Genomic DNA, 57,671 nt, shown 5'->3' with positions numbered 1-57,671 from the left:
TCGGATTCCGACGGCACGAACTCTGTCGTGTCCGCCCGCGTTCTCGCGCTGTCCGGGGAGACCGGCATCGTTCCGATGGCCCGCGACTTCACCAGGCAGGCCCTCTATGACTGGGGCTGGCTGCCGGCGGCCACCGCGGAAGGCCGCGCCGCCTGCGAGGACGTGCTGCTCGTCGTCTCCGAGCTGGTCACCAATGCCTGTCTGCACGCCGAGGGCCCCGAGGGTCTGCGGGTCTCGCGCACGGCGAAGGTTCTCCGTCTCGAGGTGAGCGACCTGGGCGCGGGCCAGCCCGCACCCCGCACTCCGCACCGCGCCGGGCGCCCCGGAGGGCACGGCATGTTCATCGTGCAGCGGCTGTGCCTCGACTGGGGCGTGGTGCGCACGCCGGGGGCGACCGGCAAGACGGTCTGGGCGGAGCTCGCGGCACCGGCGTAGCCGTAGTCGCACCCGCCCGCCCCCCAGGCGGCACCCGCGTCACTCCTGTTCATGGTGACCGGCGGTTCGGACCGCCGGCCCACAGGCGTGTCCGGACCTCGATCCGACCCTGTTCTTTGTCTTCCCTCGTCACGGTCCCCGGCGTACCTTGAGCGCCCGATCTGATGTGCCGTCAGTAACGTGGCGGCCTCCGGCTCCACCGGCATAAGGGGAACTCGAGGTGTCGTACCAGAAGAGGACAGCTCTCGCGCTGGCGACGGCGGTGGCGGGCTCGGTGGTGCTGATCACCGCGCCGGCGGCCCAGGCGTCCGTCGTGGACGTCAACTACAACTGCCAGACGCCGATCGGCGCGAAGAGTGCCGTGTCGCCCATCGACATCAAGGCGGTCAAGAGCGGCAGTTCGTACCAGGTGACCATGACCTTCCAGAAGGGCGTCTCCTCCAGCCCGGTCGCGCTCGGCGCGGGCGCGATGAGCCCCAGTGCCGTGATCAACCTCGGCGGCGCCGACAAGGGCGTCCTCGCGGTCAAGGGCCCGGCCAACACCGCGGAGATACCCGCCAACACCCCCATCAAAATCAGCGACTTGTCGGGTACCTATGTGCCCAAGGGCGACGGCAAGGTCACCTTCACCGCGGGCGTCCTCACCATCAAGGCGCTCGGCACCACCACGACCTGCACCGCGGGCAACAACCCCGGCCCCTCCCTGGAGTTGAACGTCACCGGGGCGGGCGGCTCGGGCGGAGCCACCGGCTCAGGCGGTACGGGCGGTTCGGGCGGTACGGGCGGCGGCGGGCCGGCCGCGCTGCCCAAGACGGGCCCCCTCGACTCGGTCGTGGCGCTGGGCACCCTCGGCGGCACCGTCGTCCTGGTCGGCGCGGCCGGAGTGCTCTGGCTGACCAGGCGCCACCAGCGGACCTGACCTCCCCGTACCGCCCGCGGGGAAGACATGCGCCCGCGATCGAGGACGTACGCCCGCAATGCGCGCACCTGTGCCCGCACGGAACACGTACGCCCGCAGCAAAGCCCCCTCGCACCGAGGAGCCGCCGATGCGTCCGATCCGCCTGGCCCTGCCGGCCACGGCCCTGCTGCTGTGCGCGCTCTCGGCGCCCGCCGCGCAGGCCGCGCCGCCGGCGAGCGGGGAGTGGACCGCCGCGCCCGCATCCGGCGGCGGGACCCGCCCCAGCGCCGACGGCAGGCCCTCTTTCTATCTGGAGGGCGCGCCCGGCACGACCCTGGAGGACACGGTCTCGCTGAGCAACCCCACCGAGGCACCCCTCACCGTGAAGCTCCGGGGCGCCGCCGCCTACAACGCGGCCAACGGGGACTTCGCCGTGCGCGAGAAGCCCGACCCCTGGATCGCGCTGGCCGCGCCCGAGGTGCGGATCCCGCCGCACACCCGCGCCGATGTGCCGTTCGCGGTCACCGTGCCTTCCGGGGCCCAGCCCGGCGACCACCCCGCGGCCCTCGTCGCCTCGGCGAGCGGCCGCGAGGTCGGCGTCCGCCTCCAACTGCGCGTGTCGGGGCCGACGTTGAGCGCGCTGACCGTCGAGTCCGTACGCGTCGACAAGGGCCGCGAACTCATCCGGTACGCCCTGGTCAACCGGGGCAACACCGCGCTGACGCCGCGCCTCGCGGTGCGCGCCGACGGCGTGTTCGGCCGTGTGCTCGCTCGTCCCGCCCGGCAACTGCCCGTCGAGCTCCTGCCGGGTCAGCGCGTCGAGCTGACCGAACCGTGGCGGGATCCGCCCGCCCTCGACCGGGTCGCCGTCCGCCTCGATGTCGACGCGGGCGGGGGCGCCCGCTCCACCGCGAGGGCGAGCGCGACCTTCGTGCCGTGGGGCGCGGTGGCCGGGGCGGGGGCCGTGCTCCTGGGCGGCATGAGCACCGTCCCGCTGCTGGTCCGGCGCCGCCGTCGGAGGCCGGAAGAGCCGGCCCAAGTACCCGTAGTGGAACGCGAGTTGGCGCAGACAGGAGCCTCTCAGTGAAGTCATGTCCGAGGGGCGCGTCCCTCGCCCTGCCGCTGATCGCCCTCCTCGCCCTGCTCGTGCCGATGGCGTCCGGGCTCGCGCACGCCGACGCCGGCAAAGCCAGGCCCTCCGTCAAGCTCTCCACGACCGAGGCGGCCAAGGGCGCCGACGTCACCGTCACCGGCCAGGGCTGGCGGCCCGGCGCGCTGCTCATGCTGCTCGTGTGCGGCCAGTCCGACCCCGACCACGGCGTCATCGGCGGCACCAACTCCTGCGCCAACGCGGACGGTCAGGCCGTCACCACCGACGCCAAGGGCTCCTTCAGCAAGGTCCTGCCGGCCGCGCCGCCGCCCAAGCCCTGCCCCTGCGTCGTCCATGTGGCCACCGTCCAGGGCGAACAGGCTCTGGTGGACAGCGAGTTGAGGATCACCGGGCATCCGGTGGCACCGCTGCCCACCGAGGCGGGCGAGGGCAGGCTCGCCGTGCTCGCCGAGCCGCACCTGGACGGCAGCGGCTCCCTGCTGACCTGGTTCGGCGCGCCGCCCGCCCGCACCCTGGTCTTCACCGTCGGCAACCTCGGTGCGGCCCCCGTCAAGGACCCCGTCTTCGAACTCGGCACCGCCCACGGCGTGTTCGCCCCGCAGTGGGAGGAACGCCAGTGGAAGGGCACCATCGGCCCCGGCCAGAAGGCCGAGATCAAGCTCGACTTCGAGCTGTCCCCGGGCGCCCACGGCGACTACCAGGTCTCGCTGCGGTACGCGAAGAAGCTGCTGGCCACCGAGCCGTGGGGGGTGGACCGCCCCTGGGGCGTCACCCTCTTCTGGATCCTGCTCTGCCTGGTGGTGCCCGCCGCCGTCTTCCGCATCGGCATGGCCGTCGTCGACCGGCTGCGCCCGCGTGACCCGCGCGGCCCGCGGCGCCCGGGCCCGGCCCGGCACCGCGGCGTACGCCTTCCGGAGGTGACCCTGCGCCTGCCCCGGCGGGTCCGCGCCCCGGACGAGCGCACCGCGCGGATCCCCGCACCCGGCCCCGGCCAGGGCGACGCCCCACCCAGGACCACGGCCGCGCTGCCGTGGTTCGCCCCCGACTCCGCACCGTCCGAGAACCACCCCAACCGTCCACACCGTTCCACGACGAAGGGAAATCCGTGACCACGCAACGGAGGATGAGCGCGGCCGGTCTCGCGCTGATGCTCGGCGGCGCGGGGATCATGCTGGCCGCAGGTCCCGCACAAGCAGCCGAAGTCTCGTACGCCACCGAGTGCATACCGCCGCCCATCTCCGGTCTGCCGCCGGTCGAGGGCACGACGAAGGTGCAGATCACCGCGCCCGCCACGGCCAAGGTGGGCGACGAGGTGGACATCGTCTGGAAGTTCACCCAGGCCGCCTCGAACAACCCGAACGTCCTCGACCTCAACAAGGACGTCGTCCAGCCGACCGGCACCCTCAAGGCGGCGGGCGCGCAGAGCGCCGCCATCGCCGTGAAGGGCCCCCGGCAGAACCCGCCGATCCCCAAGAACAGCCCGATGGTCCTCTCGGACATGACGGCCAAACTGAAGCTGACCAAGGCGGGCGACGTCACCCTGACGCCGGACGCGTACAACATCAACGTCAACCAGATCATGTCGACGGACACCAAGTGCACGCCCAAGGCGACGGTTTCGCCCGGCGCCACGATCAAGGTGACGGACGGCGGAGGCACGACGGGCGGCTCCACGACCTCCGGCGGCACCACGACGTCGGGCGGGTCCACGACCTCGGGCGGGTCCACGTCCGGCGGCACGAGCACATCGGGCGGCACGACCACGTCCGGTGGGTCCACGACCACATCCGGTGGGTCCACGACCTCCGGCGGCACCACCGGCGGCGGCACTACGAGCGGCGGCACCACCAGCGGTGGGAGCACCGGCGGCAGTGGTGGCCAGAGCGACTTCCCCGGCAAGGAGGTCGCCGTGAACTTCGCCTGCACGCCGCCAGGACCGGCGAGCATCCAGTCCAAGGTGACCATCAACGCCAAGAAGAGCGGCGGGAGTTACGCCCTCACCGTCAAGACGGCCAAGGGCGTCATGAACAGCCCCGCCGACCTTCCGGCGGGCGCGCTCAAGCCGTCCATGCAGGTCGCCGTCGGCGGCGCCGACAAGGGCACGGTGGCCGTCACGGGCCCCGCCAACCCCGACCCGGTCAAGTCGGGCGCCCCGGTGAGCCTCACCGACATGACCGGCACCTACAAGCCGGGCGCCTCCGGCAAGTCGACACTGAGCCCGGGCGACCTGTCGATCGACGTCACCCTGGGCGGCTCGCCCATCCACATCCCCTGCAAGGTGTCCGGCTCGGCGCCGGTCTCCCTGGAACTGGACACGGCGGCCCAGCCCGGCGGCGCGTCGGGCGGCAGCGGCTCCTCCGGCTCGGCCACCGGCACGTCCGGCGCGGCGGGCACCTCGCCCTCCGGCGGCCTGGCCCAGACCGGCGCGAGCGACACGGGCGCCCTGCGCGCCCTCGGCCTGGTCGCGGGCACGGTGCTCCTGCTGGGCGGCGCGATCTTCACCTTCACCCCATGGAGGCGCCTGCGCGGCACGCGCTAGAAACGGCCGAGGGCCGCCGCACCCTTCGGTGCGGCGGCCCTCGTACGTGTCGAGGCGGTGCGTCAGTGCACGCCGCCCATGAGGGGCTGGACCTTCCTGCGGTACATGAAGATCGCGACACCGGCGAGGACGGCGAGGCCGCCCTGGCTGGCGAACCAGTACGAGGAGTCGGTCGGCGCGCCGATGAGCTGGAGCAGGGCGATGACCGAGTCGCCGGCCGTGACGGCCAGGAACCAGACGCCCATCATCTGCGAGGCGTACTTCTCCGGCGCCAGCTTGGTGGTCAGGGAGAGGCCGACCGGGGAGAGCGTCAGCTCGCCGACGGTCTGGATCAGGTAGACCATGCACAGCCACAGCGGGGTGACCTTGACGCCGCCGGAGGAGGCGGCCTGGGCCAGCATCATCACGAAGAACGACAGGCCGATGAGCGTGAGGCCGAAGGCGAACTTCGACAGCGTGCTCGGCTCCTGGCGGCGCTTGTTCAGGTACACCCAGAGCCAGGCGAAGAGCGGGGCCAGGGCCATCACGTACAGCGGGTTCAGGGACTGGAACCAGCTCGACGGGAAGTTCAGACCGAACAGGCTGTTCGAGGTGTTGTCCTGCGCGAACACGCTGAGCGTCGAGCCGGTCTGGTCGTAGATGCCCCAGAAGGCGGCCGCGGCGACGAAGAACCACACGTACGCCGACATGCGGGACTGCGAGACCTGGTCGAGGTCCTTGTCGCGCTTGATGCGCAGCAGGTACCAGGCCGGGATGACGAGGCCGGCGATGGTCAGCGGCCAGATGGCCCAGTCGACCGTGAAGTGACCCGAGACCGCGAGGGCGGCGTAGGCGACGGCAGCGATGCCCAGCCACATCAGGATCTTCTTGATGATCGCGGCGCGCTCGGTCTCGGACATCGGGGTCGGGACGACGTCGCTGTCCGCCGACATGTGGCGGGTACCGAAGAAGAAGAACAGCAGACCCAGCGCCATGCCCACACCGGCGAGCGCGAAGCCGAAGTGCCAGTTGACCTTCTGGCCGACCGTGCCGATCGTCAGCGGCGCGAAGAAGGCACCGAGGTTGATGCCCATGTAGAAGACCGTGAAGCCACCGTCGCGACGCGGGTCGTTCTTGTCCGGGTACAGGTGGCCGACCATCGTGGAGATGTTGGCCTTGAGGAGACCGGAGCCGAGCGCGATGGCCGCGAGGCCGATGAAGAACGAGATCTCCACCGGTACGGCCAGGAGGAAGTGGCCGATCATGATGATCGTGCCGCCGATGGCCACCGTCCTGCGGGCACCCCAGGCACGGTCGGCGAGCCAGCCGCCCGGCAGGGCGAGCAGGTACACCATCGCGTTGTACACGGAGTAGATCGCGGTGGCCGTGGCCATGTTGAACCCGAGTCCGCCCTGGGACGCCGGGGCGACCAGGTAGAGCACGAGCAGGGCCCGCATGCCGTAGAAGCTGTAGCGCTCCCACATCTCCGTCATGAAGAGGTTGGCCAGGCCGCGGGGGTGGCCGAGGAAGGTCTTCTCGGTGCCAGTGGTACTGGCGGAGTCCTTCGTCAGGCTGGACGCCATGGTCGATCCTTGCTTGCTCGGGACGCGCGCTTCGTGAGCGTTGGGTCGCGCCCGGTGGGGGAAGGCCGGCACCGGCATGGCGACTGTCCCCCCAACGCCTTTGGGGTCCGGCTCCGTGGGGGAGGCGGGAAGGACAGACCACACCGGGATCCACACCCCGTGCGCTCGTTCGCGCTGGGGCCCGGCCCGTAGGTCATTCACTGATCTCAAGACTGGCAAAGCCGGCCCTGTGCAGAAAAGAGACCCTTGGCGCGCCAAGCAGGCCAAAGGTCCCCGAGTAGTGCTATAGGCGTTGGGACACCATACGTCACCAGACTGTGGCATATGGAAGGACTTGAGAGATGGATCACAGGCATACCTGGAACCAATCACCCCCATTCGAAGGTGTTGATCAAGATCCCCTCATAGAGCCGCAGGGTGGGTGGATCACCTGACGCATTGTCGCCGCCGCGGACTACCATCACCTCCATGACCCGTGTACTGCTCGCCGAGGACGACGCGTCCATCTCGGAGCCACTGGCCCGCGCCCTGCGCAGGGAGGGTTACGAGGTCGAGGTCCGCGAGGACGGCCCGACCGCCCTCGACGCCGGACTGCAGGGGGGCGCCGACCTGGTCGTGCTCGACCTGGGGCTTCCCGGCATGGACGGCCTCGAAGTCGCCCGGAGGCTGCGCGCCGAGGGACACACCGTCCCCATCCTCGTGCTCACCGCCCGCGCCGACGAGGTGGACACCGTGGTCGGCCTCGACGCCGGCGCGGACGACTACGTCACCAAGCCCTTCCGCCTCGCCGAACTGCTCGCACGGGTCCGGGCGCTGCTGCGGCGCGGCGCCACCGAGCCGGTGCCCCAGCCCGCCACCCACGGCGTACGGATCGACGTCGAGTCGCACCGCGCCTGGATGGGCGACGAGGAACTCCAGCTCACCGCCAAGGAGTTCGACCTGCTGCGGGTCCTGGTGCGGGACGCGGGCCGGGTCGTGACCCGCGACCAGCTCATGCGCGAGGTCTGGGACACCACCTGGTGGTCCTCGACCAAGACGCTCGACATGCACATCTCGTGGCTGCGCAAGAAGCTCGGCGACGACGCGGCCAACCCCCGCTACATCGCCACCGTCCGCGGAGTCGGCTTCCGCTTCGAGAAGAGCTAGAGCACCGGGGCACATGCGCCGTCGACTGATCAACTCCACACTCGCCGTCGTTCTCGTGGTGATCGCGGTCTTCGGCGTCTCCCTCGTCATCGTCGAGACCCGGACCATCAGCAGCAGCGCCCAGGAGAGCGTCGACTCCGAGGCGCTGCGGCTCGTCTCCGTCGTCGACAGCCGCACCCTGGCCAACGAGACGATCAACGCGCAGGTCCTGAACGAACAGATCGACCCCAAGCGCTACGCCCGCATCGCCATCCCGGGCCGCCCGGTGATGGAGCTGGGCGAACGGCCCGAGGGCACCGTCATCAAGGGCACCGCCACCGGCGAGCGCGGCGAGTCCGTGCTGGTCGAGGAGGACCGCTCCACGGTCACCAGGGAGGTCGGGCGCACCCTGCTGATCATCGGCGCGGTCGCCCTGCTCGCCATCGTCTCCGCGGTGCTCCTCGCGGTGCGCCAGGCCAACAAGCTGGCCTCCCCGCTCACCGACCTCGCCGAGACCGCCGAACGGCTCGGCTCCGGCGACCCCCGCCCGCGGCACAAGCGGTACGGGGTGCCCGAGCTGGACCGGGTCGCCGATGTGCTGGACTCCTCCGCCGACCGGATCGGCCGGATGCTCACCGCCGAGCGGCGCCTGGCGGCCGACGCCTCGCACCAGTTGCGCACCCCGCTGACCGCGCTCTCCATGCGCCTGGAGGAGATCGCCCTCACCGATGACCTGGACACGGTCAAGGAGGAGGCCACGATCGCGCTCACCCAGGTCGAGCGGCTCACCGACGTGGTGGAGCGCCTTCTCACCAACAGTCGTGATCCGCGCACCGGTTCGGCCGTGGTGTTCTCGCTCGACGAGGTCGTCAAGCAGCAACTGGAGGAGTGGCGCCCGGCGTATCGCAGCGCGGGCCGCGCCATCGTGCGCTCCGGCAAGACCGGTCTGAAGGCGGTCGGCACCCCGGGCGCGGTCGCCCAGGTGCTGGCCGCGCTGATCGAGAACTCGCTGATGCACGGCGGCGGCACGGTCGCGGTACGCACCCGGGTCACCGGCAACCAGGCCGTGGTCGAGGTCACCGACGAGGGCCCCGGGGTGCCGCCCGACCTGGGCGCGCGGATCTTCGAGCGCTCCATCAGCGGCCGCAACTCCACGGGCATCGGCCTCGCCGTCGCCCGGGATCTCGCGGAGGCCGACGGGGGCCGGCTCGAAATGCTCCAGCAGCAGCCGGCCGTGTTCGCGCTCTTCCTCAGCCGTGAGGCGGGTGCTCGCCGCGAGCCGGAGCGTACGGCCACGATCCGCTGAGCCGGGCCCCGGAGCGGGGCCGCTCAGTGGGTGCGGTCGGGGTCAGCGCTTGGCGGGGAGGACGGGCCGGGGGTCGTCGAGAAACGATTCGGCCGTCTGCACCGCCTCCCGGGCGGGCAGCGCGCGGAACACCCAGGTGCGGTAGGACCAGAAGCGGAACAGGGTGCCGAGCCCGATGCCGAGGAACTTGAAGAAGTTGTTCTGCCACGGGCTGTTCCAGCCGAAGCCGTACGTCGCGACGTACAGGATGCCGTTCTCGATCACCGCGCCGACCACGCTGAACAGCAGGAACAGGGTCAGCTCACGGGCCCGGCCGCTCTTCTCGCGGTCGCGGTAGGTGAAGTAGCGGAACCCCACGTAGTTGAAGGCGATCGCGATCCCGGTGGCGAGCAGACTGGCCCGCACCACCTGGAGCTCGGTGGCGTGCCGCAGCAGGTTGAAGGCGCCCATGTTCACGAGCACCCCGAGGCCGCCCACGGCGCCGAACTTCGCGACCTCCTGTACCAGCAGTCGCAGTCGCGACGGCGACGCGCCCTGTGCACTCATGGTGATCGCCAGCCCCGTCCGATTCGGTGTGCTTTTCGTGCCAGTCAACCCGCCCATGCTAACCACCCCCCGCGGGCCGTGCCCCTGGGCACCGGGAATCCACCGTCGGGACCGGGCCCTGGAGGGCTCGCCCGGACGGCGGATATCCTGGTGGCGTGACGTTCCCGGTAGTCGGCATGGTCGGCGGCGGTCAGCTCGCCCGCATGACCCACGAGGCGGGCATCCCCCTCGGCATCAGATTCAAGCTCCTCAGTGACACCCCGCAGGACTCGGCGGCCCAGGTGGTGAGCGAGGTCGTCGTCGGCGACTATCGCGACCTGGACACGCTGCGTGACTTCGCGCGCGGCTGTGACGTGATCACCTTCGACCACGAGCACGTGCCCACCGAACACCTGCGGGCCCTGGAAGCGGACGGCATCGTCGTGCGCCCGGGGCCCGACGCGTTGGTGCACGCCCACGACAAGGGGGTGATGCGCGCCAGGCTGAGCGCGATCGGAGCCCCCTGCCCCCGCCACCGCATCGTGGCCGACCCGGCCGACGTGTCGCGGTTCGCCGCCGAGGGCGACGGCTATCCCGTCATCCTCAAGACGGTCGTCGGCGGTTACGACGGCAAGGGCGTGTGGTTCGTACGCTCCGAGGCGGACGCGGCCGACGCCTTCAAGGCGGGCGTCGACGTCCTCGCCGAGGAGAAGGTGGACTTCGTACGGGAGCTGGCGGCCAACGTCGTGCGCTCGCCGCACGGTCAGGCGGTGGCGTACCCCGTCGTGGAGTCGATCCAGGTGGACGGCGTGTGCGACACGGTGATCGCCCCCGCCCCCGACCTCGACGACGAGCTGGCGGGCGAGGCCCAGCAGCTCGCGCTGCGCATCGCCTCCGAGCTCGGTGTCGTCGGCCACCTCGCGGTCGAGCTCTTCGAGACCCGCGACGGCCGCATCCTCGTCAACGAGCTGGCCATGCGTCCGCACAACTCCGGCCACTGGACCCAGGACGGCGCGATCACCTCGCAGTTCGCCAACCACGTCCGCGCCGTCCTCGACCTTCCCCTGGGCGACCCGCGCCCGCGGTCGAAGTGGACCGTGATGTGCAACGTGCTCGGCGGCGACTACCCGGACATGTACTACGCGTACCTGCACTGCATGGCCCGCGACCCCCAGCTCAAGATCCACATGTATGGCAAGGACGTGAAGCCCGGACGCAAGGTGGGCCACGTCAACACCTATGGCGACGATCTCGCGGAGGTCCGCGAGCGGGCCCGCCACGCAGCCGACTACCTCAGGGGAACGATCACCGAATGAGCAGCGCAGCCGCACCCGGCCCCGTCGTCGGCATCGTCATGGGCTCGGACTCCGACTGGCCGGTCATGGAGGCCGCCGCCAAGGCACTCGACGAGTTCGAGATCCGCTACGAGGTCGACGTCGTCTCCGCGCACCGGATGCCGCGCGAGATGATCGCGTACGGCGAGGAGGCCGCGGGCCGGGGCCTCAAGGCGATCATCGCGGGCGCGGGCGGCGCCGCCCACCTGCCCGGCATGCTCGCCTCGGTGACCCCGCTCCCGGTCATCGGCGTACCCGTACCGCTGAAGTACCTGGACGGCATGGACTCGCTCCTGTCCATCGTGCAGATGCCCGCGGGCGTGCCGGTGGCCACCGTCTCGGTCGGCGGGGCGCGCAACGCGGGCCTGCTCGCGGCCCGCATCCTGGCCACCCACGACCCCGAACTCCTCGCGCGCATGCGGGAGTTCCAGCAGGAGCTGAACGACCAGGCCACCGAGAAGGGCAAGCGGCTGCGGACGAAGGTCGAGGGTTCGGGCGCCTTCGGATTCGGAAAGTGACTCCCATGAGCCACCTCGACGAAGCCCGCGACCTGCTCGCCCGCCACCCCGTGGCCGACGGCCACAACGACCTCCCCTGGGCGCTGCGCGAGCAGACCCGCTACGACCTGGACCGCTGCGACCTGGCCACCGACCTCACCGGCCGCACCCACACCGACCTCAAGCGGCTGCGGGCCGGCGGGGTCGGGGCGCAGTTCTGGTCGGTGTACGTACGCAGCGACCTGGCGGGCGACGAGGCGGTCAGCGCCACCCTGGAGCAGATCGACTGCGTCGACCAGATGCTGGCGCGCTACCCCTGCGAACTGGTGCCCGCGCTCACCGCCGACGACATGGAGGCGGCGCGCGCCGAGGGCCGCATCGCCTCGCTCAAGGGCGCCGAGGGCGGCCACTCGATCAACAACTCCCTCGCCACGCTGCGCGCGCTGTACGCGCTCGGCGTGCGGTACCTGACCCTGACCCACAACGACAACCTGGCGTGGGCGGACTCGGCGACCGATGTGCCGAACGTGGGCGGGCTCTCGCCGTTCGGCCACGAGGTCGTCCGCGAGATGAACCGCATCGGCATGCTGGTCGACCTCTCGCACGTCGCGGCGACGACGATGCGGGACGCGCTGTCCACGTCCGTGGCGCCGGTGATCTTCTCGCACTCCTCCGCGCGGGCGATCTGCGACCACCCGCGCAACATCCCCGACGACGTGCTGGCCCAGCTCCCCGGCAACGGAGGCGTGGCCATGGCCACCTTCGTCCCGAAGTTCATCCTGCCGGCGGCGGTGGCCTGGACGCAGGCGGCCGACGACAACCTGCGCGCGCACGGCCTGCACCACCTGGACACCTCGCCGGAGGCGATGAAGCTCCACGAGGCGTTCGAGGCGGCGAATCCGCGGCCGATCGCCACGGCGGCGACGGTGGCGGACCATCTGGACCACATGCGCGAGGTGGCCGGGGTCGACCACATCGGCATCGGCGGCGACTTCGACGGTACGGCGTTCACGCCGGCGGGCCTGGACGACGTCTCGGGCTACCCGAACCTGGTGGCCGAGCTGCTCTCCCGGGGCTGGTCCTCGGCGGACCTGGCGAAGCTGACGTGGTCGAACGCGGTGCGGGTGCTGCGGGATGCGGAGTCCGTCTCGCGCGAGCTCCGTCCGCTTCGCGGCCCCTCGAACGCGACCCTCCCCACCCTGGACGCCTAACCCCTCCCACACCGGGCCACCCCCAACCCCGGGGGAGGCCCGGCCCCCCCTTTTTTTGCGCAGTTCCCCGCGCCCCTTAACTGCTCGGTGCGGGGCAGCGCAGGACACCTCAGCCCGTCCGGCGTTTGAGGACGAGCGCCCTTTAGGCGCGATCGGGGTCTGGGGCGGAGCCCCGGGTTCTTTTGGCTGCGGACCGTGGGCGCTTCTCGCGCAGTTCCCCGCGCCCCTTAGCGGTACTGGTGCTGGCCCGCATCGGGCATTTCAGCCTGTCCGGCGTTTGAGGACGAGCGCCGTTCAGGCGCGAACGGGGTCTGGGGCGGAGCCCCAGGAGGGCCGGAACCAACCAACCCCCTGCACGGGCGGGTGGGTGGGCAAAGGGCCCGGGGTTTGGGGCGGAGCCCCAGGGGGCCGGGGCTGGGCGGAGCCCAGGGGGTCCCCCGAACGCGCCGTCTGCCGAGAAGTCCCCGCCCCGCCGTGACACCGTGACGATACTGCCGTCACCGCCGATCCCGGGAGCCCGTCATGGCAGATCTGCAGGACGACCCCCAGAGCACCTCGGCGGTCGGCGAGCTCGAAGCGCCGACCTCCGCAGTACCCGCCGCACCCCCCGCCGCACCACCCGACCCCGTATCCGACCCGGACGCCGGCGACGACTGCCTCGACCGCGCCCGCAGCCTGCTCGCCGCGCACCCCGTGGCAGACGGGCACAACACGCTCGCGAAGGCCCTCGCCCAGGCCCCCTGGCACGATCTGGAGATCGGCGAGAGCTCCCTCGACACGGACATCCCCCGGCTGCGGGCCGGCGGCGTGGGAGCGCAGTTCTGGGCGCTGAACGCCGAGCCGGGCTGCCCCGACCCGGCCGGCGCCACCCTGGAGCGCCTCGACCGGATCCGCTCCCTCATCGCCTCCTGCCCGGCCTGGCTGCGCCTGGCGCTCAGCGCCGGGGACCTCGCGGACGCCCGCAACTGCGGTCGCATCGCCTCGTTCCTGGGCCCCGTGGCCGCGCACGCGCTCGGCAACTCGCTGGGCACCCTGAGGGCGTACCACCTCCTGGGGGTACGGGCCCTCGCGCTGACCCCGGGCACCCCCTGGACCGAGCCGGGCCTGAGCCGCTTCGGCCTGGAAGTGGTGCGCGAGTCGAACCGGCTGGGGATACTGCTGGACCTCTCCGGCGCCACCGCCGCCACCTGGCGCCGCACCCTCGACTCGTCCAAGGCCCCGGCGCTGCTCTCCCGCTCGGCGGCGGCCTCCCTCACCCAGCACCCCCTGAACGCCTCCGACGACCTGCTCGCCGCCATCGGCGAACAGGGTGGGGTCTGCCTGGTGAGCTTCGCCCCGGACCAGATCGAGGGGACCGGCGCGGCCGTCTCCGTACGCGAGGTGGCCGACCACATCGAGCGGGTGCGCGAGGTGGCCGGAGCCGCGCACGTGGGGCTGTCGGGAACGTACGGACTGTCCACCGGCGCCCCCCGCACCTCCGGCCTGGAAGACGCCTCCTGCTATCCCACCCTGATCGCCGAGCTCCTCGGCCGGGGCTGGACCGAAGCCGAAGTCGCCGCGCTGACCTGGGAGAACCTCACCAGGGTGGTCCGGGATGTGGAGTTCGCGGCCCGCGCGACCGCGCCGCGAAGGGCCGCGTCGAACGCCACCATCGAGGACCTCGACGGGCCCGTGGAGGGCCGGCCCGAGCCCCGGCCCCGCACAGGAGACCCCGACCGCACAGGAGACCCCGACCGCGCCTAGGCGCGCGGGCGGCCCATCGCGCGGTAGGTCCAGCCCGCCTCGCGCCAGGTGACCGGGTCCAGCGCGTTGCGTCCGTCCAGGATGATCCGGGTGGCCGCGGCCTCGGCCAGCTCGGCGGGGTCGAGCTCGCGGAACTCGCGCCACTCGGTCAGGTGCAGGACGACATCGGCGCCGCGCACCGCCTCGACGGCGCTCGGCGCGTACCCCAGCGTCGGGAAGAGGCGGCGGGCGTTGTCCATGCCCTTGGGGTCGTACACCGTGACCTGGCCGCCCTGGAGGTGGATCTGCCCCGCGACGTTCAGGGCGGGGGAGTCCCGTACGTCGTCGGAGTCGGGCTTGAAGGTGGCGCCGAGCACGGCGACCCGCTTGCCGAGGAAGGTCTCGCCGCCCACCGCCTCGCGGGCGAGCTCCACCATGTGGCCGCGGCGGCGCATGTTGACGGAGTCGACCTCGCGCAGGAAGGTCAGCGCCTGGTCGGCGCCGAGCTCGCCGGCCCGCGCCATGAACGCCCGGATGTCCTTGGGCAGGCAGCCGCCGCCGAAGCCGATGCCGGCCCGCAGGAACTTCTTCCCGATCCGGTCGTCGTGCCCGATGGCCTCGGCGAGCTTGACCACATCGCCGTCGGCGGCCTCGCACACCTCGGCCATGGCGTTGATGAAGGAGATCTTGGTGGCGAGGAAGGAGTTGGCCGCGGTCTTGACCAGCTCCGCGGTCGGGAAGTCGGTCACCACGAACGGCGAGCCCTCGCCGACGGGCCCGGCGTACACCTCGCGCAGGAGCTTCTCGGCGCGCTCGCTCTCCACGCCGACCACGATCCGGTCCGGGTGCAGGGTGTCGTCGACGGCGAAGCCCTCGCGCAGGAACTCCGGGTTCCACGCCAGCTCCACGTTCTCGGGCAGCGCGGCCGCGAGCCGGGCCGCCGAGCCGACCGGCACCGTGGACTTGCCCACCACCAGCGCGCCCTCGCGCAGATGCGGGCCGAGCGAGCCGAAGGCGGACTCGACGTAGCTCATGTCACAGGCGTACTCACCGTGCTTCTGCGGGGTGTTCACGCACACGAAGTGGACGTCGCCGAACGCGCCGGCCTCCTCGAACGACGTGGTGAAGCGCAGCCGGCCGCTCGATCCCTCGATGCCCGCGACGTGCTTGCGCAGCAGCTCCGCCAGGCCCGGCTCGTACATGGGGACGCGCCCCTGGCCCAGCATCTCGATCTTCTCGGGGACCACGTCCAGGCCCAGCACCTCGAATCCCAGCTCCGCCATGGCCGCGGCATGGGTGGCTCCGAGGTATCCGGTGCCGATCACGGTGAGCTTGAGGGCCATGCGGTGCTCCTGGAAGTGCGGGCTCGGGAGGCGGGCTCGGGGCGGGCTCGGGCGTACGGGCGACAAACGCGCGGCCCGAGCATAGTCGGGCCCGGGCAGGCCCCCATTTCCGGCTGTCGCCAAGCTCACGTATGCCGGAGGGGTCCATGCCCCCTAAAATTAGGTTACTTAACGGTAGTTAGCGTCCCTTGGGGAGTGAGAGACCTTGGCCGGAACGGCTGGCAACTCGGATTTTGACCTGTACCGCCCGTCCGAGGAGCACGACATGCTCCGCGACGCCATCCGCTCGCTCTCCGAGGCCAAGATCGGCCCGTACGCGGCCGAGGTCGACGAGCAGGCCCGCTTCCCCCGGGAGGCGCTCGACGCGCTGGTCGCCAACGACCTGCACGCCGTGCACGTGCCGGAGGAGTACGGCGGCGCCGGCGCCGACGCGCTCGCCACCGTCATCGTGATCGAAGAGGTCGCGCGGGTCTGCGCCTCCTCCTCCCTCATCCCGGCCGTGAACAAGCTCGGCTCGCTCCCGGTGATCCTCTCCGGCTCCGAGGAGCTGAAGAAGAAGTACCTGGGCCCGCTGGCCAAGGGCGAGGGCATGTTCTCGTACTGCCTCTCCGAGCCGGACGCGGGTTCCGACGCGGCGGGCATGAAGACGAAGGCCGTGCGCGACGGGGACTTCTGGGTCCTCAACGGCGTGAAGCGCTGGATCACCAACGCGGGCGAGTCCGAGTACTACACGGTCATGGCCGTGACCGACCCGGAGAAGCGCTCCAAGGGCATCAGCGCCTTCGTCGTCGAGAAGTCCGACGAGGGTGTCTCCTTCGGCGCCCCCGAGAAGAAGCTCGGCATCAAGGGCTCGCCGACCCGCGAGGTCTACCTCGACAACGTCCGCATCCCGGCGGACCGCATGATCGGCGACGAGGGCACCGGCTTCGCCACGGCGATGAAGACCCTGGACCACACCCGCATCACCATCGCGGCCCAGGCCCTCGGCATCGCGCAGGGCGCCCTCGACTACGCCAAGGGCTACGTCCAGGAGCGCAAGCAGTTCGGCAAGGCGATCGCCGACTTCCAGGGCATCCAGTTCATGCTGGCCGACATGGCCATGAAGCTGGAGGCGGCCCGTCAGCTCACGTACTCGGCCGCCGCCAAGTCCGAGCGCCTCGACTCGGACCTGACGTTCTTCGGCGCCGCCGCCAAGTGCTTCGCCTCCGACGTCGCCATGGAGATCACCACGGACGCGGTCCAGCTCCTGGGCGGGTACGGCTACACCCGCGACTACCCGGTCGAGCGCATGATGCGCGACGCGAAGATCACGCAGATTTATGAAGGTACGAATCAGGTTCAGCGGATCGTGATGTCCCGCAACCTGCCGTAACGGCCCCCTGGCCCCACCCACAACGGCCCCCGGCACCCAGCCGGCCGGGGGCCGTTGGTGTGCGCCCGCCGTCTCGGGTGAGCGCGGTCCGCGCGCAGCGGCCTCCTGCGCCGGGTGCGTCCTACGGCCGGCCGATGACGTGCTGCGGATCGTCCAGCCACACCCGCTGCCCGTCGCCGTCGACCGACAGGCCGAACCGGGAGCGCTCCGGCTCCCCCAGATCGTGCCAGCCGAGGAACGCCGTCCGCACGTCGTCCCACAGCGCGCGGGGACCGTACTGCTCGACCTCGTACGTCGCCGCATCGGGCACGTATTCCACGGTGGCCCACGACTGCCTGTCGTCGGAGAAGAGCCACAGGGTGGCTTCCCCGCTGCCGTCGTCCGCGTCACACCACCGGTACCAGGCATCGGTGACGGTCAGGCTCGTGAAGAACGCCGGAGCATCCTGGATGACGTTCTGCGGAGCGATATCGGTCGTGCCCCTCTCTCCCTCCTCCTGGTGGTACAGGTCCGAGATGCGTCCCGCGCCGGCCCGGTGCGAGCGGTCCCACATGAAGGCGGGACGGCCGGAAAACCCGCCCCGCGCTTCGCCGTTCACCACGTCGAGCGTCACGTAGGAACCGCTGAAGAAGCTACTGCCCCACGGGGTGACGATCCGTCCCGAGGGACACTGCGCCGGCCAGGCGCGCGGGATCTCCCGCATGGTGCATGTGCAGATGATCCGCCGGTAGGGAGCGCCTCCCGGGTACCCGTGGCAGCCGTCGCCGACCACCACCGTCGGGCGGAAACCGGCGTGTTTCAGGTTCTGCCGTGCGCGGGCCGCCAGTGCCGCGTCCACCTCCACGCTGAACACGTTGTGGTCGCCCAGCCGATGCGAGAGCCACGCCGCGTTGTAGCCGGTGCCGGTGCCGATCTCCAACACGGTGTCGCCGTCGCGTACTTCGAGCAGGCGAAGCATGTCGAGCATGATCGAAGGCATCGACGATGACGACGTGGACAACCGGAACGCCCCCTCCGAGGTCTCCCGTCCATCATTCACCTGCGTGACCACCGGCACGTCGCTGTAGACCACCTGGGCCCAGGCTTCGGGCGCGGCGCCGAAGTCACCGCCCTCGAATACGTCAGGAATGAACAGGGCGCGGTCCACTGCGGCCACCGTGCGTCGCCATTCGCTCGGCAGGGACTTCGTGTTCTCCAGGCACTCGACGAGCTCTCGCTGGTTGGCCATGCGCCCTCATTTCTTCGGCGGCTCGTACGGCTTGGTCGGTCCCGGCGGCTTGTCGCGGTGTCCGTCGCTGTCAGAGGTGTCCGGCTTCCCGGAGTGGTGTCCACCCGTTTTCCCATGGTGTCCTCACTCTCCTTGCGGATGCGGCGGATTGGGCCGCCATTCCCATGCGGGTGGTTCCTGACTTCCGCCGCGGCGTCGTAGGCAGCGCTCCACTGCTTCGCTGCCTTGGCTTCCGCCAACTCCCGTACCAGGGCCGCACAGACCCCACACCCCTTCCCCGGGGTGCAGTCATACAGGTAGGCCTCCACCGCGTCGGCCAACTCCACTGGCGGCCGTGGGTACCTCAACGGAGCAGCCATGGCTTCCCTTCCTAGGTGGGTCTGTCATGTCGAGAACCGTAGGAAGAGAGAAGGCGCGGCGGGGCAGATGTTGTACGACGTTGTACGCCTTCACTCCCGGAGAGTAGTGAGCGCTTTAAGGATCAGAGTCTTGGCATTGGGGCCGTATGCGGCCGCCCGCCCCATCTGATGGAAAACACTGAGGTACGCATCGACCTCTGCTCGGTTGGTGACGCGGACCATCGCGGTCAGAGTCTCCACCTGGATCTCGCGATCATCGAATGCGTAGAACGATTCGAGCGGCCACACCGGGCGGCGTGACATGTGGGGGATGATGCCGAACGCCAGGTTCGAGCGTCCGATGACGGCCAGAAAGTGTTCAAGCTGCTCGGCATGGTGCGGCAGTTCGGTCATCGGCATATAGAGGGCCGACTCTTCCACGAGGATGGACACCTGGCTGCTTTGGAGAGTGGCGGTCGAGCGCTCCAGGCGAGCCTTTACGGCGTCCTCGACATCATCGGGAAGGTTCCTGAATTGGCGGATCGTGCGGAGAATACCCCGGGCGTACGCTTCCGTCTGAAGCATCCCCGGGAGCACTCCGCAGCTATACACACGGAAGGCTCGTGTCTCCTGGTAGATGTGACTGCGTTGAGCCTTGCCAAGGCCGCCCCGGAGGTACTGAGCCCACTGGACATAGAGCGTCTTGGCCGTCCGCGTGGTGTCGATCAGAGCTTCCGCTTCGTCCGGCTTTCCGCATGCCGTGCACCATGCGCGGATGTCGGCAGGTCTGGGAATCGTCTTACGGTTGATGATCCGGTGACTTTTGGAGCGGTCCCAGCCGCACAGAGCGGCCAGCCGGGCCCCCGATAGATCGGCATCCTCCATCATTCGAGTGAGCCGGTCGGCAACTGCCTTGTGGGCTTCTTCAGCCGTCGACAGTGGTGAGGTCATGGACTGGCCGCTGTTCTTTCAGACCGTGTACTTGTCGTGTGGGACAGCTCGTTCCCAGACTGCTTCGAACATGTCGACACATCGCGCCGCCACGTCCGCCTGCTCCGTGTAGTCGGTGTGCACCCAACGCCCGTCGCCGTCAAAGACGTTGAACTGGACCAGATTGCCGTCGAACAGCCAGAAGTCATTGCCGGGCAACAGCAGATCGGATGCTTGCCGACGGGGCAGCCACCGCACGTGCTCCCCGCAGGCGACGTTGCCGAATGTGACGTCGTGCTCCCACTTGATGTAGTCCGAGACGGGCTCCCCAACCACCCGCGCACGGCGTACAACGACGCCTTGGGCTGTCACGTCTTTGATTAGGCCGTGCCAGTCATCGCGCCACCACGAGGAACGGTCGTTCCAGTCCGTTCGCTCTCCTGCCAGCCAGGCGTCGAACGCCGGGTGCTCTCCAGGAACGGCGTACGCGTCGCGGGTTTCAAGGTGCACCGCTGAACGCTTGCACTGGCGGAGCAGATGGGCGAACTCAGCCAGACTCTGCGACACGGATTGCCTCCTTGAGAAGCGGGATCATCCTGGGCTCCAGGACGATCAGCGTCTCATCCTCGGCGCGGGGCGAGTCAGCCACCGTGCGAGCCCGAGCGTCTTCCCCGGCTCGTCGCCCCTGCACCAGCAGCCGCCTCTTGTCATCCACCCAGACTGCCGGGCACCCGTTCACGTCCGACTCGGGGTCTTTGCCGATAAAGGTGTAGGTCATGGTGCGCCCTCCCAGTAGAGGTGTTGCACTGCGGTGCAGTCTGTTACATGAGCCTCGACGGTCGAACTCCCGCGGTCAAGAGGGCAGTTCATCCATGGGTGGTAGGGAGGGCTCCCGCGTGAGCCCCGCGCACGCCGGCTCCCGCGGCGGCTGGGACGCAATCGAGCGGTCCACCTCGCGCAACTCGCCGTGCCAGAAGGTGAGTTGAGAAGGGTCCGCGTCCGCAGGGACCCGTGCCGGGGGGCTGGCCGGAGGATGCAGAAGGGCCCGGCCCGCCGCGGGGAACGCGGCGGCCCGGGCCCAAAGGCCGTGCGGGCCGGGCTACTTGACCGTGACCGTGTCGTCGTTCTTCAGCTCGTTCACCAGCTGCGTCACCTTCGGCTTGTCCCACAGGAGGGACGTCTGGGGGCCGTCGCCCGCGACCGGCATGTTCATCGAGACGCCGTCGCCGCCGGTGATGCCCTTCATCGCCCAGAACATGGAGCCCAGGTCGAACAGGCTCATGTCCTTGTCGACGATCAGGGTGTCCAGACCGGCGCCCATCACCGGGTACAGCTTGAACGGGTTGAGGAGGGTCGTCGGGGTGGCCGTCTGGCTGGCGAGGGCGGCCAGGAACTTCTGCTGGTTCTTGGTGCGCTCCAGGTCACCGGCGGCGTACCCGTGCCGGTTGCGGACGAACGCCAGGGCCTGCTGGCCGTCGAGGGTCTGCTCGCCCTTCTTGAAGTCCGCGCCGGAGTCCTTGTCCTTGATGTCCTGCGGGATGTCGATGTCCACGCCGCCGACCGCGTCCACGATGTTCGCGAACCCGGCGAAGCCGATCTCCGCGTAGTGGTCGATGTGCAGGCCGGTGTTGGCCTCGATGGTGCGGACCAGGAGCTCGGGGCCGTCCATGGAGAACGCCGCGTTCAGCTTGTTGCTGCCCTTGGCGGGGAAGACCTTGCCGCTCTGGGAGCCCTTGAAGCTGGGGATCTTCACCCAGGAGTCGCGCGGGAGCGAGACCATCGTGTTCCCGTTGTCGCCGACGTGCAGCAGGATCATGGAGTCGGTCCGCTTGCCGTCGGCCGAGCCGGTGTGCAGCTTCTTCTTCTCCTCGGCGGACATGCCGTCGCGGGAGTCGGAGCCGACGATCAGGTAGTTGGTGCCCTTGCCCTCGTCGGGCCGCTCGATGACCTTGGACAGGTCGACCTCGCGGCGCACCTTGCCGTCCGCCCAGAAGTACGTGGCGACCGAGGTCACCAGGAGCACGCCGACCAGGGTCAGCGCGCCGACGGTGATCCGTCTGCGCCAGTTCGGCGCCGCCCCCGGCCCCCGGCCACCGCCGCGCCGCGGTCCCTCGGGGCCGCCGGGCCCGGCCGGGCCGCGGCCCGCGGGGTTGCCGTAGACATGGCCCTCGCTGTAGCCGCTGTCGTACGAACCCTGCCCGGGCACCCCGCCCTGGCCGTACCGGGGCTGTCCGTAGCCGTCGTCGTGGGCGGGCTGCTGCTGGGGGACGGGGCGCCGGACGTGCGGCATCCGGCGCGCACCCTCGGGCCGCGCGGCAAAGCTGCCGCGACCGTAACCGTCGTCACCGTTTCCGCGGGCGTCGCCATGGCGGGCGTCGGGCCATTCGTTCATGCCGTCCAGCATGCACGGCGGCCCCGGGCCCCTGACAGGGCAGGGGGGAATTCGGGGCCGGGCTGTTGCAAGGCTGATGCAATGAGCCGGAAATCGTACGGCGCCTACAGTGGAACGCATGACTGATCTTCCGGGCAAGCCGACCTCGGCCTCCCGAACCACCCTGAGCCACATCATGACCACCCATGACACCAACCTCCTCGGCACCGTGCACGGTGGCGTGATCATGAAGTTGGTGGACGATGCCGCGGGCGCCGTCGCCGGGCGCCACTCGGGCGGGCCTGCCGTCACCGCCTCCATGGACGAGATGGCGTTCCTCATGCCGGTCAGGGTCGGGGACCTGGTGCATGTGAAGGCACAGGTCAACTGGACGGGCCGGTCCTCCATGGAGGTCGGGGTGCGGGTGCTCGCCGAGCGCTGGAACGAGTCGACCCCGGCCCAGCAGGTGGGCTCCGCCTACCTCGTCTTCGCCGCCGTGGACGCCGACGGCAAGCCGCGTACGGTGCCGCCGGTGATCCCGGAGACCGAGCGCGACGAGCGCCGCTACCAGGAGGCCCAGATCCGCCGCACCCACCGGCTCGCCCGGCGCCGCGCGATCATGGACCTGCGGGAGAAGCGCTCCGCCGAGGGCCTGGACGACTAGGCGACCGGTACGCGAGCCACCGACGGCGGCCCCGGCCCGTCAGGGGCAGACCACCCGGTCGCCGGTGACCGTGCCGAAGTCGCCCTGCGGCTGCTCCTCCGCGCGGACCGGGACGACGTCCTTGAAGTCGGCGCCCGCCGTCACCTTCATCGTGGCGCCGAGGCCCTTGACCGCGCGCAGCTCGCTGCCCGGCAGGGCGAGCGCCAGGGACTTGGCCGAGCGGTCCCAGCGCGGGTCGAACTCGATCAGGGTGCGGCGCATGTCGAGGTTGGTGCTCGCCCGGGGGGAGCCGGTGGTCTTGAAGCCGGTCGCGTGCAGCGCGTCGTCCACGCGGCGGCCGAGCCCGTCGGTGCGGGTCCCGTTGTAGACCTGGACCCGGATCTGCTCGGGGGCGACCTCGACGATGGAGCCCGGCGCCTTCGGCGGCTTGGCGTCCTTGGCGGTCGGCTGCGGCGCGGGCTTCGGCGGGGTGTGCGGGGCCAGCGGCTTGTCGTCGTGCAGGAGCTGGAACAGCTTCTTGGCCTTCACGTCGTCCCACTTCACGGTCGAGCCGACGCCCTTCACGGCGAAGCCGAGCTGCCCGAGCGGCACCGTCGTGAAGTCCGACGAGGAGGGCGTGAAGCCCTTCATGGCGGCGGTGAAGCCCAGCATCTCCTCGACCCCGAAGCCCTCGTCGGCGCGTACCGAGGAGAGCAGGGACGAGGCGACCTCGCGGAACTTGACCGGGTTCAGAAGCACCCCGTTGCTCGTCGCCTTCTCGATCAGCGCGGCCAGGAAGCGCTGCTGGCGCTGCATCCGGCCGAGGTCGGAGGAGCCGTCGGCGTGCCGCGAGCGTACGTACTGGAGGGCTTCCCCGCCGTTCAGCTCATGGGTGCCGGCGGTCAGGTCGAGGCCGGTGTAGCTGTCCTTCATGGGGCGGGCCGTACAGATCTGCACCCCGCCGACCACGTCGACCGTCTTCATGAAGCTGGTGAAGTCGACCTCCAGATAGTGGTCGATCTTCAGGCCCGTCATGGACTCGACGGTGCGGACCGTCAGCGAGGGCCCGCCCTCGGCGTAGGCGGCGTTCAGCTTCACCGGGTGCCGGGGGTGGTTGCGGCCGGTGGCCTCGTCGGTGTGCTCGGGCACCTCGGCGTAGGAGTCGCGCGGCAGGCTCACCACGCTGACCCGGTCCCGGTCCGCGGAGACGTGCACGATCATGACCGTGTCGGTGCAGTGGCAGGGCGCCCCGCCCAGCCGGTACTTCTGCTTCTCCTCGGGCGTGATCCTGTCCCGCCCGTCGGTGCCGACGAGCAGGATGTTGGTGCCGAGGCTGCCCTGCGGCCGGTTCTTCATGTCCCGGAACGGGTCCACCCGGCCGATCCCGCCGTCCAGGCTGGTCACCACCGCGTGCCCGACCCCGCCCGCGCCGAGCACCAGGACGGACAGGGTGGTCGCGAACCGCATGCCCCAGCGGGGGCGCTCGTCCTGCTGTCTGCTGGGGGGCCGACCGGGTCGTACGGAGCGCGGGCGGGGCGGCGTGGGCACGGGGACCTCCGCGGGTGGCAAGGGGGATCCTGAGCACCGTAGGCCCATACGATCAGCTACCCCGTGCACCGCTCCGGCCGCCGCGCGACCTTGTCCCCCGTTCGCGGTAACGTGACCACCGATGAACGCCACGCCTGCTGTTTCCGTGATCATGCCGGTTCTCAATGAGGAGCGGCATCTGCGCAACTCGGTCCGTCACATCCTGGAGCAGGAGTACGACGGCGAGATGGAGGTGGTGATCGCGCTCGGCCCGTCCACGGACCGCACCGACGAGATCGCCGCCGACCTGGTGCGCGAGACCGCGTCCCTTGAGCGGGCCCGGGTCCACACCGTGCCGAACCCCACCGGACGCACCCCCGCGGCCCTGAACGCCGCCATCAAGGCGTCCCGCCACCCGATCGTGGTCCGCGTCGACGGCCACGGCATGCTGTCGCAGAACTACATCGCCACCGCCGTACGCCTCCTGGAGGAGACGGGCGCCCAGAACGTCGGCGGCATCATGCACGCCGAGGGCGAGAACGCCTGGGAGGACGCGGTCGCCGCCGCGATGACCTCGAAGATCGGCGTCGGCAACGCGGCCTTCCACACGGGAGGCGAGGCGGGGCCCGCCGAAACCGTGTATCTGGGGGTCTTCCGCCGTGAGGCGCTTGAGCAACAGGGCGGCTACAACGAGGAGTTCATCCGCGCCCAGGACTGGGAGCTGAACTTCCGGATCAGGGAGGCCGGCGGCCTCATCTGGTTCTCGCCCGAGCTGAAGGTGCAGTACCGGCCGCGGCCCTCGGTGAAGGCGCTGGCCAAGCAGTACAAGGACTACGGGCGGTGGCGCCATGTGGTGGCCCGCTACCACGCCGGCTCCATCAACCTGCGATACCTGGCGCCCCCGGCCGCGGTCTGCGCGATCGCGGCGGGCCTCGTCGTGGGCGCGCTGGTCACGCCGTGGGGCTTCGTGGTCCCGGCGGGCTATCTCGCGGCGATCATCGCGGGCTCCCTCCCGGCCGGCAAGGGGCTCTCGCTCAAGGCCCGCGCCCAGATCCCGGTGGCCCTCGCCACCATGCACATGTCGTGGGGTTTCGGCTTCCTGACCAGCCCGAAGGCGCTGGCCCGCAAGGTCATCGCGAGCCGCCGCCCGGCGGTGCGGACCGCGTCCGTCCGCCCCTAGGCATCTCGCGGGGGACGGCTCGTACGTGAGCGAAGGGGGCGCCCGGTGCCGAAAAGCACCGGGCGCCCCCTTTCGCGTACGCGGGCGGCTAGAAGCGGTAGGGCGCGTACACCTCCATGCAGGCGCCCTTGTCGGCCCCGTTGACCGTCTCGGTGTCCTTGAGCGGGTCGGTGGCCTTCGCGTCCTGCTTGGGGTAGCTCGCGCCGGTGCGCCAGTCGCCGCCGACCACCAGGGTCAGGGCCTTGACGTCGGACGGCTTGACCGCGCCGGGGGGCAGGCCCAGGGCGGCGGCGACGGACTCCGCGTTCGCTTTGCCCTGGGCGCCCGCGGCCCGCGGGTAGTCCACCTCGCTGGTCGCCGTGGGGTTGCTGGAGCCCGTGGCGGCCTGGGTGAAGCCCTTGGCCTTGAGCGCGGAGACCACCTCGCTCGCCCGGCCCTTGACGGGTGCGCGGCCGTTGGTGCCGGTGCCGTTGACCACGCTCACCGCGAGCGAACCGGCGGCCTCGGCGGCCGGGCCCTTGGGCGCCTCGGAGGCCGGCTTGCCGTCGTTCTTGTCGTCGCTCTTGCCGTCGAGCGGTTTGTCGTCCCGCAGCATCGCCCACAGCGCGTCGGCCTTGGCGGTGTCCGGCACCACATGGGCGTTCGGGTCCTTCGGGTCGGGCAGGCGCGGCATGGTCAGCATGTTGATGCGGTCCATGGGGATGTTCTTGAGCTCCATGCCCAGGTCGAACAGCTTCTTGACGGTGCCGAGTTCGGAGGAGACCTGGAGCGACTTGGTCGCGGTCTCGGCGATGTCCATCAGCCGGCCGGTGTCGCTGAAGGCGTCCTGGTCCTTGAGGTTGCGGATCACCGAGTTCATGTACATGTGCTGGGCCTGGGAGCGGCCGATGTCACTGCCGAAGGCGTGCCGGGTGCGCAGCCACTGGAGGGCCTGCTCGCCCTTCACCGTGTGGTTGCCCGCGGTGAGGTGCAGGTGCGAGCCGCCCTTCTGGAGCTTGGTGGGGTGGTCGTCGATGTTCTGCTTCACGCAGACGTCGGCGCCGCCCACCGCGTCGGAGATGGCGACGACACCGGCGAAGTCGACCATCATCCAGTGGTCGATGTAGATGCCGGTCAGCTTCTCCCAGGTGTCCAGGACACAGCCCGCTCCGCCGCGTCCGAGCGCCTCGTTGATGATGGCGTTGGTGGCCGGGTAGTCCTTCTTCTTCTCCGGGTCCTTGCACGGGGGCATGCTCACCCGGGTGTCGCGCGGGATGCTGACGACGGAGGCGTTCTTGCGGTCCGCCGAGACGTGGAGCAGCATCTGTACGTCCGCGTGCGGATCACCGGCGCGGTCGTCCTTGGCGCCGCCGAGCGCGACGTTCTCGTCCGACTTACGGCTGTCGGAGCCGATCAGGAGGATGTTGAGCGGGGTCTGACCCTGGGCGTTGGGCGCGGCCTTCTTGGCGTCGCTGCCGCCCGCACTGCGGTCGCCCTTGCGGATGTTGTTGTTGAGGTGCTGGTAGTACAGGTAACCGGCGGTGGCCGTCCCGAGTATGAGCACCGCGAGCGTGATCGCGGTCCATCTCAGGACGCGGTGCTTGCGTTTGCCCCGTCTGCGCGAGCCGCCCCTGCGGTGCCCGCTGCCGGACGCCGGGTCGCCGGCGCCGCCGGAGCCCGAGGACGCGGCAGGGGGCGCACCCGAGCCCGCGGACGTGCCGGAGCCGCCCGGCGCGGCGGGCCCCCCGGGCCCGCCGGACCCGGCGCTCTCTCCGTCGCCCGCGGGCTTCCTGCCCTGTGCGGCGCCGCCGGCCGTGTCGTTCCCGTACAGGCTCTCGTCCCAGCCGAGTTCGCCCGCATGCTCGACGCGGCCCCGCGCCGTCCCCTCCCCGCGCACGCTGTTCTTGCCCACCCCTGTACCCCCTGTCGTTCAGACTCCCCCTGAGGCCCGGGCGGGCCGTGAGTCTGTTACTTGGCGCAGACCGACTTGTCGGCTTCGACCTTCTGAATGCCCTCCGGTGCCTTGGCCGGAGCGGCGACGGGCGTGCCCGCCTGCTTGAAGTCCGGACCGAGGGTCAGCACCATGGGCTCCTTGCCCACGGCGTCCTTGGTCCCCGGCTTCAGCGCGGCCCCGGAGAGACCGAGCAGATCCGCGAGCTTACGGGCCTGGTCGGCCTGGTTCGGCGCGTAGACCAGCACGGTGGCGGGCACCTTCTGCGGCGCGTTGGAGCCGTTGGACGACTTCAGCACACCCTTCTGGTTCTGCAACCAGGTGACCATCTCCCCGGCCGAGCCCGCCACCGCGCCCCCGTTGAGCACGGTGACCCGCACCTCGGACGCCTTGGCGCGCGCGCCGTCGAGGCGCGCGGCCTCCTCGGCCGCGGCGGAGCTCTTGGCGTCCGCCTCCTTCTTCTTCACCTCGGTCAGCGAGGTGTCGGCGCGCATCATCGCGAACAGTGCTTCGGCCTTCGCCGGGTCGGGCACGACGGTGATGTGCTTCTTGCCCTCGGCCGGGTTGTCGATCACCGGAAGGGTGGCGAAGGTGATGTTCTTGGCGTCGATCTTGCCGATGACCTGGGCGAGGTCGGTCAGCTTCTTGATACTTCCTATCCCCGAGTCGACCGTCAGCGCCTTGGTCGCGGCGTCCGCGAGGCCGTACATCTTGGTGGGGCTGCCCAGGGTGTCGTCCGACTTCATCTGCCGGATCATCGAGCCGATGAACTGCTGCTGCTGCTTGATGCGGTCGAGGTCGCTCTCGTTGCCGAAGCTGTGCCGGGTCCGTACGAAGGCCAGCGCCTGCTCGCCCTTGACGATGCTCTGACCGGCCGGGAGCTTCAGATGCGACTTGGGGTCGTCGACCGCCTTGGTGAGGCACACCTTGACGCCGCCGACCGCGGTGGACAGCTGCTTGACCGCGTTGAAGTCGGCCATCATGAAGTGGTCGACGTTGAGCCCGGTGAGCTGCTTGACCGTACGCATGGTGCAGCCCGGGTCGCGGCCCTCCTGGCCCAGGCTCGTGTTGAAGCGCGCGTTCTTGGTGCCCGGGATGGTCTTGGTGGTGCCGTCCTGCTGCTTGGTCGGGCAGGCGGGGATGTCGGTGACCATGTCGCGGGGGATGGACATCGCGGTGGCGTTGGTCCGGTCCGCCGAGACATGGAAGAGGATGTTGGTGTCGGCGTGGCCTTCGCTGCCGGCGTCGCCGTAGCCCTCGTTGCCCTTGCCGGTGCGCTTGTCGGTGCCGATGACCAGGATGTTGAACGCCCCGTCGGGCACCGAGCTCTTGCTGCCCGCGTCCCCGACGTCGACGGTGTTGAGGTTGTTGTTGAAGTGCTGGTAGAGCCAGTACGTGCCGCCCGCCCCGGCCACGAGGACGACGCCCATCACGCCGCCCGTCCACAGCAGCGCCTTCTTCTTGCGGGTCGCCTTCGGCTTGCGCTTGCGGCGGCCCTGCGCGTCGGGGGTCTCGCCGGCGGGGGATGCGCCGCCCCGGCGGTTGCGCTGGCTTGGCACCTCACGGCGCCCGGCACGTCCGGACTGTCCGGGGGTTCTGCCGGCGGCGGGCTCCGCGGACGACCGCTTCGGACCTGAATTCGACTGCGTTCCGGAAGGGGTCAGTCGCAATTCGTAAGTGCCGGTCTCCGGGTTGAGGACCCACTGGTCTGCGGGGTCGACTTCATCGGCCCGGCCACGGCTCTGCGCATCCACGGTCGCTTCTGTCCTCCGTCGGTGCCGAGTCGCTTCCCCCAAAGCGCTCAATCATTCGCTCCTGCAGTGCGGGGCACGCCTGCCGCTCACACTGGATCGCGTCACACTATCTGGCCAGTTCGGCCGACAGCGACGGCCGTGACGAAGTCCACGCCCTTTATAACCGGGCATTTGACCCCAATTCGATGACGGGCACGCGGAATTCACAGCTCTCCCACCCGCGCGCCGCCTAGCCGCACATGCCCGAGGCAGCATCCGTACCCGAGTAGACGGGCGGGGCCGAGGGGCTGGGCGTGGGGCCCGGGTCGTCGGGCTTGCCGTCCCCGTCACGGTCCTTGCCGTCGCCTCCCTTGCCGTCACGGTCCTTGCCGCCGCCCTCCTTGAGTTTCGCCACGTCCGCCGCGGGTGCCACCTTGATCGGCCGGTCGTCGCGCAGTTGCTGGAAGAGCCGGTCCGCGTCGGGCTGGACGAGCTCGTCGCGGTCGCCGTTGTACACGTAGGGCTGACGCGGAACGGTGAGGAACCGGATGTTCTCGGTCGGAATGCCCCGCATCGAGCTCACCAGGTCGTACAGGTCCTTGAGGGTGTTGAGTCCGGGGTCCGTGGTGAGGGACTTGGTCGCCGCGTCCAGGACCGGGTAGAGCCGCGTGGGGTTGAGTAGCACTCCGTTGCTCTGCACCTTCTTCACCAGGGAGCCGAGGAACTGCTGCTGGCGGTCCATCCGTTGGGTGTCGCTGCCGTCCCCGAAGCCGTGCCGGGAGCGTACGAAGCCGAGCGCCTGCTCGCCGTGGAGGGTCTGGCGTCCGGCGGGCAGCTTGAGGTGGGCCTGGCGGTCGTCGACCGGCTCCTTCAGGCACACCTCCACGCCGTCCACCGCGTCGACCATGTCCTTGAACCCGCTGAAGTCGACGACCATGTGGTGGTCGATCCGTACGCCGGTCATCTTCTCGACGGTACGGATCGTGCAGGCGGCTCCGCCGATCTCGAACGCCGAGTTGAACTGGGCGAATTGGGCCCTGGACGTGGTGCCGTCGGGCCGGCCGCAGGCGGGCAGGTCCGCCATCAGGTCGCGCGGCAGCGAGACTGCGGTGGCGCTGAGCCGGTCGGCGGCCAGGTGCAGCAGGATCGTGGTGTCCGAGCGCTGACTGCCGCCGTCGTCCCTGCCGTACGAGGAGTTGTTGCCCGCGTGCGAGTCCGAGCCGATGAGGAGCAGGTTCTCCGCGTCGTGCACCACCGAGACCGGCCGGTCCCGCTCGTACTTGTCGAGCTCGCTCGCGGCGGAGGTGTCGGTGTGGATGTTGCCGTCGAGCTTCCGGTAGAACCACCACCCGGTCCCGGCCGCCGCCAGCACGACGACGGAGACGCCGAGCGCGGTCCAACGCAGCCAGTGCCTGCGGCGCTTGGGGTCGGGGTCGGTTTCGGTTCGGGGGTCGCTGGGGTCGGCGGACCCGGTGCCGGGGGTCGCGCCGGCGACGGGCTGGGCGGCGTCGGCCCCCGGGGCGGCGGTTCGGGGCTCGACGGGTTCGCCGCCGTCGGCCTCGGCCTCGGCCTCGGCGTCGCCCTCGGCCTCCGTTGCGGCGGCCCTGGTCCCGGTCCCGGCGGCCCTGGTCCCGGTCCCGGTGGCGCTGCCGGTGGTCCCGGCGGTGTCCGTCTCGCTCGGTGCGGCTTCGCTCGCGGCGGGCTCGGGCTCGGGGTCGGGGTCGGGTTCGGGTTCGGGGTCGGGGTCGGGCTCGGCGTCGGGTGCCTTGGGGTTGGCCGTCTTCGGGCGGGTCGCGGGGTCGGCGTCGGGTGCCTCGGGGTTGGCGGCCTCCGGGCCGGTCGCTGGGACGGCGTCGGGCGCCTCAGGGGCCGTCGGGGTGCCGGTGGGTGCGGGGGTGGGGTCCGTCGCCTTCGCGTCGGGTGCCTCGGGGGCGGACGTCTCCGGGCCGGTCGCGGGTTCGGCGTCGGGTGCCTCGGGGGCCGAGGGGGTGCCGGGGGCCGGCGGTGGCTGCTCGGCCCCGGCCCGGTCTTCCGGTTCGGGGGGCGTGCCGGCACTGTCGGTCACTTCGGCGTCCATCCTTACGGGCCATCACAGGGGGGCGGCGGGCGCGGCGCCCCGCCGGGCACCCCGGTAGACGGCCGAATCGCACGCATGGTTGCGTACGACCGATCATGTACCGGAGGTCCCGCCGGAAGCCGGGGGCCGGGCCCCGTGGTGGGCCACAAGGGTGGAGATCAGCACCTCGTCACCGAGGCGGGACGCTCACGGCGCGCGATGCGTGACCCGCTCGCTCTCGACCCGCTTCTCCAGCCCCCCGTCGGCGAGTTGGGCCAGGTTGCGGCAGAGCACGACCGAACCGCCCGAGGCGAGCGGGGCGTACAGGCCGCTCGCGAGTCCGGCCCAGCTGTCGTACGCCCGCGCCGAGAGCAGCCGCGCACCGGCGGCGAGGCCGAGGCCGGCGGCCTCCGCGCGGGCCCGCGTCACGAGTCCGGCGGCACTGAGCTCCTCGTCGTCCACGGCGAGCGCGGGGGCGTCCGGGTCGACGGGCGAGAACGGCGCGAACCGGTCGCCCTGGCCCGGCACCTCGACGGCGTAGTCCGCGAAGCCCGCGGGCGGCTGCGGGAAGCGTCCACCGAGCGGGCGCAGCGCGAGCGCCACCCGCTCGCCGGTGCAGGCACGGGCCTCCTCCAGGGTGTCGGGGCCGCTGACCACGAGGTCGGCCGCCGCCGGGTCGCCGCCGATCTCGACGGTGACGCCCACCGAGTGGCAGGCCATCAGCCACACCGCGCTCTGCCAGTGCGCCGGGAGCAGCAGCGCGAGCCGGTCGCCGGGCGCGGCGGCGAGGTCGCCCTGGAGCAGATTGGCGGTCTTGGCCACCCAATTGGCGAAGGTGGCGACGGACAGTTCCACGCGTTCGCCGGTGGCGTCGTCGTAGAAGGTGATCAGGGGGCGGCCCGGGTCCGCGGCGAGCGCGGATCGCAGCAGGTCGGCAGGGGTGCGGTCGCTGGCGTTCACGCGGGCAAGGCTACGCGGCGCGCCCGGGCGGCACCGGCGCCGGTGGGCCGGGTGCGTACACCGGTTTGGCCGACGACCCGTCAGGTCAGCAATGGACAGATTTGTACAAGTATGACCACGATCGTCACCATGCGTAGCTTCCTTGCGTCTTCGATCGGCGTCGCCGCTGTCGCGGCCCTCACCGTCCCCCTGGCGTCCATGGCGCCCGTCGCGGCGGCGCGTTCCGCCGCGGCCCCCGCCTCGGCGGAACTCGCCGGATCCACCCAGTCGCTGCCCATGGGGCCGCTGCCCGACACGGACCGGGCGGCGGGCGGCGCCACCCAAGAGGGCCTGACCCGGCGGGAGGTGCGGCCGTTCTCCCTGGTCGGCGTGGTCTGGGACAACGCCGACGACGAACTGCGCGGCAGCGTCCAGGTGCGCACCCGCTCCCGGGCGGGCGGAACCTGGTCCGCCTGGCAGGACCTGGAGACCCACAACCACGACCACGCCGCCGACCCCGGCACCGCCGAGGCCGAGCGCCCCCTGCACGGCTCCACCGCACCCCTGTGGGTGGGCGACTCGGACGCCGTCGAGGCACACGTACGGCCCAACGACCCGGAGGGTGAACTCCCCGGCGGACTGCGCCTCGACCTCGTCGACCCGGGCGCCGGACCGGCCGGGGGCGACGACGGCACCCGGGCCCTGCGAGAGCCCGATGTGCTGCCCGCCCTCGACCGGGCCGAGAGCCGGACCGAGGCGGAGGCGGCGATCGGGGCGGAGGCCGGGACCGGTGAGGTGATCGGGGCCGGTGAGGTGATCGGGGCCGGTGAGGCGGCCGAGTCCGACGATGCGGCCGGGGCCGGTGAGGTGGTCGGCTCGGCTACGCGGGCCCGTCCGTACATCGGGGCGCGGCCGCGCATCGTCACCCGCAAGGGCTGGGGCGCCGACGAGCGGCTGCGGGAGCGCGGCTTCGTCTACACCAAGAGCGTCAAGGTCGCCTTCGTCCACCACACCGCGTCCGGCAACGGCTACAGCTGCGCCCAGTCGGCCTCCGTCCTGCGCAGTATCTACCGCTTCCACGTCAAGAGCAGCGGCTGGCGGGACATCGGGTACAACTTCGCGGTCGACAAGTGCGGAAACATCTACGAGGGCCGCGCCGGGGGCGTCAGCAAGGCGGTGCTCGGCGCGCACACCCTCGGTTTCAACACCAACAGCACGGGCATCGCGGTCCTGGGCACGTACAACAAGACCAGCCCAACAGCCGCCGCCCTCAAGGCGGTTGAGCAACTCGCGGCCTGGAAGCTCGGTCTGTACGGGGTGAACCCGGCGGGCAAGAGCACGCTCGTCTCGGGCGGCGGCAACCGCTACAAGAAGGGTCGCAGCGTCAGGTTCAACGCCATCGCCGGCCACCGCGACGGCTTCGCCACCGACTGCCCCGGCGCGCGCCTGTACGGCAGGCTCGGCTCAGCCCGCGTCACCGCAGCCCACTACCAGGGCCGGCGCTGACCGGGGCGAATGCCGTCCGGGGGGTCTGCATACACTGGCCGGCCGGGAGTTCCGCCGAACGATGCGACGGAATCCGAAGGCCGGCCCCAGCAGGAAGCAGAGACGACAGGTGACAGAAGCGATCCTCCTTGTCGGCGGCAAGGGCACCAGGCTGCGCCCGCTCACGGTGAACACGCCCAAGCCGATGGTTCCGGCGGCCGGGGTCCCCTTCCTGACCCACCAGCTGGCGCGGGCCCGTGCGGCGGGCGTCGACCACATCGTTCTGGCCACCTCCTATCTGGCCGAGGTGTTCGAGCCGTACTTCGGGGACGGCTCGGCGCTCGGCCTCTCCCTCGAATACGTCACGGAGGACGAGCCGCTCGGCACCGGCGGCGCGATCCGCAACGTGGCCTCGCGGCTGCGCTCCGGGCCCGACGAGCCGGTCCTGATCTTCAACGGCGACATCCTGACGGGCCTGGACATCAGGGCGCTGGTGGACACCCACGGCGCGTCCGGCGCGGACGTCTCCCTGCATCTGACCCGGGTCGACGACCCGAGGGCGTTCGGCCTGGTCCCCACGGACGAGACCGGCCGGGTCACGGCGTTCCTGGAGAAGCCCCAGACGCCGGAGGAGATCGTCACCGACCAGATCAATGCCGGGGCGTACGTGTTCCGGCGCTCGGTGATCGACGAGATCCCGCGGGGTCGTCCGGTCTCGGTGGAACGCGAGACCTTCCCCGGCCTGCTGGCACGCGGGGCCCACCTCCAGGGGATGGTGGACTCGACGTACTGGCTGGACCTGGGCACCCCCCAGGCCTTCGTCAGGGGCTCGGCGGACCTGGTGCTCGGCCACGTCCCTTCCCCCGCCGTCCCGGGCCGCTGCGGCGACCGCCTGGTCCTGCCGACGGCCCGGATTGCCCCCGACGCCAAGCTGACCGGCGGCACGGTGGTGGGCCGCGGGGCGGTGGTGGGCGAGGGCGCGCGCATCATCGGCAGCACGATCCTGTCCGACGCGGTCGTCGACCCCGGAGCGGTGATCACGGACTCCCTGGTCGGCGTGGGCGCGCACATCGGCTCCCGCACGGTGCTCGAGGGGGCGGTGGTGGGGGACGGGGCGGTCGTCGGCCCCGACAACGAGTTGCGTGCGGGGGCGCGGGTGTGGTGTGACGCGGTGCTGCCGGGGGGTGCGGTCCGCTTCTCCTCGGACCAGTAGCCCGCGCTCCGGGCCGCGGCCGGGACCCGCTCGCGCGGGCGTGGCGTGGCGTGGCGTGACATGGGGTGCGAGGCTTTCCGCGCAGTTCCCCGCGCCCCTCACCCCTCTGGATCCTGCGGGCCGTGGTCGCTTTTCGCGCAGTTCCTCGCGCCCCTGGGACCCCGTTTTCGTCTGCGGGCCGCGGGGGGCTTTTCGCGCAGTTCCTCGCGCCCCTTACCCCTCTGGGTCCTGCGGACCGCGCCCGCTTCTCGCGCAGTTCCCCGCGCCCCCAAAACCCGCCTTCGTCCGCGGACCGTGCCCGCTTCTCGGGCAGTTCCTCGCGCCCCCAAAACCCGCCTTCGTCCGCGGATCGTGGTCGCTTCTCGCGCAGTTCCCCGCGCCCCTTAGCGGTGCTGGTGCTGGCCCGCATCGGGCATTTCAGCCCGTCCGGCGTTTGAGGACGAGCGCCGTTCAGGCGCGAACGGGGTCTGGGGCGGAGCCCCAGGGGGCCGGGGCGCGTAGGCTCGGGGGGCAGCCCATCCCCGAGGAACGACCGTGGCAGGACGATTCACCCCCCGCACCCCCACCCTCCGCACCCCCACCCCCCGCCCGGCAGGGCAGACCCGGGTATGGGTGACCCGCAGGGGCCCCCTCGACCTGCCCCTCACCCTCGGCCCCCTCAGACGCGGCCCCGGCGACCCCACCTACCGCACCACCCCCGACGGCGCCGTATGGCGCACCTCCCGCACCCCCGCCGGCCCCGCCACCCTCCGCGTGACCGCCGTCAAGGACACCGCGCACGCCGAGGCGTGGGGCGCGGGCGCGGAGTGGATGCTGGAGCAACTCCCGGCGATGCTGGGTGAGTTGGACGACCCGGAGGCCTTCGAGCCCCGCCACCGCCTCCTCGCGGAGACCCACCGCAACCGCCCGGGCCTGCGCCTGACGCGTACCGGCCTGGTCCTGGAGTCACTGATTCCGTCCGTCCTGGAACAGAAGGTCACCGCGACCGAGGCCTACCGCGCCTGGCGGCTCCTGGTGCGGGGTTTCGGCGAGCCCGCCCCCGGCGCCCCCGAGGGCATGTATGTGATGCCCGACGCCCGGCAGTGGGCGATGATCCCGTCCTGGGAGTGGCACCGCGCCGGCGTCGACTCCAAGCGCTCGGACACCGTCATGCGCGCCGTGCGGGTGGCCCGCCGCATGGAGGAGGCCGCCGGGATGGAGCAGACGCAGGCCGCCGAGCGGCTCCGGCTCATCCCCGGCATCGGCCCCTGGACGGCCGCCGAAACCCTCCAACGGGCCATCGGCGCACCCGACTTGGTGACGGTCGGAGATCTCCACCTGCCCGGCATCATCGGCCACGCCCTGGCCGGCAACCGCGACGCCGACGACGAGGAGATGCTGGCCCTGCTCGAACCGTACGCGGGCCAGCGCCACCGGGCCGCCCGCCTGATCCTGCTCAGCGGACGCATCCCGCCGCGCCGGGCCCCCCGCTTCCAGCCCAACAACATCGCCCGCCTGTAGGGGAGTTGGGCGCGGGAGCGCAGGGGATTCGGGCCCCGGCGCCCGCTCAGCGCACCTCGATGAACGCCGACGCCTCACGCTCCGGGCGCTCCCGGGGCGGCTCGGCCGCGTGACCGACGGCCACCGCGCCCATCGGGTCCCACCCGGCGGGCAGGTCCAGGACGTCGCGTACGACATCGCGGCAGAACATCGTCGAGGACACCCACGCCGAGCCGAGCCGCTCACCCGCGAGGGCCACCAGGAAGTTCTGTACGCCGGCGCCCATGGCGACCACGAACATCTCGCGCTCGGCGCCGTCGCGCCGCGCGTCGCCGTAGTGGTGCGCGCCGTCCGTCACCAGGCAGGGAACCACCAAGTACGGTGCCGCGCGCAGGACTTCGCCCCGCGCGACCCGCTTCGCGATCGACTCCTCGGACTTGCCGTCGCGGCGTAGGTCACCGATCCAGGCGTCCCGCATCGCGTCGACCAGCCGGGTGCGGGACGCGCTCGATTCGAGCAGCACGAACCGCCAGGGCGTGGTGTGGTGCGGGGCCGGCGCGGTCACCGCCGCCGCCACCGCGCGCCGCACGGCCCCCGGGTCGACCGGCTCGTCCGTGAAGGCCCGTACCGTACGCCGCTGGGTGACCGCCTCCCGTACCGCCTCGGAGGTGCCCAGGCGGAACATGTCGTCGGCCGCGGCGCGCACCATCTCGCGGGCCGAACCGTCGCCCGCGAGGTGTCCCAGGCCGCGGACCACGGCGACCGGGAGCCCGCCCGCCTTGCCCTTCACCAGGTCGCCCGCCGCGGCCAGTTCGTCGGCGAGCGAGATCACCGTCGCGCTCAGCGGATTGCCGTGCGCGTCCGTGCCGCCGCGCAGGTCGTCCAGGACGCGTACGCCGCTGGCGCCGATCGCCACGTCGGTGAGGCCGTTGCGCCAGGGCCGGCCGAAGGTGTCCGTGACGATCACGCCGACCTCGACGCCGAGCGCGGCACGCAGCCCGGCCCGGATCGCAGCCGCCGAGGCGTCCGGGTCCTCGGGCAGCAACAGGACCGTCCCGGCCGGGGTGTTGGAGGCGTCCACGCCCGCCGCGGCCATGATCAGGCCCTGCCGGTTCTCGACGATGCGCAGGGTGCCGCGTCGCGCGACCACCCGTACCGTCTCGGCGTCGATGGCCGCCTCGCGGTCGGCGGCCTCGGTGATCCGGCCCTCCGCCTTGGAGACGATCTTCGAGGTGACGAGCAGGATGTCGCCGTCGGCGAGGCCGGGCTCGGCCGCCGCGATCAGCTTGGCGAGGTCGTCGCCGGGGCCCACCTCGGGCAGCCCGGGCACCGCCCACACCCGGAAGGAGGCAGGGCTCACGCGCGGACCTCCTCGGCGAGGGTCAGCGCCTCGCGGGCCATCGCGGCCGTCGCGTCCAGGTCACTCATCATCAACGGCACCGCGCGGCAGCGGATGCCCGCCTCCTCGACGCGGGCGGTCGAGGCCGCGTCCACGGTGTCGACCAGCCAGCCGTCGAGCAGGCCCGAACCGTAGTGCTCGGCGACCGCCGCCGCCGTGGACTCCACGCCGACCGCCGCGAGCACCTTGTCGGCCATGCCGCGCACCGGGGCGTCCCCGACGATGGGGGACAGGCCCACCACCGGCACCCCCGCCTCGGCGATCGCCTCGCGGATGCCGGGCACGGCCAGGATGGTGCCGACCGAGACGACCGGGTTGGACGGCGGGAAGAGGATGACGTCGGCCGAGGCGATCGCCTCGAGGACACCGGGCGCGGGCTTGGCCTGCTCGGCGCCGACCGGCACGACGGCCTGCGCTTCCACGGAGGCCCGCAGCTTCACCCAGTACTCCTGGAAGTGCACCGCCCTGCGCTCGCCGTCCACATCGATGGCGACATGGGTCTCGACGCGGTCGTCGGACATCGGGATGAGGCGGACACCGGGCTGCCAGCGCGCGCACAGCGCCTCGGTGACGGCGCTCAGCGGGTAGCCCGCGCCGAGCATCTGCGTACGGACGATGTGGGTGGCGAAGTCGCGGTCGCCGAGCCCGAACCACTCGGGCCCGACCCCGTACGCGGCGAGCTCCTCCTTCACGGTGAAGGACTCGTCCGTACGCCCCCAGCCCTGCTCCTCGTTGATGCCACCGCCCAGGGTGTACATCACGGTGTCCAGGTCGGGGCAGACCTTCAGGCCGAACAGGTGGATGTCGTCGCCGGTGTTGCCGATGACGGTGATGTCCGCGTCGGGGGCGGCGGACTTGAGACCACGGAGGAAGCGGGCACCACCGATGCCGCCTGCCAGAACCACAATGCGCATGCGGACAGTCTGTCAGGCCGGGCGTGGCCCCCGAGCGCTCAGGCCGGTACGGCGTTCTGGGCCGCCCGGGAGGCCTGGGCGGGGTGCATCGGCATGTCGGTCAGGCCGGGGTAGTAGATGTGCAGGCTCACGGCCGGTTCCAGGGAGTCGTTGACGACGTCGTGGGCGTAGCCCGGCGCGAACACCCGCTGGGACCCGGCGGCCAGGCTCCGTACGCCGCGCTCGGTGTGCTCGGTCAGCTCGCCGTCCAGGACGGTCAGCACGCCCGAGGACGCGCCGTGGTCGTGGGCGCCGCTGCCCTGACCGGGCACCCAGGAAAGCAGCCAGACCTCGTAGCCGGGCCCGGTGCGCAGCCGGTGGTACCAGCGCGAGACGGCGTCGTACTGGACGAGGTGGGCCCACTGGGAGCGGTCGGCGGCGATGGCACGGGCGAGTCCGGCGAACTCGGCGACGGTTGCGGGGTGCTCACGGGCGGGCTGGAGGAGGTGCTGGACCTCCAGGATGTCGCCGGCGATCTGGAGGTCGCTGTGGCTGCTGTTCATGGTGCGGGGGTTCCTCGGCAGGAGCGCTGGGGTGTCGCAGATGAGGTGTCTCGTGGAGACGCGGCCGCCCGGACGCGTGGCGTCTCAGGGGTGGCGGGGGGAGAAGCTGGATCGCACGGGAAAGCGGTGCGGGATCAACAGCTCGAACAGCAACAGCGCGCCTGGACAGCGCTGCGGAACCCACGGACGTGGGTCGCTCGGTGCGCTGTGGTCGCTGACATGCGATCCAGGAGACCGGCTCATGAGTCTGTTGTCAACTCAATGACCGATTTGGCGGCATTGTTTCACCTCATCCGGTTACTGGGGCCGGAGAAAGGTTTGTGCAGTCCTGAGGCGGGAGATGTGGCGCAGCAGACGGGCAATCAAACGTCGTCATTTTCTCGTGATCCGAATGTGATCCGGGCCGCTTTCGGGGTACCGGGCGCAACAAGATCAACACTCGTCTCGTCCTCCCCTCTGGTTGCACTCGAACGGGAACCGGGCGGATCGGCGCGAGAGGTGGTGGCGTGAGCCAGTGGCATGTGTCACCTTTTGGCTGATTTGAACACTTTCCGCAAAGCCTTGGTTCCGCAGAGTGAATACGGGACCCAATAGCAGATCTCGGCTTGACTCGCCCGGATCCGCACACTTGTAATTTCACTCGTGTCGTTCGGCCGGTTTCGGTAACGGCAACATCACGGGGCAGCAAAAGACAGACGAGGGGCGCACATGACCGAGCTGTTTCAGGAACTGCTGGTCGACGAGGCCGAAGAGGAGCTCGGCTGGCAGGAACGGGCCCTCTGCGCCCAGACCGACCCCGAATCCTTCTTCCCCGAAAAGGGCGGCTCCACCAGAGAGGCGAAGAAGGTCTGCCTCGCCTGCGAAGTGCGTTCGGAATGCCTCGAGTACGCACTCGCCAACGACGAGCGGTTCGGTATCTGGGGCGGCCTGTCCGAGCGCGAGCGCCGGCGTCTGAAGAAGGCCGCCGTCTGAGGCCGGAGAAGTCCGCCGCCCGACCCTCGGCGACCACCCCGGGCACCCCAAACCGCCCAACTCCGTACACAACCAACGGTCCGCCGTCTGCGCCCCGCTCGCAGACGGCGGACCGTTTGTGTGGCAGCCGTTAGTGTGGGGCGCTGTCCACGGCACTCCGGTCACGTCAGAGCCCGTCTCACAACACCGGCCGCGCCGACCGCAGTCAGCACAGCAGCCTTCCGGGGCGGAGGGGCCCGTACCTCGATGTCCGTGCACAGCCAGTCGACGGCCCCGTACGAGGCGGCCACGACTCCCGAGTTCCCCCGCCATGTCGTCACCGCCGTCCTCGTCTCGCACGACGGCGCACGCTGGCTCCCCGACGTCCTGGCCGGACTCCTCGGCCAGGAACGCCCCGTACAGAACGCCTACGCCGCCGACACCGGCAGCGCCGACGACTCCGCGCGCCTGGTCACCGAGGCCCTCGGCGCCGAACGCGTCCTGCACCTCGCCCGCCGCACCGGATTCGGCGCCGCCGTCGAGGAGGCGGCCCGCACCGCGCCCGTGCTCGGCCCCGAGGAACTGGCCTACCTCAAGCGGCCCAGCGGCTGGGACCCCGTCTCGCGCACCTGGCGCGACGACAGCTACGACCTGCCCGAACTCCCGCACGGCGAGCCCGTGCAGTGGCTCTGGCTGCTCCACGACGACTGCGCGCCCGAGCCCGACGCGCTCGCCGAACTGCTGCGCGTCGCCGACTCCAACCCCCAGGCCGCGATCGTCGGCCCCAAGCTGCGCGGCTGGTACGACCGCAAGCAACTCCTCGAAGTCGGCGTCTCCATCGCCCACAGCGGGCGCCGCTGGACGGGTCTGGACCGGCGCGAACAGGACCAGGGCCAGCACGACCAGGTCCGCCCGGTCCTCTCCGTGTCGTCCGCGGGCATGCTGATCCGCCGCGACGTGTGGCAGGAACTCGGCGGCTTCGACCGAAGACTGCCCCTCATGCGAGACGACGTCGACCTGTGCTGGCGCGCCCACGCGGCCGGACACACCGTTCTGGTCGCCCCCGACGCCGCGGTCCGCCACGCGGAGGCCGCCGCCCGCGAACGGCGCACCGTCGACTGCGCGGGCCGCTCGGTCGTCAACCCGCACCGGGTCGACAAGGCCGGCGCCGTCTACACCATGCTCGTCAACTCCCGCCCCGCGCTGCTCCCTTACGTGTTCCTGCGCATCGTGGTCGGCACGGTCCTGCGCACCGTCGCCTACCTCCTGGGCAAGGTGCCGGGCCAGGCCGTCGACGAGGTCATGGGCCTCTTCGCCACCCTGCTGCGGCCCGGCCGGATCCTCGCCGGACGCAAGAAGCGCGGCAAGAGCGGCGTCGAGGCCGGCGAGCTGCGCCCCCTGTTCCCGCCGCCCGGCGCCACCATCCGCGCCACCGTCGAATCGGTGGCGGGCAGCCTCGGCGCGGGCACCGAGGACACCGGCGGCTCCCGGCACGGCGCCGTCGAATCGGGGCCCGGCGGCGACGACGCCGACTTCCTGGAGATCGAGCAGTTCGCCCGCCTCAAGAAGATCGCCCGCAAACCCGCGCCGGTCCTGTTCGCGCTCCTCCTGGTCGTCTCCCTGGTCGCCTGCCGCAATCTGCTCGGCGGCGGCACCCTCATGGGCGGCGCCCTGCTGCCCGCGCCCGACCACATCGGCAACCTGTGGGGCCGCTACGCCGACGCCTGGCACCCCATCGGCGCCGGCGGCACCCAGACGGCCCCGCCCTACCTCGCGATCCTCGCCGTGCTGTCCGCGCTCTGCTTCGGCTCCACCGGCTTCGCGCTGACCCTGCTCCTGGTCTGCTCGGTCCCGCTGGCCGGGCTCACCGCCTACTTCGCCTCCCGCCCCCTCGTCGCCTCGCGCCAACTGCGCGCCTGGGCGGCCATCGCCTACGCGTTCCTGCCCGCCGCCACCGGCGCGCTCGCCGCGGGCCGGCTCGGCACCGCCGTCCTCGCGATCCTGCTGCCGCTGATCGCCCGGGCCGGTGTGTCGGCCGCCGGGTTCCGCGGCGACGGGGCGCGCGGCAGCTGGCGCGCCACCTGGACGTACGCACTGCTCCTGACCGTCGCGACGGCGTTCACCCCCGTCGTATGGCCGCTCGCGGTGCTGCTCGGCCTCGGCGTGCTCGTGCTGCGCCGGAGCGACATCACGGCGTACGGGCTGCGCCTGCTGGCCGCCGTCGGCACCCCTGTGCTGATGCTCGCGCCCTGGTCGCTCACCCTGCTCACCGCGCCGTCCGGCTTCCTCAAGGAGGCGGGCCTGGAGTACGGCGACGGCTCGGCCGGTGCGCTCGACCTGCTCGGGGCCAGTCCCGGCGGGCCCAAGACGGTCGGCGGGCTGCTCCTCATCGGCATCGTCGGGGCGGCGCTCGCCGCGCTGCTCCGCGAGGAGCGCGCCTTCGCCATCCGCGCCTCCTGGGTCGTCGCGCTGACCGGATTCCTCTTCGCGGTCCTGGCGAACCGGAGCGCCTGGGCGGGCCCGGCCACCCTCGTGTACGGGCTCGCGCTGCTCGCCGCCGCCTCGCTCGGCGCCGAGTACGGCCGCACCCGCGTCGCCGGGCACGGCTTCGGCTGGCGCCAGCCGGTCGCCGCGCTGATCGCGCTCGCGGCCGCGCTCGGCCCGGTGTACAGCGCCGCGCACTGGATGATCGGCGGCGCCGACGGCCCGCTGAAGCGACGCAACCCCGTACAGGTGCCGGCGTTCGTCGCCGAGGAGAGCGGCACCCGTGACCAGGCCCGCACCCTGGTCCTCGGCGGCACCTCGCCCGCCAAGGTCGCCTACACCCTGGTCAGGGGCTCCGGCGCGCAGCTCGGCGACGCGGAACTCGCCGCGTCCGGCAGCGGCGACGCCCGGCTGGGCAAGGTCGTCTCCAACCTCGTCGCGGGCTCCGGCGCCGACCAGTCGAGCCAGCTCAGCGGATTCGCCGTGCGCTATGTGTTGGTCCGCGACGGCGCGCCCCGCGCGTTCGCCCGCACCTTGGACTCGACACCCGGTCTTACCCGGCTCAGCCAGCTCGACGGCAGCGCGCTGTGGCGGGTGGACCGCCAGGTCGCCCGCGCGGTGATCGTCCCGGCCAAGGGCGGCGAGACCCTGCCGGTCGCCGCCGACCCCGTCGAGATCCACACCACCGTCCCGGCCGGCGAGGCGGGCCGCGTCCTGCGGATCGCCGACACGGCGGCCCCCGGCTGGAGCGCCACCCTCGACGGCAAGGCGCTCAAGAAGACCACCGTCGACGACTGGGCCCAGGGCTTCGAACTCCCCGCCGGGGCGGGCCGCCTGAACGTCACCTATGACGCCCCGTTCACCCACACGGTGTGGATCTGGACCCAGGCCGCGCTCGCCCTCGTCCTGCTCGTGCTGGCCCTGCCGGGCCGGCGCCGGGAGATCGACGACGACCTGCCCGAGCCGGAGCAGGCCCCGGCCGCCGTCCCGGCGCAGCCGGTCGCCGGTGAGGGCAGGCGGGCCCGCAGGCTCCGCGCCCAGGCCGAGGCCGAAACCGAGGGCTCGTCCCCCGAGCAGCCGGCCCGCCCGGCCGAGGTGCCCCAGCAGCCCGCGTACGGGGAATGGGAAACGGCGCAGTACGCCACCGCCTCCCCGGCCGACACCGCGGAGCACGACCAGCAGGCGCGGCAGAGCTACGACCCGTACCAGCAGCACTACCCCGGCTACCAGCAGTACCCCGACGGCCAGTACGCCGACGGCCAGTACACCCAGGCGTCCTATCCCGAGCAGCACTACCCGGACGGCTCGTACCCCCGAGTCCCCGATGGCGAAGGGCAGTTGGGGGAGCAGCAGTACGGCGACGGACAGTACGGCGGCGGGCAGGGCGGCGCGCAGGCGTATGACCCCTACGCGCAGCCGGACGCCCAACAGCCGCCGCCGGAGGGCTCGTACGACCCGTACGGCTACGGGTACCCGCCCGAGCCGCCCGAGCAGCAGCCGCACCGCCCCGACGGGAGTCAGCAGTGAAGCGCACCACCCTCTCCCTCGCCGCGGGGGCCGTCGCGCTGGCCGCGCTGACCGGCTTCGCCTCGCTCACCGCACCCGCGGGCCCGGCCGACACCTCCGCCACGTCCCCGGCGCGCCTGCCCGTCGAACGCTCCAGCCTGCTGTGCCCGGCGCCCAGCAACTCCGACCTCGCCCAGACGACGTACACGGCGGTCACCCCCAAGTCCCCGGCGCAGGGCGCCCCACAGGGCAAGCCGGCCACGGCGACCCTGACCCCGGCGGTCCCGCCGCCCGCCGACTCCGGCGCCCCCTCGACCGGCAAGGCCAAGGACGGCAAGGACAAGAAGGCGTCCACGAAGCCCGCCTCCGACAAGCCGGTCATCTCCCTCAAGGAGCCCGGCAAGCCCGTCGCCACCACCGTGTCCGGCGCCGACGCGCCCGCCCTCACCGGCTCGGCCGACGGATCGCTGGCCCCGGGCTGGGCCGCCCAGCAGACCACCCAGATCACCGGTGGTGTCGGCCGCGCCCTGCTCGGCATCGCCTGCTCCGCGCCGGACGCCGACTTCTGGTTCCCCGGCGCGTCCACGGCCAAGGACCGCCAGGACTACGTCCACCTCACCAACCCGGACGACACCGCGGCCGTCGCCGACATCGAGCTCTTCGGCAAGGACGGTCCCCTCAAGGCCGACGTCGGCGAGGGCATCACGATCCCCGCCAAGTCGAGCGTTCCCGTTCTCCTTTCCACCCTGACCGGCACGGTGGCCGACGATCTGACGGTGCATGTCACGACCCGGGCGGGCCGGGTCGGCGCGGCGGTGCAGGCCACCGACGCGAAGGCGGGCGCGGACTGGCTGGCCGCCTCGGCGGACGCGGCCCCCACCCAGGTGCTGCCGGGCATCCCGGCAGACGCCACCGACGTACGCCTGATCGTGCACGCCCAGGGAGCGGACGACGCGGACCTCAAGGTGAAGCTGGCGAGCAAGGGGAGCAGCTTCACACCGGTGGGGCTGGACAGCGTCCATGTGAAATCGGGGATGACGGCGTCCTTCGATCTCAAGAACGTCACGAGGGGCGAGTCGGGTTCCCTTGTGCTCAGCCCGGTTTCGGACGGTGGCACTCCGGTTGTCGCGGCGCTGCGCGTGGTCCGGGGCACGAGCGACAAGCAGGAGGTCGCCTTCATCCCGGCGACCGCTCCGGTGGGCACGCGCGCGACGGTCACGGACAACCGCGCCAAGGCCTCGACGCTCACCCTGACGGCGCCCGGCGCCAAGGACGCCACGGTGAAGGTCACCTCCTCCGCCGGCACCGAGGGGGGCGAGCCGCAGTCCAAGACGTACACCGTTAAGGCGGGCACCACCCTCGCCGTCGACCCGCCGGCCCCTCAGGGCCTCAAGGGCTCCTACGCGCTGACCATCGAGCCCGACGCGAACGGCGGCCCCGTCTACGCGGCGCGCACGCTGGCGATCACCCAGGACGGCGTCCCGATGTTCACGGTGCAGACCCCGGCCGACGACAAGGGCACGGTCGCGGTGCCGGCCGCCGCCCAGGACCTCTCGGTCCTCGGGAAGTAGCGGGCCTCGCGCTCACTCCTGCCCGTACCGGGGGTCGACCGACTCCGGTGCCAGACCCAGGAGTTCGGCGACCTGCTCGACCACGACCTCGTGGACGAGCAGGGCCCGCTCGTCCCGGTTCTTGGTGCGGATCTCCACCGGCCTGCGGTAGACCAGGATCCGGGCGGGCCGGTCCTTGCCGGCCGCGACCGCGCGCCCGAGGGGCACCGCCTCGTCGCTCCAGGCCTCGGGCTCCCCGTCGTCCTCGGCGGTGGGGGCGTCCTTGAACGGCACGTCGCTGATCAGGAACTCCACCTCCGCGAGCTGCGGCCAGCGGCGCTCCAGGCGCTCCACCGAGTCGAGCACGAGATCGCGGAAGGTCTCGGCCCTGCTGACCGAGAGCGGCACCTGCGGCGGTGCCACGGGCCCGCGCATGCCACGGCCGTGCCGGTCGCGGCGCCGGGGCCCCGAACGGGAGCCAGTACCTTCGGCTGAACTGGAACTGTCCATCACTGACGCAGCGTAGCCCTCCGGGGCCGGTGAGGATCGCGGCGACGGCCCCGGAGGGCGCAAGTCGGGGCTCTGTCGCCGGATGACCATTTCGGCCGCGGGAGTGAGCGGTTACCGGCCCGCTCGATGGCGACGATTTGATGTGCTTTGACCGGATCATTCTCAAGTGGCGCCCGCCAGAAGGCGGGTAAGGGCCCGGTGCCCTCTGTTCCCGTGCAGGTCAGCGCAGTTGCCCGGACGGTCCCTGTGCCCGAGCTCACAGTGCGACACGGGGGAGTGAGCTGGTGGAGAGTCGTCGCGGCCCGGTCAAGAGTGCGGTACCGTCCAACGTCGTGAGCCCTGTACGTCGCTGTTCGCGCACCGCGTGCGGCCGCCCTGCCGTCGCGACACTGACGTACGTCTACGCGGACTCGACCGCAGTTCTCGGTCCGCTCGCCACCTACGCCGAGCCCCACTGCTACGACCTGTGCGCCGAGCACAGCGAGCGGCTGACCGCACCCCGTGGCTGGGAGGTGGTCCGGCTGACCGACGCCTCCGCCCCGTCCCGCCCCAGCGGCGACGACCTGGAAGCGCTTGCCAACGCCGTACGCGAGGCCGCCCGCCCCCAGGAGCGCGCCGCCGAGGCCGGCGGAGCGCGCGCGGCGGACCCCGTCGAGGTCGGCCGCCGAGGCCATCTCCGCGTCCTGCGCTCGCCCGAGTCCTGACGTCGGACACCCGGGCCCTTCCGGCCTCCGGCACCCGCGCCTTTCCCGCCGTCCCCTTCCTCTCGTTCCTCGCGTTCCTCGCGCCGTTCTCGGCCCCTGCCCCGAACCCCCGGACACCGCCGCCGAGTTGGCGCGGTCGTTTCCGGGTCCACCGAAGCTGTGCCCTGTTCCCAGGCGGCGCCCGGTAGTTTGGGAGACCGGTCGGCGCCCCGGGGAGGGTGTCGGCAAGGACATCAGGGAAGGCTGGGCCGTGGCTGTTGATCTGTCGCAGATCGTGAAGGCGTACGACGTCCGCGGAGTGGTGCCGGATCAGTGGGACGAGTCCCTCGCCGAGCTGTTCGGCGCCGCTTTCGTCACCGTGACCCAGGCCGACGCGATCGTCGTCGGCCACGACATGCGCCCCTCGTCGCCCGGCCTCTCGGCGGCCTTCGCGCGCGGAGCGTCCGCCCTGGGCGCGGACGTCACCCTCATCGGCCTGTGCTCCACCGACCAGCTCTACTACGCCTCGGGCGCCCTGGACCTGCCGGGCGCGATGTTCACCGCCTCGCACAACCCGGCCCAGTACAACGGCATCAAGATGTGCCGCAAGGGCGCGGCCCCGGTCGGCCAGGACACCGGCCTCGCCGAGATCCGCGCGCTGGTCGAGCGGTGGTCCGAGCAGGGCGCGCCCGCCGTGGCCGCGAAGGCGGGCACGATCGTCGAGCGCGAGACGTTGACGGACTACGCGGCCCATCTCAAGGCCCTCGTCGACCTCTCCGCCATCCGCCCCCTCAAGGTCGTGGTCGACGCGGGCAACGGCATGGGCGGGCACACCGTGCCCACCGTGTTCGAAGGCCTGCCCCTGGACCTGGTGCCGATGTACTTCGAGCTGGACGGCACCTTCCCCAACCACGAGGCCAACCCGCTCGACCCGGCCAACATCGTGGACCTCCAGGCCCGCGTCATCGCCGAGGGCGCCGACCTCGGCCTCGCCTTCGACGGCGACGCCGACCGCTGCTTCGTCGTCGACGAGCGGGGTGAGCCCGTCTCGCCCTCCGCGATCACCGCCCTGGTCGCGGCCCGCGAACTCGCCCGCCACCCCGGCGGCACGGTGATCCACAACCTGATCACCTCCTGGTCCGTCCCCGAGGTCGTCCGGGAGAACGGCGGCACCCCCGTCCGCACCCGGGTCGGCCACTCCTTCATCAAGCAGGAGATGGCGGCCACCGGAGCGATCTTCGGCGGCGAGCACTCCGCGCACTACTACTTCGCCGACTTCTGGAACGCCGACACCGGCATGCTCGCCGCGCTGCACGTCCTGGCCGCGCTCGGCGGCCAGGAGGGCACCCTGTCCGCGCTCGTCGCCCAGTACGACCGCTACGCGGGCTCGGGCGAGATCAACTCCACGGTCGACGACCAGACGGCCCGCGCGGCCGCGGTCCGCGCCGCCTACGAGGGCCAGGACGGCCTCACCCTGGACGAGCTCGACGGCCTGACCGTCACCGCCCAGGACTGGTGGTTCAACCTGCGCGCCTCCAACACCGAGCCCCTGCTCCGCCTGAACGTGGAGGCCCGCGACGCCGCGACGATGGCCAAGGTCCGTGACGAGGTCCTGGCGATCGTCCGCGGCTGACGACGGTCGTGACGCGGGCGGCCGGCCGATGCGGTGGGTGCGGGTGGCCGGCCGGCGCCGGCCTCGCTCCGGACGGCCTCCCGTTTCGTTCACGGAGGCGGCCTCCATGGGGGACGGCTCCCGAGCGCCCCGGAGCCCTCTCCCGGACCTCCCTCACCGCCCGCCGAACCGCTCCCTTCATCGCGCACGCACCCCACCGACCCCGGCGGTAGGCTGACCTGGCCCGACCCCCGCGCGCGTGCTGCCGTACGCGTACGGCAGCAGAACCACGGAACGACGAACCGCCGAAGGGAACCCCATGCCGCTCGAAGCCGGCCTCCTCCAGATCCTCGCCTGCCCGGCGTGCCACGCCCCGCTCCGCGACGAGACCTCGGCGGACGAGCCCGAGCTGATCTGCACCGGCAAGGACTGCGGCCTGGCCTCCCCGGTGCGGGACGGCATCCCGGTCCTCCTGGTGGACGAGGCCCGCCGCCCCGCCTGACGCAGGGTGCGGGTCCCGCCCGCGCAGTCCCGGTAACCCCAAGCAGAGCCGGAGGCCCACCCCCATGCTCGACGAGTCGCTGCTCGACGATCCGGAAGCCCTCGCCAGGGCCGACCGCCGTGGGCTGCTGCGCGGCGCCGCGGAGGCGGGCGCCCGCGTCCGTACCGCGGCCCGGCACGCCACCGAGGCCGGCATCGCCGAGCTGAAGCCGGAGGGCCGCCCCCGGTCGGTGCTGATCGCAGGACCCGGCACCGCCGCCGCGGGGGTGGCCGATCTGATCACCGCGCTCGCGGGCGCCTCGGCGCCGGTCACGCGCCTGGAGTCCACCGGCGTCGCGCCCGCGGCCGGCGCGCTCCGCTGGACCCTGCCGGGGTGGGCGGGCTCCGTCGACCTGCTCCTCATCACCACCCCCGACGGCACCGAGCCGGGCCTGGCCCTCCTCGCCGAGCAGGCCTACCGCAGGGGCTGCAACGTCGTCGCGGTCGCCCCCGAACGCTCCCCGCTCGCGGAGGCCGTGGACGGGGTGCACGGCCTGCTCGTCCCGATGGCGTCGGGCCCCTTCGAACCCGACGAGGCGGAGATGTCCGCCGCGAGCCCCGGCGCGCTGTGGTCGCTGTTCACGCCGCTGCTCGCGCTGCTCGACCGGGTCGGCCTGCTCAGCGCGCCCCCCGAGACGATCGAGAAGATCGCCGCCCGGCTCGACCGCACCGCGGAACGCTGCGGCCCGGCGATCGCCACCTACGGCAATCCCGCCAAGACGCTCGCGGCCGAGCTCGCCGAGTCGCTGCCGCTCATCTGGACCGAGGGTGTGGGCGCGGCTCCGGCCGGGCGCCGGTTCGCCGCCGTGCTCAGCGAGCTGTCCGGCCACCCGGCGCTCGCCGCCGCGCTGCCCGAGGCGCTGCCCGCCCACGGTGTGCTCCTGGCGGGCACGCTCGCGGCCGGCGCGGACCCCGACGACTTCTTCCGCGACCGCGTCGACGAGCCGGAGCGGCTGCACGCCCGGATCGTCCTGCTGCGCGACCGTCCCACCGGCGGCCTCTCGGCGGCCCCGGCCGCACGTGAACTCGCGCTCACCCACGACACCCCGATCAGCGAGCTCGAACCCGAGGAGGGCAACGAGCTCGAATGCCTCGCGGAACTCCTCGCCATCACCGACTTCGCGACGGTCTACCTCACCATCGCCTCGACCTGACCACGGCTCGCCACCCCGGCCCGCCCCCAGCCCGCCCCGACCTGACCCACGGCCCCACCGGAACCCCATCGCCCCGACCCGCCCCCGACCGCGCCGGACGGGCCGGGGCCGGCCGCAGGCAAGGGGCAGGCCTCCGGCGGGCGGCCGAGCTACGTCTCCCGGCACCGAAAGGGATCACAGGACCACCCATGGACCGTCTCACCAACACCATCCGCCCCTACGCCTGGGGCTCCACCACCCTCATCCCGGAACTCCTCGGCATCGACCCGACCGGTCGGCCCCAGGCCGAGATGTGGATGGGGGCCCACCCCGGGGCGCCTTCCCGGCTCGACCGTGGCGCAGGCGAGACATCGTTGTCAGACGTGATCGCGGCGGACCCCGCGGGCGAACTGGGCCGCGCCGCGCTCGCCCGCTTCGGCCCGCGCCTGCCCTTCCTGTTCAAACTCCTCGCCGCCGGGGCGCCCCTCTCCCTCCAGGTCCACCCCGACCTCGCGCAGGCCAAGGAGGGGTACGAGAACGAGGAGCGGGCCGGAATCCCCCTCGACGCCCCGCACCGCAACTACAAAGACGCCAACCACAAGCCCGAACTCATCTGCGCGCTCACCCCGTTCGAGGGCCTGTGCGGCTTCCGCGACCCGGAGGAGAGCGCGCGGGTGCTGGCCGCCCTGGAGGTCGACTCGCTCAAGCCGTACGTGGACCTGCTGCGCGCCCACCCCGCCGAGGCGGCCCTGCGCGAGGTCCTCACCGCCGTGCTGACCGCCGACCGTCACGAGATGGCGGCGACGGTGACCGAGCTGGCCGCCGCCTGCACACGCCTGGGCGGCGCGCAGTACGAGGCCTACGCCTCCCTCGCACACCACTTCCCGGGCGATCCGGGGGTCCTCGCGGTGACCCTGCTCAACCATGTCCAACTCCAGCCCGGCGAGGCCCTGTTCCTCGGCGCCGGGGTGCCGCACGCCTACATCGGCGGCCTGGGCGTGGAGATCATGGCCAACTCCGACAACGTCCTGCGCTGCGGCCTGACCCCCAAGCACGTCGACGTCCCCGAACTGCTCCGCGTCGTCCGCTTCGAACCGACCGACCCCGGCGTGCTGCGCCCCGAGGCCTCGCCGACCGGGGAGGAGCTGTACGAGACCCCGATCGACGAGTTCCGCCTGTCCCGTTTCGTACGGGCCGAGGGCGCGGCCCCCACCGAACTGACCGCCGCCACCCCGCAGATCGTGCTCTGTACCGCGGGCAACCCCACGCTCGGGGGATTGACACTGACCCCGGGGGAAGCCGTATTCGTACCCGCCGAGGAGCGGGCCGAGCTGACCGGGGCGGGAACCGTGTTCCGCGCCACGGTCGTTGCCTGATGTAACAATGTGCCGCCGCGGGGTCCGGCACCGGCCGGCCCCGCCAGGGCAACCGACGAAGGGAAGACGGCACCTCCATGAGCGCGTCAGGCGGAACCAAGGCCATCGTGGCGGCACTGAGCGCCAACCTCGCCATCGCGGCCGCGAAGTTCGTGGCGTTCCTGTTCAGCGGTTCGTCGTCGATGCTCGCGGAGAGCGTCCACTCGCTCGCCGACTCCGGCAACCAGGGCCTGCTGCTGGTCGGCGGCAAGAAGGCCCAGCGCGAGGCGACCCCGCAACATCCCTTCGGCTACGGCCGCGAGCGCTACATCTACGCGTTCCTGGTCTCGATCGTGCTGTTCTCCGTCGGCGGCATGTTCGCCGTCTACGAGGGCTACGAGAAGATCAAGAACCCGCACGCGATCGAGGCCTGGTACTGGCCGGTCGGGGTCCTGGTGTTCGCCATCGTCGCGGAGGGCTTCTCCTTCCGTACGGCGATCAAGGAATCGAACGTCACCCGGGGCGGCCTGTCCTGGAAGGAGTTCATCCGCCGGGCCAAGGCGCCCGAGCTGCCGGTCGTCCTGCTGGAGGACTTCGGCGCGCTGGTCGGCCTGGCCCTGGCCCTCGCGGGTGTCGGCATCGCGCTGGCCACCGGCAACGGCGTCTGGGACGGCATCGGCACGCTCTGCATCGGCATCCTGCTGATCCTCATCGCGCTCGTCCTGGCGGCGGAGACCAAGTCGCTGCTCCTCGGCGAGTCCGCGGGTACGGACGAGGTCGAGAAGATCAAGGCGGCCATCGTGGACGGCTCCGCGGTGACCTCCGTCATCCACATGCGCACGCTCCACCTGGGTCCCGAGGAACTCCTGGTGGCAGCCAAGATCGCCGTCCAGCACGACGACACGGCCCAGGAGATCGCCACCGCGATCAACGCGGCCGAAGCCCGCATCCGCGCGGCGGTCCCGATCGCCAGGGTCATCTACCTGGAGCCGGACATCTACAGCGCGGAAGAAGCCGCGGCGGGCCCCGATCCGCTGGCCACGCCGGGCGGTCGCTGACCTGCGGCCGGGCCGCCCGGCCCGGGAGCGCCCGTCGGCCCCTTCCGCCCGGGCCGCCGCCGTCCCGCTTTTCGACCGGCGCCTCTGGCCAGGCAGGCTGGGGCTCGCTGGGCCGATCGGTGTAGATTCGTGACCAGAGCCAGACGTCGCTGCTGATGGCGGTCGGTCGGTCCCCCGTGGACCCGGCCGAGGGAGAGAGGGCCTCCGACGGACTGCGCTGCGAGCGCGTTCGGGCACTCCCATGCCCATCGCCGCGCCCGCAGACCAGCCGTACCCACCCTCGCCACCAACCCACGAGGAGCAGCCCGCATGACGACTGTCACCACCGGCGCCGGCCAGGACTTCAAGGTCGCCGACCTCTCCCTCGCCGCCTTCGGCCGCAAGGAGATCACCCTCGCCGAGCACGAGATGCCCGGCCTGATGTCGATCCGCAGGGAGTACGCCGCCACGCAGCCGCTCGCCGGCGCCCGCATCACCGGCTCGCTGCACATGACCGTGCAGACCGCCGTGCTGATCGAGACCCTGGTCGCCCTCGGCGCCGAGGTCCGCTGGGCTTCCTGCAACATCTTCTCCACCCAGGACCACGCTGCCGCGGCCATCGCGGTGGGCCCGAACGGCACTCCGGAGGCCCCCGCCGGCGTCCCGGTCTACGCCTGGAAGGGCGAGACCCTCGAGGAGTACTGGTGGTGCACGGAGCAGGCGCTGACCTGGCCGAACACCCCCACCGGCGGCCCGAACATGATCCTGGACGACGGAGGCGACGCCACCCTCCTGGTGCACAAGGGCGTCGAGTTCGAGAAGGCCGGCGTGGCCCCGGACCCCGCGACGGCGGACTCCGAGGAGTACGCCCACATCCTCACGCTGCTGAACCGCACCCTGGGTGAGAACCCCCAGAAGTGGACCCAGCTCGCCTCCGAGATCCGCGGCGTGACGGAGGAGACCACCACCGGTGTCCACCGCCTGTACGAGATGATGCGCGACGGCGTCCTCCTCTTCCCGGCGATCAACGTGAACGACGCCGTGACGAAGTCGAAGTTCGACAACAAGTACGGCTGCCGCCACTCCCTGATCGACGGCATCAACCGCGCCACCGACGTCCTCATCGGCGGCAAGACCGCGGTCGTGTGCGGCTACGGCGACGTCGGCAAGGGCTGCGCCGAGTCCCTGCGCGGCCAGGGCGCCCGCGTCATCATCACGGAGATCGACCCCATCTGCGCCCTCCAGGCGGCGATGGACGGCTACCAGGTCACGACCCTGGACGAGGTCGTCGACAAGGCGGACATCTTCATCACCACGACGGGCAACAAGGACATCATCATGGCCGCCGACATGGCCAAGATGAAGCACCAGGCGATCGTCGGGAACATCGGCCACTTCGACAACGAGATCGACATGGCCGGCCTGGCCAGGATCCCCGGCGTCGTCAAGGACGAGGTCAAGCCCCAGGTGCACACCTGGACCTTCCCCGACGGCAAGGTGCTGATCGTCCTGTCCGAGGGCCGCCTGCTGAACCTCGGCAACGCGACGGGTCACCCCTCCTTCGTCATGTCCAACTCCTTCGCGGACCAGACGCTGGCCCAGATCGAGCTGTTCACCAAGCCGTCCGAGTACCCGACCGATGTCTACGTGCTGCCCAAGCACCTCGACGAGAAGGTCGCCCGCCTCCACCTGGACGCGCTGGGCGTCAAGCTCACCGAACTCCGCCCGGAGCAGGCCGCGTACATCGGCGTCGAGGTCGACGGTCCGTACAAGCCGGACCACTACCGCTACTGAGCCCCGACACCCCGAGGACCACAGGGCCGCGGACTTTCCGTCCGTAGAGCCAACAGGCCCTGTGGTCACCGGAGTTGACGGCACCGCCGACCCGGCCTCAGCGGCACTCGGGCTCCACCGGTGCGTCATCGGCAGCCATCGGTAGCCATCGGTACTGAGGCAGGCCCCCGCACCCCCGTGACGGGGGCCTGCCCCATACCGCTCCACACCGAGTCAGCGCCCGATCTCCGAGGACCCCGAGACCCCATGCCCCGCGGCCGGTATTCGCTTCACGATCCCCACGACCACACCCCTCTCGGCGAAGAACACTTCCACTGCGCGCCCGGCCCCTCCGGCTGGCGCTACGTGTCCCAGCGCACCACCCCCTCCGGAGACCACGCGGGCTCCGTGGACCTCGCACTCGACGAACTCGGGCGCCCGATCCGCCTCGAACTCCATGCCGCGGCCTGGCAGGTACGAGGCGCCGCGCTCGACGGCGTCACCTGGGTCCGTACGGACCCTTCCGGGACCCAGGCCACCGAAGGCAATGTGCGCGCCCATGCCTTCGCCGGCGGTTCCCCCGCGTTTCTCGTCGCCACCTCCCGTCTGCTCCGGCTCACCCCCCAGTCCCCGACGACGCGCGTCCGCCTCGTCACCTTCACGGACCCGGTCCTCGCCCCCCGCACGATCGACCAGTCCTGGGCCCTGCTGAAAAGTGAAGCGCACGCCACTGACAATGGCCCCCTGATCGTGGACGAGTACCAGGTCAGCGCCCTGGACACCGGTGAGCAGCACACCGTCCACATCGCGGGTGACGTGGTCCTCGCGGCGCCCGGCATCGAGCTGGAATCCCTGGAATCCCCACCCTCGACGTTCCCTGCGCCGTAGCCGCCCGGCCCGCCCGCCGAGCAACGCGGGCCCCGTCCCGGCCGGCTGTTCCAGCAAGGCGGCGTAGCGAACCCGCGGACCGTGCGGGCAGCGCCGACCAAGCCCACCGAGGCCGCTGGCCTGGGCGGGCGGCCCGAACTCAGCGGGCCTAGGCGGGCGGCGCGAACCCCGTCACGCGCACGGCGCCCTGGGCGCCGCCCTCTGCCGAACGCTCCGCGGAGCCGTCCGGCACGTGCGACCGCGCCGAGCCGTCCGACCCATCCCTAAGTTCCAGCCCACCCGGATCACCGGCACCACCGGCCCCACCCGAAGCGGACCGGCCCAACGGACCCCAGCCATGGGCGGGTTGAACTGGTTGAGCGGGCTGCGGAGCAGCTCCCGCGGCGAAGCCATGACCCGCCCCCGGAACCGGCGAGTAAACCGGCGCAGCTCCCGAACCAGGAGCCCCCGCGCCACCTCCCGAACCCTGAACGCCTGCTGCCACCCACGCCGCCTGAGCCCCCGGCGCCGCCATCGCACCCTGCATCCCCGGACCCACGCCGGGGCGTACCCCACCGAACGCCCGCCGCGCATCACGGGCCTGACGCTCACTCACCACAGCGGCCAAATACGCGGCAGGCGGCACGCCTCCGGGCAGGGGAGCCCCCGTGCAGGCGGCCATGTCCTCGGCCAGGCGCACCGCCATCGTCCAGCTCACCTGCGGATCGAGTTGCCGCATCCGCGTCAGGTACTGGCGCACCGCGAGCCACAGCCCGTCCGGTACGCGTGACAGATCAAGCCCGGCGAAGCGCCCCACGAGCCAGGGCGGGGGTGGCGGAACGGCCGCGGCCCACCCCGACGAAACCCGCTCGCGCACGACCAGCGTCCCCGCGAAGACATCCCCGAGGCGCCGCCCACGCGCGGAGACGAGCGACGCGATACAGCCCACGACCCCGAACGTCATCAGAATCTCGACGACCCCCATGGCCCCGCGCACCAGCGCGTGCCGGAAGCGGATCGGCCCGCCGTCGTCCCGCACCACCCGCAAACCGCAGGCCAGCTTCCCCAGTGACCGCCCGTGCGACAGCGTCTCGACGGCGATGGGCGCCCCGACCAGTACGAGCAGGAAGAGGGTCACCGCTATCGCGGCCTGGGCGGCGTCATCCATGGAAGCGGTGGCGAACAACATGAGCAGCGAGACCAATATGTAGGCCGCCCACACCACCGCGAGATCGATCACCAACGCCAACGCCCGACTCGGCAACCGCGCGGGCCGCAGCCCCAGTACGACCGCATCCCCCGTGACCAGCGCGCTCACCCGATACCCCACCCTCCACAGACGACGACCTTCCCCACCCTTCGGTGCCCCCAGTCTGCCAAGCTGGCCCGCAACGCGTCGCAGTAGTACGGACCGTACGCACCCAGTGCCTGGAGCAGCAGCAGAACATGGACCTCGACGTCTTCGTGACCGCCCACCACGCGGAGTGGGACCGCCTCGAACACCTCCTGCGCCGCGGCCGGCGCCTCACGGGAGCCGAGGCGGACGAGCTGGTGACGCTCTACCAGCGCACCTCCACCCACCTCTCCCTCATACAGACGACCACCCCGGACCCCCAGCTCACCGGCCGCCTGACCCAACTGGTGGCCCGCGCACGCTCCACCGTGACCGGCACCCGCCGCGCGAGCTGGCGCGACGCGGCACGCTTCCTCACGGCGGGCTTCCCCGCGGCCGTCTACCGCTCCCGCCGTTGGTGGATTCCCACGGCTCTGGTGTCCATCGCTGTCTCCGTGGTCATCGGCTGGTGGATCGGCACCCACCCCGAGGTGCAGTCCGCGCTCGCCGCTCCTGACGCCCTGCGCCAGATGACGCGGCCTGGCGGCGAGTACGAGACCTACTACTCAAGTCACCCGGCCGCGTCCTTCGCGGCCCAGGTGTGGACGAACAACGCCCAGGCCACGGCGATGTGCCTGGTCCTGGGCGCGTTCCTCGGCATCCCGGTCCTGTGGATCCTGCTGCTCAACATGCTCAACCTGGGCGTCGGCATCGGCCTCATGTCCTCCGCCGGCCGCCTCGACACCTTCCTCGGCCTGATCCTTCCGCACGGCCTCCTGGAGCTGACGGCCGTGTTCGTCGCCGCGGGTACGGGCCTGCGCCTGGGCTGGACCGTGGTGGACCCGGGCCCGCGGACGCGTCGAGCGGCCCTGGCGGAGCAGGGCCGGGCGGCGCTGGGCATGGCGATCGGACTGGCCCTGGTGCTGTTCGTCTCCGGGATGATCGAGGGCTTCGTAACCCCGTCCGGCCTGCCCACCTGGGCCCGTATCGCCCTGGGCATCACCGCCGAGCTGGCGTTCCTGGCCTACGTGTACCTCCTGGGCGGCCGAGCCGCCCGGGCCGGAGAGGCGGGCGACGTCGAGGAAACGGGCCGCAGCGCCGAACTCCCGACGGCCGCGTGATGTGCGTACGACGCCTCTGACCTGCTACTGTCCCCTTCGCCCACCAAAACCGTTGACACGGTCGGCGTGGGGAGGTAGATTCAAACGGTTGCCTCGGACTGGACAAGCCCGAGCGCACTGGCTAACATCTCTCTCGCTCTCCCCGGAAATTGAATTTCCGCGCGATGAGCCCTCCGATTCACCATTCGAAGCACAAGAAGCCGATTCGATCGGCTGAATGGCTTCTGATAGAGTCGGAATCGCCGAAAAGGAAAAGCGAAAGCCAAAACCAATTCGGGAGCCCGCTCCAGCGGGTGGCAGAAACGGAAATCGGATCTGCTAAGCTGGA

General features: G+C 71.6%; 47 protein-coding genes (1 of these 47 running past the window's edge). 29 read left to right on the top strand and 18 right to left on the bottom strand.

Annotated features, from left to right (window positions below; all coding sequences use genetic code 11):
• From N4G70_RS23685 to N4G70_RS23665, 5 genes are all read left to right on the top strand, one after another.
• On the top strand, positions 1 to 435 hold the 3' portion of the coding sequence (locus N4G70_RS23685) for an ATP-binding protein (protein WP_261714717.1). The gene continues 75 nt to the left of window position 1, outside the view; 435 of the gene's 510 nt are visible here — the last part of the coding sequence; the start codon falls outside the window, past its left edge; its stop codon occupies positions 433 to 435.
• A 220-nt stretch (positions 436 to 655) separates the two neighbouring features.
• Complete coding sequence (locus tag N4G70_RS23680; protein WP_261714716.1) at positions 656 to 1,354, top strand: peptidase; 699 nt, start codon at positions 656 to 658, stop codon at positions 1,352 to 1,354.
• A 128-nt stretch (positions 1,355 to 1,482) separates the two neighbouring features.
• On the top strand, positions 1,483 to 2,421 hold the full coding sequence (locus tag N4G70_RS23675) for a hypothetical protein (RefSeq protein WP_261714715.1): 939 nt from the start codon (positions 1,483 to 1,485) through the stop codon (positions 2,419 to 2,421).
• A gap of 65 nt (positions 2,422 to 2,486) precedes the next feature.
• On the top strand, positions 2,487 to 3,554 hold the full coding sequence (locus N4G70_RS23670; RefSeq protein ID WP_261714851.1) for a hypothetical protein: 1,068 nt from the start codon (positions 2,487 to 2,489) through the stop codon (positions 3,552 to 3,554).
• 14 nt (positions 3,555 to 3,568) lie between these two features.
• Entirely contained in the window at positions 3,569 to 4,984 is a 1,416-nt protein-coding gene (locus N4G70_RS23665) for a hypothetical protein (RefSeq protein ID WP_261714850.1), read from the top strand.
• A gap of 62 nt (positions 4,985 to 5,046) precedes the next feature.
• Here the strand turns inward: N4G70_RS23665 and N4G70_RS23660 are convergent, their stop codons facing one another.
• A complete protein-coding gene (locus tag N4G70_RS23660; protein WP_261714714.1) occupies positions 5,047 to 6,546 on the bottom strand; it encodes a peptide MFS transporter in 1,500 nt (499 codons plus the stop codon).
• Positions 6,547 to 7,014: 468 nt separating this feature from the next.
• Between N4G70_RS23660 and N4G70_RS23655 the strand changes: the two genes are divergently transcribed.
• On the top strand, positions 7,015 to 7,692 hold the full coding sequence (locus tag N4G70_RS23655; protein WP_261714713.1) for a response regulator transcription factor: 678 nt from the start codon (positions 7,015 to 7,017) through the stop codon (positions 7,690 to 7,692).
• A 13-nt stretch (positions 7,693 to 7,705) separates the two neighbouring features.
• Positions 7,706 to 8,977: an ATP-binding protein gene (locus N4G70_RS23650; RefSeq protein ID WP_261714712.1), complete on the top strand. Its 1,272-nt coding sequence runs from the start codon at positions 7,706 to 7,708 to the stop codon at positions 8,975 to 8,977.
• A gap of 42 nt (positions 8,978 to 9,019) precedes the next feature.
• Here the strand turns inward: N4G70_RS23650 and N4G70_RS23645 are convergent, their stop codons facing one another.
• Complete coding sequence (locus N4G70_RS23645) at positions 9,020 to 9,523, bottom strand: GtrA family protein (protein ID WP_261714711.1); 504 nt, start codon at positions 9,521 to 9,523, stop codon at positions 9,020 to 9,022.
• Positions 9,524 to 9,678: 155 nt separating this feature from the next.
• Here N4G70_RS23645 and N4G70_RS23640 point away from each other — a divergent pair, with 155 nt between their 5' ends.
• From N4G70_RS23640 to N4G70_RS23625, 4 genes are all read left to right on the top strand, one after another.
• Positions 9,679 to 10,818, top strand: coding sequence for a 5-(carboxyamino)imidazole ribonucleotide synthase (locus tag N4G70_RS23640; RefSeq protein WP_261714710.1), 1,140 nt, complete (start codon positions 9,679 to 9,681; stop codon positions 10,816 to 10,818).
• Positions 10,815 to 11,354, top strand: coding sequence for a 5-(carboxyamino)imidazole ribonucleotide mutase (gene purE / locus N4G70_RS23635; protein WP_261714709.1), 540 nt, complete (start codon positions 10,815 to 10,817; stop codon positions 11,352 to 11,354). The genes N4G70_RS23640 and purE overlap by 4 nt, the downstream gene beginning before the upstream one ends.
• A gap of 5 nt (positions 11,355 to 11,359) precedes the next feature.
• A complete protein-coding gene (locus N4G70_RS23630; RefSeq protein WP_261714708.1) occupies positions 11,360 to 12,544 on the top strand; it encodes a dipeptidase in 1,185 nt (394 codons plus the stop codon).
• Between the two features lie 522 nt (positions 12,545 to 13,066).
• Complete coding sequence (locus tag N4G70_RS23625) at positions 13,067 to 14,287, top strand: dipeptidase (protein ID WP_261714707.1); 1,221 nt, start codon at positions 13,067 to 13,069, stop codon at positions 14,285 to 14,287.
• On the opposite strand, the gene N4G70_RS23620 is transcribed toward N4G70_RS23625, so the two are convergent.
• On the bottom strand, positions 14,284 to 15,609 hold the full coding sequence (locus N4G70_RS23620; RefSeq protein WP_261714706.1) for a UDP-glucose/GDP-mannose dehydrogenase family protein: 1,326 nt from the start codon (positions 15,607 to 15,609) through the stop codon (positions 14,284 to 14,286). The two genes, N4G70_RS23625 and N4G70_RS23620, sit on opposite strands and share 4 nt — an antisense overlap.
• 205 nt (positions 15,610 to 15,814) lie before the next feature.
• Between N4G70_RS23620 and N4G70_RS23615 the strand changes: the two genes are divergently transcribed.
• Positions 15,815 to 16,981 (top strand): acyl-CoA dehydrogenase family protein, encoded by a 1,167-nt coding sequence (locus N4G70_RS23615; RefSeq protein WP_261714705.1) that lies wholly within the window; start codon positions 15,815 to 15,817, stop codon positions 16,979 to 16,981.
• A 121-nt stretch (positions 16,982 to 17,102) separates the two neighbouring features.
• Here the strand turns inward: N4G70_RS23615 and N4G70_RS23610 are convergent, their stop codons facing one another.
• The 5 genes from N4G70_RS23610 to N4G70_RS23590 form a co-directional block, all read right to left on the bottom strand.
• Positions 17,103 to 18,128, bottom strand: a complete 1,026-nt coding sequence (locus N4G70_RS23610) for a methyltransferase domain-containing protein (RefSeq protein ID WP_261714704.1) — start codon at positions 18,126 to 18,128, stop codon at positions 17,103 to 17,105.
• Positions 18,129 to 18,658: 530 nt separating this feature from the next.
• Positions 18,659 to 19,498, bottom strand: coding sequence for a DUF5753 domain-containing protein (locus tag N4G70_RS23605; protein WP_261714703.1), 840 nt, complete (start codon positions 19,496 to 19,498; stop codon positions 18,659 to 18,661).
• A gap of 18 nt (positions 19,499 to 19,516) precedes the next feature.
• Positions 19,517 to 20,044, bottom strand: a complete 528-nt coding sequence (locus tag N4G70_RS23600; protein WP_261714702.1) for a DUF6879 family protein — start codon at positions 20,042 to 20,044, stop codon at positions 19,517 to 19,519.
• The gene (locus N4G70_RS23595) at positions 20,025 to 20,255 is read right to left on the bottom strand and encodes a hypothetical protein (RefSeq protein ID WP_261714701.1); all 231 of its coding nucleotides are present in this window, start codon (positions 20,253 to 20,255) and stop codon (positions 20,025 to 20,027) included. Before N4G70_RS23595 ends, N4G70_RS23600 begins: the two co-directional genes overlap by 20 nt.
• Before the next feature lie 321 nt (positions 20,256 to 20,576).
• Positions 20,577 to 21,869, bottom strand: coding sequence for an LCP family protein (locus tag N4G70_RS23590; RefSeq protein WP_261714700.1), 1,293 nt, complete (start codon positions 21,867 to 21,869; stop codon positions 20,577 to 20,579).
• Positions 21,870 to 21,987: 118 nt separating this feature from the next.
• On the opposite strand from N4G70_RS23590, the gene N4G70_RS23585 reads away from it, so the two are divergent.
• Positions 21,988 to 22,512 (top strand): acyl-CoA thioesterase, encoded by a 525-nt coding sequence (locus N4G70_RS23585; RefSeq protein WP_120723046.1) that lies wholly within the window; start codon positions 21,988 to 21,990, stop codon positions 22,510 to 22,512.
• Positions 22,513 to 22,551: 39 nt separating this feature from the next.
• Here N4G70_RS23585 and N4G70_RS23580 read toward each other — a convergent pair whose 3' ends face one another.
• On the bottom strand, positions 22,552 to 23,958 hold the full coding sequence (locus tag N4G70_RS23580; RefSeq protein WP_261714849.1) for an LCP family protein: 1,407 nt from the start codon (positions 23,956 to 23,958) through the stop codon (positions 22,552 to 22,554).
• Positions 23,959 to 24,160: 202 nt separating this feature from the next.
• Between N4G70_RS23580 and N4G70_RS23575 the strand changes: the two genes are divergently transcribed.
• Positions 24,161 to 25,198 (top strand): glycosyltransferase family 2 protein, encoded by a 1,038-nt coding sequence (locus N4G70_RS23575; RefSeq protein ID WP_261714699.1) that lies wholly within the window; start codon positions 24,161 to 24,163, stop codon positions 25,196 to 25,198.
• A gap of 88 nt (positions 25,199 to 25,286) precedes the next feature.
• Here N4G70_RS23575 and N4G70_RS23570 read toward each other — a convergent pair whose 3' ends face one another.
• The 4 genes from N4G70_RS23570 to N4G70_RS23555 all read right to left on the bottom strand — a co-directional run bounded on the left by N4G70_RS23570 (position 25,287) and on the right by N4G70_RS23555 (position 31,877).
• Positions 25,287 to 27,089 carry an LCP family protein gene (locus tag N4G70_RS23570; protein ID WP_261714698.1) on the bottom strand — a complete coding sequence of 601 codons (1,803 nt, stop codon included), beginning with the start codon at positions 27,087 to 27,089 and terminating at the stop codon, positions 25,287 to 25,289.
• Positions 27,090 to 27,145: 56 nt separating this feature from the next.
• Complete coding sequence (locus N4G70_RS23565) at positions 27,146 to 28,882, bottom strand: LCP family protein (RefSeq protein WP_261714697.1); 1,737 nt, start codon at positions 28,880 to 28,882, stop codon at positions 27,146 to 27,148.
• Between the two features lie 229 nt (positions 28,883 to 29,111).
• A complete protein-coding gene (locus tag N4G70_RS23560) occupies positions 29,112 to 30,926 on the bottom strand; it encodes an LCP family protein (protein ID WP_261714696.1) in 1,815 nt (604 codons plus the stop codon).
• Positions 30,927 to 31,124: 198 nt separating this feature from the next.
• Complete coding sequence (locus tag N4G70_RS23555) at positions 31,125 to 31,877, bottom strand: TIGR03089 family protein (protein ID WP_261714695.1); 753 nt, start codon at positions 31,875 to 31,877, stop codon at positions 31,125 to 31,127.
• 129 nt (positions 31,878 to 32,006) lie between these two features.
• Between N4G70_RS23555 and N4G70_RS23550 the strand changes: the two genes are divergently transcribed.
• The 3 genes from N4G70_RS23550 (at position 32,007) to N4G70_RS23540 (ending at position 36,054) form a co-directional block, all read left to right on the top strand.
• Entirely contained in the window at positions 32,007 to 33,362 is a 1,356-nt protein-coding gene (locus N4G70_RS23550; protein WP_261714694.1) for a peptidoglycan recognition protein, read from the top strand.
• Positions 33,363 to 33,471: 109 nt separating this feature from the next.
• On the top strand, positions 33,472 to 34,554 hold the full coding sequence (locus N4G70_RS23545; protein WP_261714693.1) for an NDP-sugar synthase: 1,083 nt from the start codon (positions 33,472 to 33,474) through the stop codon (positions 34,552 to 34,554).
• Between the two features lie 534 nt (positions 34,555 to 35,088).
• The gene (locus N4G70_RS23540) at positions 35,089 to 36,054 is read left to right on the top strand and encodes a DNA-3-methyladenine glycosylase (protein WP_261714692.1); all 966 of its coding nucleotides are present in this window, start codon (positions 35,089 to 35,091) and stop codon (positions 36,052 to 36,054) included.
• 46 nt (positions 36,055 to 36,100) lie between these two features.
• Here N4G70_RS23540 and N4G70_RS23535 read toward each other — a convergent pair whose 3' ends face one another.
• The 3 genes from N4G70_RS23535 to N4G70_RS23525 are packed head-to-tail and all read right to left on the bottom strand — an operon-like array spanning position 36,101 to position 38,888.
• Positions 36,101 to 37,393 (bottom strand): coenzyme F420-0:L-glutamate ligase, encoded by a 1,293-nt coding sequence (locus tag N4G70_RS23535; RefSeq protein ID WP_261714691.1) that lies wholly within the window; start codon positions 37,391 to 37,393, stop codon positions 36,101 to 36,103.
• Positions 37,390 to 38,346: a 2-phospho-L-lactate transferase gene (gene cofD / locus N4G70_RS23530; RefSeq protein WP_261714690.1), complete on the bottom strand. Its 957-nt coding sequence runs from the start codon at positions 38,344 to 38,346 to the stop codon at positions 37,390 to 37,392. The genes N4G70_RS23535 and cofD overlap by 4 nt, the downstream gene beginning before the upstream one ends.
• A gap of 38 nt (positions 38,347 to 38,384) precedes the next feature.
• Positions 38,385 to 38,888 (bottom strand): cysteine dioxygenase family protein, encoded by a 504-nt coding sequence (locus N4G70_RS23525; protein WP_261714689.1) that lies wholly within the window; start codon positions 38,886 to 38,888, stop codon positions 38,385 to 38,387.
• A gap of 708 nt (positions 38,889 to 39,596) precedes the next feature.
• Between N4G70_RS23525 and N4G70_RS23520 the strand changes: the two genes are divergently transcribed.
• The 3 genes from N4G70_RS23520 (at position 39,597) to N4G70_RS23510 (ending at position 45,400) form a co-directional block, all read left to right on the top strand.
• On the top strand, positions 39,597 to 39,860 hold the full coding sequence (locus tag N4G70_RS23520) for a WhiB family transcriptional regulator (protein ID WP_053723761.1): 264 nt from the start codon (positions 39,597 to 39,599) through the stop codon (positions 39,858 to 39,860).
• Between the two features lie 246 nt (positions 39,861 to 40,106).
• Positions 40,107 to 43,850 carry a glycosyltransferase gene (locus N4G70_RS23515; RefSeq protein WP_261714688.1) on the top strand — a complete coding sequence of 1,248 codons (3,744 nt, stop codon included), beginning with the start codon at positions 40,107 to 40,109 and terminating at the stop codon, positions 43,848 to 43,850.
• The gene (locus tag N4G70_RS23510; protein ID WP_261714687.1) at positions 43,847 to 45,400 is read left to right on the top strand and encodes a DUF5719 family protein; all 1,554 of its coding nucleotides are present in this window, start codon (positions 43,847 to 43,849) and stop codon (positions 45,398 to 45,400) included. The genes N4G70_RS23515 and N4G70_RS23510 overlap by 4 nt, the downstream gene beginning before the upstream one ends.
• A gap of 12 nt (positions 45,401 to 45,412) precedes the next feature.
• Here the strand turns inward: N4G70_RS23510 and N4G70_RS23505 are convergent, their stop codons facing one another.
• Positions 45,413 to 45,889: a metallopeptidase family protein gene (locus N4G70_RS23505; RefSeq protein ID WP_261714686.1), complete on the bottom strand. Its 477-nt coding sequence runs from the start codon at positions 45,887 to 45,889 to the stop codon at positions 45,413 to 45,415.
• Between the two features lie 284 nt (positions 45,890 to 46,173).
• Here N4G70_RS23505 and N4G70_RS23500 point away from each other — a divergent pair, with 284 nt between their 5' ends.
• The 8 genes from N4G70_RS23500 to N4G70_RS23465 all read left to right on the top strand — a co-directional run bounded on the left by N4G70_RS23500 (position 46,174) and on the right by N4G70_RS23465 (position 54,910).
• The gene (locus N4G70_RS23500; protein WP_120723060.1) at positions 46,174 to 46,593 is read left to right on the top strand and encodes a DUF3499 domain-containing protein; all 420 of its coding nucleotides are present in this window, start codon (positions 46,174 to 46,176) and stop codon (positions 46,591 to 46,593) included.
• Between the two features lie 250 nt (positions 46,594 to 46,843).
• A complete protein-coding gene (locus tag N4G70_RS23495; RefSeq protein WP_261714685.1) occupies positions 46,844 to 48,205 on the top strand; it encodes a phosphomannomutase/phosphoglucomutase in 1,362 nt (453 codons plus the stop codon).
• A 298-nt stretch (positions 48,206 to 48,503) separates the two neighbouring features.
• Positions 48,504 to 48,686 carry a Trm112 family protein gene (locus N4G70_RS23490; RefSeq protein ID WP_261714684.1) on the top strand — a complete coding sequence of 61 codons (183 nt, stop codon included), beginning with the start codon at positions 48,504 to 48,506 and terminating at the stop codon, positions 48,684 to 48,686.
• A gap of 64 nt (positions 48,687 to 48,750) precedes the next feature.
• Positions 48,751 to 49,878: an SIS domain-containing protein gene (locus tag N4G70_RS23485; protein ID WP_261714683.1), complete on the top strand. Its 1,128-nt coding sequence runs from the start codon at positions 48,751 to 48,753 to the stop codon at positions 49,876 to 49,878.
• A 188-nt stretch (positions 49,879 to 50,066) separates the two neighbouring features.
• Positions 50,067 to 51,233: a mannose-6-phosphate isomerase, class I gene (gene manA, locus N4G70_RS23480; RefSeq protein WP_261714682.1), complete on the top strand. Its 1,167-nt coding sequence runs from the start codon at positions 50,067 to 50,069 to the stop codon at positions 51,231 to 51,233.
• 77 nt (positions 51,234 to 51,310) lie between these two features.
• Positions 51,311 to 52,270, top strand: a complete 960-nt coding sequence (locus tag N4G70_RS23475; RefSeq protein ID WP_261714681.1) for a cation diffusion facilitator family transporter — start codon at positions 51,311 to 51,313, stop codon at positions 52,268 to 52,270.
• A gap of 309 nt (positions 52,271 to 52,579) precedes the next feature.
• A complete protein-coding gene (gene ahcY / locus N4G70_RS23470; protein ID WP_261714680.1) occupies positions 52,580 to 54,043 on the top strand; it encodes an adenosylhomocysteinase in 1,464 nt (487 codons plus the stop codon).
• A gap of 246 nt (positions 54,044 to 54,289) precedes the next feature.
• The gene (locus N4G70_RS23465; RefSeq protein WP_261714679.1) at positions 54,290 to 54,910 is read left to right on the top strand and encodes a hypothetical protein; all 621 of its coding nucleotides are present in this window, start codon (positions 54,290 to 54,292) and stop codon (positions 54,908 to 54,910) included.
• A 148-nt stretch (positions 54,911 to 55,058) separates the two neighbouring features.
• Here N4G70_RS23465 and N4G70_RS23460 read toward each other — a convergent pair whose 3' ends face one another.
• Complete coding sequence (locus N4G70_RS23460) at positions 55,059 to 56,207, bottom strand: RDD family protein (RefSeq protein WP_261714678.1); 1,149 nt, start codon at positions 56,205 to 56,207, stop codon at positions 55,059 to 55,061.
• A gap of 128 nt (positions 56,208 to 56,335) precedes the next feature.
• Between N4G70_RS23460 and N4G70_RS23455 the strand changes: the two genes are divergently transcribed.
• Positions 56,336 to 57,343, top strand: a complete 1,008-nt coding sequence (locus N4G70_RS23455) for a stage II sporulation protein M (protein ID WP_261714677.1) — start codon at positions 56,336 to 56,338, stop codon at positions 57,341 to 57,343.
• Positions 57,344 to 57,671 lie beyond the last annotated feature (328 nt).

This window comes from Streptomyces sp. ASQP_92 (assembly GCF_025399895.1).
GTDB lineage: Bacteria > Actinomycetota > Actinomycetes > Streptomycetales > Streptomycetaceae > Streptomyces.
The sequence above is the reverse complement of the archived record's forward strand: the minus strand, read 5'-3'. Positions and strand labels throughout refer to the sequence as shown.

What these genes read in the sequence shown, in the direction of transcription:
- N4G70_RS23675 (WP_261714715.1), top strand. Translation starts at nt 1,483, where the DNA reads ATGCGTCCGATCCGCCTGGCCCTGCCGGCCACGGCCCTGCTGCTGTGC.
- N4G70_RS23670 (WP_261714851.1), top strand. Translation starts at nt 2,487, where the DNA reads ATGGCGTCCGGGCTCGCGCACGCCGACGCCGGCAAAGCCAGGCCCTCC.
- N4G70_RS23665 (WP_261714850.1), top strand. Translation starts at nt 3,569, where the DNA reads ATGAGCGCGGCCGGTCTCGCGCTGATGCTCGGCGGCGCGGGGATCATG.
- N4G70_RS23660 (WP_261714714.1), bottom strand. Translation starts at nt 6,546, where the DNA reads ATGGCGTCCAGCCTGACGAAGGACTCCGCCAGTACCACTGGCACCGAG.
- N4G70_RS23655 (WP_261714713.1), top strand. Translation starts at nt 7,015, where the DNA reads ATGACCCGTGTACTGCTCGCCGAGGACGACGCGTCCATCTCGGAGCCA.
- N4G70_RS23650 (WP_261714712.1), top strand. Translation starts at nt 7,706, where the DNA reads ATGCGCCGTCGACTGATCAACTCCACACTCGCCGTCGTTCTCGTGGTG.
- N4G70_RS23645 (WP_261714711.1), bottom strand. Translation starts at nt 9,523, where the DNA reads ATGAGTGCACAGGGCGCGTCGCCGTCGCGACTGCGACTGCTGGTACAG.
- purE (WP_261714709.1), top strand. Translation starts at nt 10,815, where the DNA reads ATGAGCAGCGCAGCCGCACCCGGCCCCGTCGTCGGCATCGTCATGGGC.
- N4G70_RS23630 (WP_261714708.1), top strand. Translation starts at nt 11,360, where the DNA reads ATGAGCCACCTCGACGAAGCCCGCGACCTGCTCGCCCGCCACCCCGTG.
- N4G70_RS23625 (WP_261714707.1), top strand. Translation starts at nt 13,067, where the DNA reads ATGGCAGATCTGCAGGACGACCCCCAGAGCACCTCGGCGGTCGGCGAG.
- N4G70_RS23620 (WP_261714706.1), bottom strand. Translation starts at nt 15,609, where the DNA reads ATGGCCCTCAAGCTCACCGTGATCGGCACCGGATACCTCGGAGCCACC.
- N4G70_RS23605 (WP_261714703.1), bottom strand. Translation starts at nt 19,498, where the DNA reads ATGACCTCACCACTGTCGACGGCTGAAGAAGCCCACAAGGCAGTTGCC.
- N4G70_RS23595 (WP_261714701.1), bottom strand. Translation starts at nt 20,255, where the DNA reads ATGACCTACACCTTTATCGGCAAAGACCCCGAGTCGGACGTGAACGGG.
- N4G70_RS23590 (WP_261714700.1), bottom strand. Translation starts at nt 21,869, where the DNA reads ATGAACGAATGGCCCGACGCCCGCCATGGCGACGCCCGCGGAAACGGT.
- N4G70_RS23585 (WP_120723046.1), top strand. Translation starts at nt 21,988, where the DNA reads ATGACTGATCTTCCGGGCAAGCCGACCTCGGCCTCCCGAACCACCCTG.
- N4G70_RS23580 (WP_261714849.1), bottom strand. Translation starts at nt 23,958, where the DNA reads ATGCGGTTCGCGACCACCCTGTCCGTCCTGGTGCTCGGCGCGGGCGGG.
- N4G70_RS23575 (WP_261714699.1), top strand. Translation starts at nt 24,161, where the DNA reads ATGAACGCCACGCCTGCTGTTTCCGTGATCATGCCGGTTCTCAATGAG.
- N4G70_RS23550 (WP_261714694.1), top strand. Translation starts at nt 32,007, where the DNA reads ATGCGTAGCTTCCTTGCGTCTTCGATCGGCGTCGCCGCTGTCGCGGCC.
- cofD (WP_261714690.1), bottom strand. Translation starts at nt 38,346, where the DNA reads ATGCGCATTGTGGTTCTGGCAGGCGGCATCGGTGGTGCCCGCTTCCTC.
- N4G70_RS23525 (WP_261714689.1), bottom strand. Translation starts at nt 38,888, where the DNA reads ATGAACAGCAGCCACAGCGACCTCCAGATCGCCGGCGACATCCTGGAG.
- N4G70_RS23520 (WP_053723761.1), top strand. Translation starts at nt 39,597, where the DNA reads ATGACCGAGCTGTTTCAGGAACTGCTGGTCGACGAGGCCGAAGAGGAG.
- N4G70_RS23515 (WP_261714688.1), top strand. Translation starts at nt 40,107, where the DNA reads ATGTCCGTGCACAGCCAGTCGACGGCCCCGTACGAGGCGGCCACGACT.
- N4G70_RS23505 (WP_261714686.1), bottom strand. Translation starts at nt 45,889, where the DNA reads ATGGACAGTTCCAGTTCAGCCGAAGGTACTGGCTCCCGTTCGGGGCCC.
- N4G70_RS23490 (WP_261714684.1), top strand. Translation starts at nt 48,504, where the DNA reads ATGCCGCTCGAAGCCGGCCTCCTCCAGATCCTCGCCTGCCCGGCGTGC.
- N4G70_RS23485 (WP_261714683.1), top strand. Translation starts at nt 48,751, where the DNA reads ATGCTCGACGAGTCGCTGCTCGACGATCCGGAAGCCCTCGCCAGGGCC.
- manA (WP_261714682.1), top strand. Translation starts at nt 50,067, where the DNA reads ATGGACCGTCTCACCAACACCATCCGCCCCTACGCCTGGGGCTCCACC.
- N4G70_RS23475 (WP_261714681.1), top strand. Translation starts at nt 51,311, where the DNA reads ATGAGCGCGTCAGGCGGAACCAAGGCCATCGTGGCGGCACTGAGCGCC.
- ahcY (WP_261714680.1), top strand. Translation starts at nt 52,580, where the DNA reads ATGACGACTGTCACCACCGGCGCCGGCCAGGACTTCAAGGTCGCCGAC.
- N4G70_RS23465 (WP_261714679.1), top strand. Translation starts at nt 54,290, where the DNA reads ATGCCCCGCGGCCGGTATTCGCTTCACGATCCCCACGACCACACCCCT.
- N4G70_RS23455 (WP_261714677.1), top strand. Translation starts at nt 56,336, where the DNA reads ATGGACCTCGACGTCTTCGTGACCGCCCACCACGCGGAGTGGGACCGC.